52 protein-coding genes, 1 other RNA gene and 1 riboswitch (2 of these 54 only partly in view) are annotated in these 55759 nt (G+C 75.2%); of the genes, 24 read left to right on the top strand and 29 right to left on the bottom strand.

Annotation, left to right across the window (positions count from 1 at the left end; translation table 11 throughout):
* The 5 genes from OG556_RS09835 to OG556_RS09815 all read left to right on the top strand — a co-directional run.
* Positions 1 to 785, top strand: partial view of a helix-turn-helix domain-containing protein gene (locus OG556_RS09835; protein ID WP_371516776.1) — the 3' portion only. Its footprint begins 430 nt before the window's first position; the window shows 785 of its 1215 coding nt (coding positions 431-1215); its start codon lies off the left edge, out of view; it ends in the stop codon at positions 783 to 785.
* Positions 786 to 886: 101 nt separating this feature from the next.
* The gene (locus tag OG556_RS09830; protein WP_371516775.1) at positions 887 to 1171 is read left to right on the top strand and encodes a hypothetical protein; all 285 of its coding nucleotides are present in this window, start codon (positions 887 to 889) and stop codon (positions 1169 to 1171) included.
* A gap of 173 nt (positions 1172 to 1344) precedes the next feature.
* The gene (locus OG556_RS09825) at positions 1345 to 1497 is read left to right on the top strand and encodes a hypothetical protein (protein WP_371516774.1); all 153 of its coding nucleotides are present in this window, start codon (positions 1345 to 1347) and stop codon (positions 1495 to 1497) included.
* A gap of 13 nt (positions 1498 to 1510) precedes the next feature.
* Positions 1511 to 2599: a methyltransferase domain-containing protein gene (locus OG556_RS09820; protein ID WP_371516773.1), complete on the top strand. Its 1089-nt coding sequence runs from the start codon at positions 1511 to 1513 to the stop codon at positions 2597 to 2599.
* A 231-nt stretch (positions 2600 to 2830) separates the two neighbouring features.
* Complete coding sequence (locus OG556_RS09815) at positions 2831 to 3667, top strand: helix-turn-helix domain-containing protein (RefSeq protein WP_371516772.1); 837 nt, start codon at positions 2831 to 2833, stop codon at positions 3665 to 3667.
* A 26-nt stretch (positions 3668 to 3693) separates the two neighbouring features.
* Here OG556_RS09815 and OG556_RS09810 read toward each other — a convergent pair whose 3' ends face one another.
* The 6 genes from OG556_RS09810 to OG556_RS09785 all read right to left on the bottom strand — a co-directional run bounded on the left by OG556_RS09810 (position 3694) and on the right by OG556_RS09785 (position 10210).
* On the bottom strand, positions 3694 to 4572 hold the full coding sequence (locus OG556_RS09810) for an ECF transporter S component (protein ID WP_371516771.1): 879 nt from the start codon (positions 4570 to 4572) through the stop codon (positions 3694 to 3696).
* A complete protein-coding gene (locus OG556_RS09805) occupies positions 4569 to 6176 on the bottom strand; it encodes an ABC transporter ATP-binding protein (RefSeq protein ID WP_371516770.1) in 1608 nt (535 codons plus the stop codon). Before OG556_RS09805 ends, OG556_RS09810 begins: the two co-directional genes overlap by 4 nt.
* Entirely contained in the window at positions 6173 to 7276 is a 1104-nt protein-coding gene (locus tag OG556_RS09800) for a CbiQ family ECF transporter T component (RefSeq protein WP_371516769.1), read from the bottom strand. Before OG556_RS09800 ends, OG556_RS09805 begins: the two co-directional genes overlap by 4 nt.
* A gap of 49 nt (positions 7277 to 7325) precedes the next feature.
* Positions 7326 to 8057, bottom strand: a complete 732-nt coding sequence (locus tag OG556_RS09795) for an SCO2322 family protein (RefSeq protein WP_371516768.1) — start codon at positions 8055 to 8057, stop codon at positions 7326 to 7328.
* Positions 8054 to 9295, bottom strand: coding sequence for a prenyltransferase/squalene oxidase repeat-containing protein (locus OG556_RS09790; RefSeq protein WP_371516767.1), 1242 nt, complete (start codon positions 9293 to 9295; stop codon positions 8054 to 8056). Before OG556_RS09790 ends, OG556_RS09795 begins: the two co-directional genes overlap by 4 nt.
* 117 nt (positions 9296 to 9412) lie before the next feature.
* A riboswitch (cobalamin riboswitch) is annotated at positions 9413 to 9488 on the bottom strand.
* A gap of 92 nt (positions 9489 to 9580) precedes the next feature.
* Positions 9581 to 10210, bottom strand: a complete 630-nt coding sequence (locus tag OG556_RS09785; RefSeq protein WP_063351068.1) for a TetR family transcriptional regulator — start codon at positions 10208 to 10210, stop codon at positions 9581 to 9583.
* Positions 10211 to 10464: 254 nt separating this feature from the next.
* Here OG556_RS09785 and OG556_RS09780 point away from each other — a divergent pair, with 254 nt between their 5' ends.
* The 3 genes from OG556_RS09780 to OG556_RS09770 all read left to right on the top strand — a co-directional run bounded on the left by OG556_RS09780 (position 10465) and on the right by OG556_RS09770 (position 13706).
* Positions 10465 to 11775 carry a glycosyltransferase family 4 protein gene (locus OG556_RS09780; RefSeq protein WP_371516766.1) on the top strand — a complete coding sequence of 437 codons (1311 nt, stop codon included), beginning with the start codon at positions 10465 to 10467 and terminating at the stop codon, positions 11773 to 11775.
* Between the two features lie 123 nt (positions 11776 to 11898).
* On the top strand, positions 11899 to 12648 hold the full coding sequence (locus OG556_RS09775; RefSeq protein WP_363372252.1) for a methyltransferase domain-containing protein: 750 nt from the start codon (positions 11899 to 11901) through the stop codon (positions 12646 to 12648).
* Complete coding sequence (locus OG556_RS09770) at positions 12645 to 13706, top strand: prenyltransferase (RefSeq protein WP_371516765.1); 1062 nt, start codon at positions 12645 to 12647, stop codon at positions 13704 to 13706. Before OG556_RS09775 ends, OG556_RS09770 begins: the two co-directional genes overlap by 4 nt.
* A 110-nt stretch (positions 13707 to 13816) precedes the next feature.
* On the opposite strand, the gene OG556_RS09765 is transcribed toward OG556_RS09770, so the two are convergent.
* The 4 genes from OG556_RS09765 to OG556_RS09750 form a co-directional block, all read right to left on the bottom strand.
* Complete coding sequence (locus OG556_RS09765) at positions 13817 to 14728, bottom strand: hypothetical protein (protein ID WP_371516764.1); 912 nt, start codon at positions 14726 to 14728, stop codon at positions 13817 to 13819.
* A gap of 195 nt (positions 14729 to 14923) precedes the next feature.
* Positions 14924 to 15886, bottom strand: coding sequence for an N-acetylmuramoyl-L-alanine amidase (locus OG556_RS09760; protein ID WP_371516763.1), 963 nt, complete (start codon positions 15884 to 15886; stop codon positions 14924 to 14926).
* A gap of 7 nt (positions 15887 to 15893) precedes the next feature.
* A complete protein-coding gene (locus OG556_RS09755; protein WP_371516762.1) occupies positions 15894 to 17072 on the bottom strand; it encodes a hypothetical protein in 1179 nt (392 codons plus the stop codon).
* A gap of 173 nt (positions 17073 to 17245) precedes the next feature.
* Complete coding sequence (locus OG556_RS09750) at positions 17246 to 17902, bottom strand: class I SAM-dependent methyltransferase (protein WP_371516761.1); 657 nt, start codon at positions 17900 to 17902, stop codon at positions 17246 to 17248.
* A gap of 176 nt (positions 17903 to 18078) precedes the next feature.
* Here OG556_RS09750 and OG556_RS09745 point away from each other — a divergent pair, with 176 nt between their 5' ends.
* The gene (locus OG556_RS09745) at positions 18079 to 19170 is read left to right on the top strand and encodes an alcohol dehydrogenase catalytic domain-containing protein (RefSeq protein ID WP_371516760.1); all 1092 of its coding nucleotides are present in this window, start codon (positions 18079 to 18081) and stop codon (positions 19168 to 19170) included.
* Between the two features lie 114 nt (positions 19171 to 19284).
* Here the strand turns inward: OG556_RS09745 and OG556_RS09740 are convergent, their stop codons facing one another.
* From OG556_RS09740 to OG556_RS09715, 6 genes are all read right to left on the bottom strand, one after another.
* A complete protein-coding gene (locus tag OG556_RS09740) occupies positions 19285 to 19458 on the bottom strand; it encodes a hypothetical protein (protein WP_371516759.1) in 174 nt (57 codons plus the stop codon).
* A gap of 167 nt (positions 19459 to 19625) precedes the next feature.
* Positions 19626 to 21332, bottom strand: coding sequence for an ATP-binding cassette domain-containing protein (locus OG556_RS09735; RefSeq protein ID WP_371516758.1), 1707 nt, complete (start codon positions 21330 to 21332; stop codon positions 19626 to 19628).
* A 203-nt stretch (positions 21333 to 21535) separates the two neighbouring features.
* Complete coding sequence (locus OG556_RS09730) at positions 21536 to 23191, bottom strand: ATP-binding cassette domain-containing protein (RefSeq protein WP_371516757.1); 1656 nt, start codon at positions 23189 to 23191, stop codon at positions 21536 to 21538.
* A gap of 116 nt (positions 23192 to 23307) precedes the next feature.
* On the bottom strand, positions 23308 to 23451 hold the full coding sequence (locus OG556_RS09725; RefSeq protein WP_159398410.1) for a VenA family class IV lanthipeptide: 144 nt from the start codon (positions 23449 to 23451) through the stop codon (positions 23308 to 23310).
* Positions 23452 to 23681: 230 nt separating this feature from the next.
* Positions 23682 to 25679 carry an alpha/beta hydrolase family protein gene (locus tag OG556_RS09720; RefSeq protein ID WP_371516756.1) on the bottom strand — a complete coding sequence of 666 codons (1998 nt, stop codon included), beginning with the start codon at positions 25677 to 25679 and terminating at the stop codon, positions 23682 to 23684.
* Entirely contained in the window at positions 25676 to 28921 is a 3246-nt protein-coding gene (locus OG556_RS09715; RefSeq protein ID WP_371516755.1) for a lanthionine synthetase LanC family protein, read from the bottom strand. The genes OG556_RS09720 and OG556_RS09715 overlap by 4 nt, the downstream gene beginning before the upstream one ends.
* Positions 28922 to 29576: 655 nt before the next feature.
* On the opposite strand from OG556_RS09715, the gene OG556_RS09710 reads away from it, so the two are divergent.
* The 3 genes from OG556_RS09710 to OG556_RS09700 are packed head-to-tail and all read left to right on the top strand — an operon-like array spanning position 29577 to position 32321.
* Positions 29577 to 30413, top strand: coding sequence for a Nif3-like dinuclear metal center hexameric protein (locus OG556_RS09710; RefSeq protein WP_350885034.1), 837 nt, complete (start codon positions 29577 to 29579; stop codon positions 30411 to 30413).
* Positions 30414 to 30436: 23 nt separating this feature from the next.
* Positions 30437 to 31180: a zinc ribbon domain-containing protein gene (locus OG556_RS09705; protein WP_371516754.1), complete on the top strand. Its 744-nt coding sequence runs from the start codon at positions 30437 to 30439 to the stop codon at positions 31178 to 31180.
* 4 nt (positions 31181 to 31184) lie between these two features.
* On the top strand, positions 31185 to 32321 hold the full coding sequence (locus OG556_RS09700) for a bifunctional RNase H/acid phosphatase (RefSeq protein WP_371516753.1): 1137 nt from the start codon (positions 31185 to 31187) through the stop codon (positions 32319 to 32321).
* 40 nt (positions 32322 to 32361) lie between these two features.
* On the opposite strand, the gene yaaA is transcribed toward OG556_RS09700, so the two are convergent.
* Positions 32362 to 33147, bottom strand: coding sequence for a peroxide stress protein YaaA (gene yaaA / locus OG556_RS09695; protein WP_363628563.1), 786 nt, complete (start codon positions 33145 to 33147; stop codon positions 32362 to 32364).
* An 85-nt stretch (positions 33148 to 33232) separates the two neighbouring features.
* Positions 33233 to 33673 carry a DUF3995 domain-containing protein gene (locus OG556_RS09690; protein ID WP_371516752.1) on the bottom strand — a complete coding sequence of 147 codons (441 nt, stop codon included), beginning with the start codon at positions 33671 to 33673 and terminating at the stop codon, positions 33233 to 33235.
* 230 nt (positions 33674 to 33903) lie between these two features.
* Between OG556_RS09690 and OG556_RS09685 the strand changes: the two genes are divergently transcribed.
* The 3 genes from OG556_RS09685 to rnpB all read left to right on the top strand — a co-directional run bounded on the left by OG556_RS09685 (position 33904) and on the right by rnpB (position 37361).
* On the top strand, positions 33904 to 35361 hold the full coding sequence (locus OG556_RS09685) for an RNB domain-containing ribonuclease (protein WP_371516751.1): 1458 nt from the start codon (positions 33904 to 33906) through the stop codon (positions 35359 to 35361).
* A gap of 102 nt (positions 35362 to 35463) precedes the next feature.
* On the top strand, positions 35464 to 36951 hold the full coding sequence (locus OG556_RS09680) for an MFS transporter (RefSeq protein WP_371516750.1): 1488 nt from the start codon (positions 35464 to 35466) through the stop codon (positions 36949 to 36951).
* 13 nt (positions 36952 to 36964) lie between these two features.
* An RNA gene (rnpB, locus tag OG556_RS09675) (RNase P RNA component class A) lies at positions 36965 to 37361 on the top strand.
* Positions 37362 to 37465: 104 nt separating this feature from the next.
* Here the strand turns inward: rnpB and OG556_RS09670 are convergent.
* The gene (locus OG556_RS09670; protein ID WP_350885059.1) at positions 37466 to 37723 is read right to left on the bottom strand and encodes a Prokaryotic metallothionein; all 258 of its coding nucleotides are present in this window, start codon (positions 37721 to 37723) and stop codon (positions 37466 to 37468) included.
* A 100-nt stretch (positions 37724 to 37823) separates the two neighbouring features.
* Positions 37824 to 38222 carry an ACT domain-containing protein gene (locus OG556_RS09665; RefSeq protein ID WP_363580847.1) on the bottom strand — a complete coding sequence of 133 codons (399 nt, stop codon included), beginning with the start codon at positions 38220 to 38222 and terminating at the stop codon, positions 37824 to 37826.
* 187 nt (positions 38223 to 38409) lie between these two features.
* On the opposite strand from OG556_RS09665, the gene OG556_RS09660 reads away from it, so the two are divergent.
* A complete protein-coding gene (locus tag OG556_RS09660) occupies positions 38410 to 39057 on the top strand; it encodes a PadR family transcriptional regulator (RefSeq protein ID WP_371516749.1) in 648 nt (215 codons plus the stop codon).
* A gap of 36 nt (positions 39058 to 39093) precedes the next feature.
* Here OG556_RS09660 and OG556_RS09655 read toward each other — a convergent pair whose 3' ends face one another.
* Positions 39094 to 39291, bottom strand: a complete 198-nt coding sequence (locus OG556_RS09655) for a hypothetical protein (RefSeq protein WP_063347364.1) — start codon at positions 39289 to 39291, stop codon at positions 39094 to 39096.
* 53 nt (positions 39292 to 39344) lie between these two features.
* Positions 39345 to 39575, bottom strand: a complete 231-nt coding sequence (locus OG556_RS09650; RefSeq protein WP_063347363.1) for a hypothetical protein — start codon at positions 39573 to 39575, stop codon at positions 39345 to 39347.
* 413 nt (positions 39576 to 39988) lie between these two features.
* On the opposite strand from OG556_RS09650, the gene OG556_RS09645 reads away from it, so the two are divergent.
* Positions 39989 to 40690: a bifunctional DNA primase/polymerase gene (locus tag OG556_RS09645; RefSeq protein ID WP_363580851.1), complete on the top strand. Its 702-nt coding sequence runs from the start codon at positions 39989 to 39991 to the stop codon at positions 40688 to 40690.
* 19 nt (positions 40691 to 40709) lie between these two features.
* Here the strand turns inward: OG556_RS09645 and map are convergent, their stop codons facing one another.
* Positions 40710 to 41555, bottom strand: a complete 846-nt coding sequence (gene map, locus OG556_RS09640) for a type I methionyl aminopeptidase (protein ID WP_063347361.1) — start codon at positions 41553 to 41555, stop codon at positions 40710 to 40712.
* 104 nt (positions 41556 to 41659) lie between these two features.
* On the opposite strand from map, the gene OG556_RS09635 reads away from it, so the two are divergent.
* On the top strand, positions 41660 to 41893 hold the full coding sequence (locus OG556_RS09635) for a hypothetical protein (protein WP_371516748.1): 234 nt from the start codon (positions 41660 to 41662) through the stop codon (positions 41891 to 41893).
* A gap of 76 nt (positions 41894 to 41969) precedes the next feature.
* Here OG556_RS09635 and OG556_RS09630 read toward each other — a convergent pair whose 3' ends face one another.
* Together OG556_RS09630 and OG556_RS09625 are read right to left on the bottom strand one after the other, a co-directional pair.
* Positions 41970 to 43337, bottom strand: coding sequence for an MFS transporter (locus OG556_RS09630; protein ID WP_371516747.1), 1368 nt, complete (start codon positions 43335 to 43337; stop codon positions 41970 to 41972).
* A gap of 109 nt (positions 43338 to 43446) precedes the next feature.
* Entirely contained in the window at positions 43447 to 44052 is a 606-nt protein-coding gene (locus OG556_RS09625; protein ID WP_371516746.1) for a hypothetical protein, read from the bottom strand.
* A 47-nt stretch (positions 44053 to 44099) separates the two neighbouring features.
* Between OG556_RS09625 and npdG the strand changes: the two genes are divergently transcribed.
* Positions 44100 to 44792, top strand: a complete 693-nt coding sequence (gene npdG / locus OG556_RS09620; RefSeq protein ID WP_371516745.1) for an NADPH-dependent F420 reductase — start codon at positions 44100 to 44102, stop codon at positions 44790 to 44792.
* Between the two features lie 189 nt (positions 44793 to 44981).
* Positions 44982 to 45182: a hypothetical protein gene (locus OG556_RS09615; protein WP_363372195.1), complete on the top strand. Its 201-nt coding sequence runs from the start codon at positions 44982 to 44984 to the stop codon at positions 45180 to 45182.
* Between the two features lie 4 nt (positions 45183 to 45186).
* Here the strand turns inward: OG556_RS09615 and OG556_RS09610 are convergent, their stop codons facing one another.
* Complete coding sequence (locus tag OG556_RS09610; RefSeq protein WP_371516744.1) at positions 45187 to 46002, bottom strand: site-2 protease family protein; 816 nt, start codon at positions 46000 to 46002, stop codon at positions 45187 to 45189.
* Between the two features lie 181 nt (positions 46003 to 46183).
* Here OG556_RS09610 and OG556_RS09605 point away from each other — a divergent pair, with 181 nt between their 5' ends.
* Complete coding sequence (locus tag OG556_RS09605; RefSeq protein ID WP_371516743.1) at positions 46184 to 49597, top strand: BTAD domain-containing putative transcriptional regulator; 3414 nt, start codon at positions 46184 to 46186, stop codon at positions 49595 to 49597.
* Between the two features lie 108 nt (positions 49598 to 49705).
* Here the strand turns inward: OG556_RS09605 and OG556_RS09600 are convergent, their stop codons facing one another.
* The 3 genes from OG556_RS09600 to panB form a co-directional block, all read right to left on the bottom strand.
* Positions 49706 to 50518 (bottom strand): ABC transporter permease, encoded by an 813-nt coding sequence (locus OG556_RS09600; RefSeq protein ID WP_371516742.1) that lies wholly within the window; start codon positions 50516 to 50518, stop codon positions 49706 to 49708.
* Entirely contained in the window at positions 50515 to 51537 is a 1023-nt protein-coding gene (locus OG556_RS09595) for an ATP-binding cassette domain-containing protein (protein WP_371516741.1), read from the bottom strand. Before OG556_RS09595 ends, OG556_RS09600 begins: the two co-directional genes overlap by 4 nt.
* A gap of 151 nt (positions 51538 to 51688) precedes the next feature.
* Positions 51689 to 52558, bottom strand: coding sequence for a 3-methyl-2-oxobutanoate hydroxymethyltransferase (panB, locus tag OG556_RS09590; protein ID WP_371516740.1), 870 nt, complete (start codon positions 52556 to 52558; stop codon positions 51689 to 51691).
* A 280-nt stretch (positions 52559 to 52838) separates the two neighbouring features.
* Between panB and OG556_RS09585 the strand changes: the two genes are divergently transcribed.
* The 3 genes from OG556_RS09585 to OG556_RS09575 all read left to right on the top strand — a co-directional run.
* Positions 52839 to 54449: an MFS transporter gene (locus tag OG556_RS09585; RefSeq protein WP_363580870.1), complete on the top strand. Its 1611-nt coding sequence runs from the start codon at positions 52839 to 52841 to the stop codon at positions 54447 to 54449.
* Between the two features lie 164 nt (positions 54450 to 54613).
* Positions 54614 to 55264, top strand: a complete 651-nt coding sequence (locus OG556_RS09580; RefSeq protein ID WP_363580872.1) for a TetR/AcrR family transcriptional regulator — start codon at positions 54614 to 54616, stop codon at positions 55262 to 55264.
* 461 nt (positions 55265 to 55725) lie between these two features.
* Positions 55726 to 55759, top strand: partial view of an endonuclease/exonuclease/phosphatase family protein gene (locus tag OG556_RS09575; protein ID WP_363580978.1) — the 5' portion only. The gene runs 836 nt beyond the window's last position; the window shows 34 of its 870 coding nt (coding positions 1-34); it begins with the start codon at positions 55726 to 55728; its stop codon lies beyond the right edge, outside the window.

Here is a 55759-nt window from a genome sequence, read left to right as displayed (position 1 = left end):
CGGCCTCCCTGGCAGTTGCGCATCAGGACTGCGCCGATCGGCGTCGGGCAGAGGTGATGTACGCCGGCGCACTGAACCTGACGCAGATGTATGCGGCCTTCCAAGGGGACGGCAACCTGGTCTGGCGGGTCGCCGAACGGGCGCTGGCCACCGCACGGGCATCGGACGACCGGCGGGCGATCGCGCAGGCGTGCTGGTTCCTGGTGGAGGCGTTCCGGAAGTCCGGGCAGTGGGACAGCGCCCAGTCACTGACCGAGGAAGCTCTTCGCCTGCTGGACCCCGTCCGCGGGGATTCGCCGGAACTGGCCTCGGCGTGGGCGGACATGGCCTTCCACGCCGCCGTCACGCATGCGGTCGCCGGTGAGGCCGGTGAGGCCTGGGGCTGGATCGACCGGGCGGCGGCTGTCGCCGAGTGCCTTCCCGCGGGCTTCTGGAGCGCCCCGACTTCGGGCTCCCGCCAGGCCGTCGGGCTGCACTCGGTCACTGTGGCGGTCGAGCTTCGCCAGACCGGCACCGCACTTCGGTGGGCCCGGCGGTTGCCGGCGGCCGAGGTCACGGCGATTCCGCGCCGTGGACGCCATCTGATCGAGGTCGCGCGGGCACACGCCCTTCGCGGGGAATCGGCGTCTGTGGTGGAACTGCTCACGGACGCCGTTGCGGTCGCGCCCGAGACGGCCCGGTGGAACGAGGAGACGCGGGCCATGGTCCGAGGGCTGATTGATGGCCGTTCGCCGGTTCAGGAGGCCGGGCGTCGACTCGCCGAGTCCATCGGGATGGCCGCGTAGAGGGCTGCCGGAGTTGGTGGCAGAAACCCTGCCCCTTCGCGCAGTGACGAACCCGTAGCGTCAAGTGACGTTGCGGGTCCGGTGCGTAAGGGAGTGCACGAATGGCGCAGGACGGAATTGCCGTTGCGAGGGCGGCCAGGCTGTCGCGGCAGGTGGTGCGGGAGTTGGATCCGGCTGCCACGCACGGGTACGGCATCCGCTGGGACCCGGCGGCGCGTTGCTACCGCGTCCGTGACGAGCAGGGCGGCGAATGGCTGCGGGGCGGCGACGGAACCATTCGGGCCTTCGTGCGGTTCGAGGCCGCGAACGGCGAGTGGCTGCGGCTGCGGCGCGAGTACCTGGAAGCCCGTGTGCGGGAGGCGAACCGGGTGTCGCGGTGGAACTGATGGAGGCGGGTCGCGGCGCCCCTTCGGGGTCGGGCGGGACTGTGATGCCGAACTGGCCTTCCGCGGGCCGGAGTCCGCTGCCCGGTTCGACTGTTCCGGACGGTCACTTCGGTGCCCTCCGTCTCAACCCGAGCAATATCTGGTCTTGGCAAGGACTTCGAGAGGAGAAGCGCATGGGCACGCATGGCGGAGGGTCCGGCGGCGACGGGCCCGGCAAGGCGGGCGGGGGCAAGGGCGGTGGGCACTCCGGGAAGCCGGACACCACGCCGCACGACGGCAAGCGGGACGCGCCGCCCACCAACCTGCCCAAGCCGTCGAAGCCTTGAGGGGAGTGCTCGCATGAACTGGGGCGCATTGGTCGACGGCCTCCGAGAGTCCGGGGCGCTGTCGGCGGACTGGGATTCGACGTTCCGAGCCGTGCCGCGCCGGCTGTTCGTGCCGGACAGGATCCACTGCGAGGGCGAGTGGATCGACCGGGGCGAAAGCCGATGCCGGTGGGACGAGTTGGTCGACTCGGACATCCCGCTGGTGACCCAGCTGGACGAGGACGGCACCACGCCGTCCTCGTCCAGCTCCATGCCCACGGTCGTGGCGCAGATGCTCCGGCACCTCGATGTCGAAGAAGGCATGCGGGTGCTCGACGTGGGCACCGGCACGGGGTGGACGGCAGGGTTGCTGGCGCACCGGCTCGGGGCGGAGAGCGTCACGACGGTGGAGCTGGACCGCGACCTCTCCGACGGCGCGCGGTGCCGGCTGGTGGCGAACCGCCTGCCAGCCACCACCGTTGTCGGAGACGGAACGCTCGGGCATCCGGCGGGCGCGCCGTACGACCGGGTCCACGTCACTGCGGCCGTGCAGCGCGTCCCTGGTGCGCTGATCGAGCAGGCGGTGCCCGGCGGCGTCATCGTCGTGCCCTACGGCACGCCGTTCTGCAACGGCGGTCTGCTGAAGCTCACCGTCTCCGAGGACGGGGCCTCGGCGAGCGGGCCGTTCGTCGAGGACGTCGCGTTCATGTGGGTGCGCGACCAGCGGCCGAGGAGTGGGCAGTTCGATATCGAGGACGTCCGGCGCGGTCCGTCGGGGATCGATCCCGTTGCCGTGGCCGACCACACCGATGCCGCTTTCGCGGTCGGCCTGCGGCTGCCGGATCTCCTCCGGCAGGAGGTGTGGGCGGGCTATGACCGGTTCGGCACCGGCCGGTTCGAGGTCTGGGACGGTGTGTCCTACGCCCATTGCCGCCTCGCCGACTGGGATGGCGAGCACGCCGTATCGCAGTCCGGTCCCCGGAGCCTGTGGGACGAGGTGACGGCTGCCCACGCCTGGTGGCAGCGCCAAGGCGCGCCCGGGCTCGATCGGTTCGGGGTGACGGTCACCGTCGCAGGTGAGCACCGGGTGTGGCTGGATGGCCCGGACTGTGTGATCGGCTGACGGCAGCGGCTGGGAGTGCGCCCCGGGCTTGTGGGGCTGGGGCGCGCTGGGGGGTGTGCGCTTGCGCCGCCCGTTTGGGTGATGTGGTGGGGAGTTTGACGCTCGGTTAGCGCATTACGGTGATCATTGGGTCGGCGCGGGCCTTCGGAGTGACGGCCTGTCCGCGACAAAAGTGAGCCCCGGCGGTGCGCTAACACCCCGGGGAATGGCACTAGGAGTAAAGGCTCCCGAATGCACATTCATCGTATCCCGAAGCACTCGCCCGGGTACACGATCCTCGACAACGGCCACGTCGTCCGGAAGCACTCGCTGAGTTGGGCGGCGCGTGGGCTGCTCAGCTACCTGCTCAGCCTGCCGGACGGTGCGCGGGAGGACATCCGGACGCTGGCGGCGAAGAGCGTCGAGGGCCGGGCGACGGTGGCGCGGGCGCTCCGTGAGCTGGAGGCGGCCGGGCACTACGTGCGGCGGACGCAGCGGGATCCGGTGACGGGGCAGGTGCGGACGATCGTCTCGGTGCACGAAGTGCCGGTGACGGGCAAGGCGGTTCACACCGTGCCGCCGCTTCCCGCGTCCCCGGCCGCCGGTGGGCCCGGAGCTGGGGTGGCGTGCGCCGGGAAGGCGGGAAGCCCTTCCGAAAAGGTGAGGGTGAAGGAAGCGGAAGTTCCCTCCGTCCCTCCGTCCGGGAAGTTGACGGCGGGCATGGCGTTGCTGCTCGAACTCGGGCGCAGGGATCCCCGGATGGCGTTGGCGGGCAAGCCGCTGTGCGATCAGGCCGCGCGGGTGGAGGGGCTGCTCGCGGGCGGGTGGAGCAGGGAGGCGCTGGCGGGGATTCTGGCCGCGCCCTTGCCGGAGAGGGTCACGCACAGCGTGGGGGCGGTGCTGGCGGGGAGGTTGGCGAAGGTGCCGCCCGTTCCGTTGACCTCGTTGACTCCGCTGGACGGCGGCGGGTCGGGGCCGCGTCGGCATGAGTGTCCCGGGCGGGACGGCTTGTGCGGGCGGCCCGTCGCGGGCGCCGGGCAGGTGTGCGGGGAGTGCCGGGCTCCGAGGGGGTTGCGGGCCTTGCCGTAGTCGACCTCGGGGCGGGGAGACGGAGTTCACCCACTCGGCGGCTGGGAGTCCGGCGGCTGGAACGCGACCGGCGCGTCGAAGGCGGCCCGGCGGGTGGCGCGGCGCAGGGCGCGAAGGACGGCGGTGCCGAGGGTGAGGCAGAGGACGACGGTGAGGGCGGCGCGGGGGAGGTCCCAGCCCAGCGACGTGGTGAGGCAGTAGGCGGCGAAGCGGACCAGGTTGGCGGGCAGCGGGTCGCCGGGGACGAAGGAGATGGAGCCGGAGAGCCCGGCGATGTACGGCCAGCCCTGGAGGTTCATGATCGTGCCGTAGAGGACGGAGGCCAGCGCGCCGTAGCCCGCGAGCAGCCAGAGCTCGCGCCGGCCGCGCAGACGTGCGGCGCCCGGGAGGAGGCCGGCGCCGAGGCAGACCCAGCCCATGGCGAGCATCTGGAACGGCAGCCAGGGCCCGACGCCGCCGGTGAGCAGCGCGGACGCGAACATCGACAGCGAACCGAGGACGAAGCCGAAGCCCGGCCCGAGCACCCGGCCGGACAGCACCATGAGGAAGAACATGGGCTCCAGCCCCGCCGTGCCCGCGCCGAGCGGCCGCAGTGCCGCGCCCGCCGCCGCCAGCACCCCGAGCAGGGCCACGGACTTGGCGTCCAGGCCGGGAGCGCCGCCGCCCGCCGTGCGGCCCTCGGAGATCTGGGCGATGACGACGGCGAGGAGCAGCGGCAGCAGCAGGGCGAACAGCCAGGGGGCGTCGGTGGCGTGGCCGACCAGGGCGGACTTGGTGGAGGCGAGCAGCGGCCAGCCGAAGGCCGTCACGCCGACGAGGGAGGTCAGGAGCAGGGCCGTCACGGACCGGCGGCCGAGGGGCACGGGGCGACCGGCAGGAACACCGGAGGGAACGGGGCGGCTCATGCGCTCAGTGCCTCCGCGACCTGGCGGACGGTGAGCCACGGGCCGGGTGCCAGCACCTTGGCGACCTGCGGGGCGAACGCGGGGGAGGAGACGACGACGTCGGCCGTCGGGCCGTCGGCGACGATCTCGCTCTCGGCCAGGATCACCGTGCGGTGGGCGAGTTCGGCGGCGAGTTCGACGTCGTGGGTGGCGAGCAGGACGGCGTGGCCCTGTGCCGCGAGGTCGCGCAGGATCTCCACCAGCCGGGCCTTGGCGGCGTAGTCGAGGCCGCGGGTCGGCTCGTCGAGCAGCAGCAGCGGGGGCCGGGCGGTGAGCACGACGGCGAGCGCGAGGGTGAGCCGCTGGCCTTCGGAGAGGTCGCGCGGGTGGGCGGTGTCGGCGATGCCGGGCAGCAGCCGTTCGACCAGGGCGCGGCAGGTGCCGGGGGTGGCGTCCGCGTCGGTGTCGGCGGCGGCGCACTCGGCGGTGACGCTCTCGCCGTAGAGGAGGTCGCGCGGGTCCTGCGGGACGAGGCCGACCTGGCGGATCAGTTCGGCCGGGCGGGTGCGGTGCGGGGTGCGGCCGCCGACCGTCACCCGGCCGGAGGCGGGGGCGTGCAGGCCGACCAGGCTGCCCAGCAGGGTGGACTTGCCGGCGCCGTTGCGGCCCATCAGGGCGGTGATCTCGCCGGGGTGCAGTGCCAGGTCGACGCCGCGCAGGGCCTGGACGGGGCCGCGCCGGACGGCGAGGCGCTCGGCGGTGGCGGTCGGTGCGGTGGTCGGAGCGGCCGCAGCGGACGCGCCCGGGTGCAGGCCGTCCAGCTGGGAGCGCAGCCCGGCGGCCTTGCGGCGGGCGTCGCGGACGGACAGCGGCAGCGGCCGCCAGCCGGCGAGCCGTCCGAGGCCGACCACCGGCGGGTGCACCGGCGAGTGCGCCATCACCTCGGCGGGCTCGCCGAGGACGGGCGGGGCGCCCGGGGTGAGCAGCAGCACCTGGTCCGCGTACTGGACGACGCGCTCCAGCCGGTGCTCGGCCATCAGCACGGTGGTGCCGAGGTCGTGCACCAGCCGCTGGAGGACGGCCAGCACCTCCTCGGCGGCGCCCGGGTCCAGCGCCGAGGTGGGCTCGTCGAGGACCAGGACGCGCGGGTGCACGGTGAGCACCGAGCCGATCGCGACGCGCTGCTGCTGGCCGCCGGAGAGGGAGGTGAGGGCGCGGTCGCGCAGGTCGGCGAGGCCGAGCAGGTCGAGGGTCTCCTCGACCCGGCGCCGCATCACGTCGGCGGGCAGGCCCAGGGACTCCATGCCGTAGGCGAGTTCGTCCTCGACGGTGTCGGTGACGAAGTGCGCCAGCGGGTCCTGGCCCACCGTGCCGACCAGGTCGGCGAGTTCGCGCGGCCGGTGCTCGCGGGTGTCCCGGCCGCCGACCGTGACCCGGCCGTGCAGGGTGCCGCCGGTGAAGTGCGGGACGAGCCCGCTGACCGCGCCCAGCAGGGTGGACTTGCCGGAGCCCGACGGGCCCACCAGTAGGCAGAGTTCGCCTTCGGGGACGGTCAGGTCGACGTCCGCGACGGCGGGGGCGGCGGCGTCCGCGTACCGGACGGAGACCTGCTCGAAGGTGATCACGAAGCCCTCCGGGGCGGGGTCGGGGCGGCGAACGCCGGTACCAGGCCGAGCAGTACGGCCAGTACGGCGGCCAGCGGCAGCGCGGGGACGGTCGGCGGGACGACGGTGGGCGCGAAGGCGGCCGGGTCGCGCGTGGACAGGTAGATGGTCAACCCGGCGACGGCGGCGCCAGATCCGGCGGTCAGCCACTCGGGAAGTGCCCAAGGATCGGGCCGGTAGCGGGTCCTGACGGATCGTCGGCTGCCAAGCAGCAGCCCGGCGAAGGCGGCGGCCAGGCCCAGCAGCAGCACCGGCGGCGCCCAGCCCGCGCCGCCCGCGGTCAGCAGCCCGTACGCGGCCAGGCAGATCCCGAGCAGGCCGGCCAGGGTGAGCGCGGCCGTCGCCCGGGCGAGCCGGCGCGGGACGTCCGCGGTGCGGCCGAAGCCGCGGGTGTCCATCGCCGCGGCCAGCGCCACCGAACGCTCCAACGCGCCCTCCAGGACGGGCAGTCCGACGCTCAGCACGGCGGCGATCCCCCGGTCGGTGCGGCCGCGTAGGCGGCGGGCCGCCCGCAGCCGGCGGACGTCCGCGACCAGGTTCGGCGCGAAGGTCATCGCCACCACCACCGCCACGCCCGCCTCGTACAGCGCGCCGGGCAGGGCGCGCAGCAGGCGGGCCGGGCTGGCCAGCGCGTTCGCGGCGCCCACGCAGACCAGCAGGGTGGCCAGGCGCAGCCCGTCGTACAGGGCCGCGAGCAGGCCCTCCACGGTCACCCGGCCGCCGATCCGCACTCCCTGCGCCCAGACGGGGAGCGGCACTTCGGGCAGGGTGAACAGCACGTGCGTGCCCGGAATCGGCGAGCCGAGCAGCACCGCGAACACCAGCCGGATGCCCAGCACCAGCAGGCCCAGCCGCAGGAACGCGCCGTACGAACGCGACCAGGGCGCGTCGCCGCGCCGGGCCGCGACCACGTACCCGGCGACGGCGGCGAGCAGCAGCAGGATCACCGGATTGGTGGTGCGGGTCGCCGCCGCGCCCAGCCCGAGCGCCCACAACCACCAGGCCCCGGGGTGCAGTTGCCGGGGTCCGGTGGGCGGGCGGGTGGTGCGGGCGGTGCTCATGGGTCAGTCCAGGTGGAGGGGTCCGGAGGGGGGAGCGGCTCGGGGGGCTTCAGGAGGTACGGCGGCGGCGCGCCTGCCAGACGGCACCGCCGGCCAGCACGGCGATCAGCGCGCCACCGGCGATCAGGCCGACGTCCGGGCCGGAGTCCGAGCCGCCGCCGTCGCCGGACGGGCCGGCCGGCTTGGCCGCCGACCCGAGCTGGTCGGCGCACCCGGCCTTCGGGAAGCCCGCGATGGCGCAGAGCAGGCCGTTGGCGTCGTAGCGCAGCGGCGGGGCGACGGCGGCCAGCACCTCGGCCGAGGTGGCGTTGGAGACGACGCTGGCGCACGCGCTCCGCTGCTCGGGCGGAGTCTCGGCGGAACCGGAACCGGAGCCGGAAGCCGAGCCGGAGCCGGAAGCCGAGCCGGAACCCGAGCCGGTGTCGGCGGCGGTGCCGAAGTCCAGCACGACGGCGACCCGCTTGCGGCCCGCCTGCGCGGGCGTGTCCGCACAGACGGCGGCGAAGTCGCCCGCCGTCCGGGGCCGCGCCGCATCCTGCCCACCGTCCGGACTCACCGCGAACCGCCACCCGTCGACGGCCCCGTCCGGCGGCACGGCGACGGCCGGCCCCTGCTGCTGGTACAGCCACCCGTCGCCGCCGGCACGCCAGAACGACCAGTACCGGTACCCGGTCGCCGCCGGCGCACCGGCGGAGGCGACCAGCAGGAGCACCGCACCGAGCAGCGCACCGAACAACGAGCCGAGGCCGCGGCGGCCCAGGCGCGCGGGGCGGGGTGTCACAGGTTCTGGCCGCGCTTGCGCTGGAGGCTGAGGAGGAGGCCGCCGCCGAGGCCGACGAGGAGCCCGACGATGATCAGCCAGTACTGGCCGATGCCGTCGTCCTTCTTGGACGTCGCCGTCGTCGGGGCCGCGCCGGCGGTGGCCTTGAGGGCCGGGCCGAGGGCGGTGAGCTCGGCGGTCAGCGGGGCGGTGTCGCGCTGGGCGGCCTGGGTGACGAGCAGGAGGCTGGCGGTGGCGGCGGCGTCGGTGCCGCCCTTGGTCCAGCCGGCGCCTTCCTTGGCGAGCCAGTCGACGGCGCCGGCGGCCTGCTGGGGGTGGCCGCTCTGGATGAGGCCGAGGGCGGCCCAGGCGGTGGCGTTGTAGTCGGGGGTGGGGGCGGCGCCGGGGGTGGTGAGGGTGAGGTGGTGGTCGCCCGCGGCGAGCTGGGCGGTGAGGTACGCCCCGGCGGCCTCGCCGGAGTCGGCGTGCGCGACGGGAGTAGCCGTGGCGGAGGCGGAGTCGCAGGCGAGGGCCTTGGGGGCGGCGTCGGTGCGGGCGGTGGTGGCGACCGGGAGGTGGCCGCCGGCGGCGGCGAGCGAGGCCTGGGCGCTGGCGAGGGCGTTGGGGGCGAGCGCGCCGGAGGACGGGTCGGGCTGGTAGGCGAAGGCGCCGCGCTGGTCGGCGGGGGCGGCGCAGCCGAGCTGGAAGAGGGCGAGCCCGTCGAAGGCGTTCTTGCCGGCCTTGGCGACGCCGGCCGGGTCGGCCTTGGCGGCGAAGAGGGCGTTCACGGCGAGGCCGGTGGAGTTGGCGTCGCCGGGGCTGCCGGGGTTGTAGGGCCAGCTGCCGTCGGCGTTCTGGGTGGCCTTGAGCCACTGGACGCCCTTGTCGACGGCTTCCTGGTGCCCGCCGAGGGCGACGAGGGCCTGGACGGCGACGGCGGTGGCGTTGCTGTCCTCGGTCTTGGGGTCGCAGGCGGCGCCGGCGGCCCGGAAGGAGGGCCAGCCGCCGTCCTCGCACTGCTGTTCGGTGAGCCAGCCGACGGCGGAGTCGGCCGGGACGGCCTTGGCCGCCGCGAGCGCGGTGAGCGCGAGGGACTGCCGCCAGACGCCGTCGTACGTCGGGTCGCCCTTGCCGTAGAGGCCGTCGGGGACGGCGGCGGCGGTGGGCGCGGGGCTGTCGGCGAGGGCCGGTCCGGCGGCGGCGCCGGCGAGGAGCGCGGCGGACAGGGCGGCGGCGCCCAGGCGGGCGGCGGTGAGCATGGTGGAGGTGTGCCTTTCGGTGAGCGGTGGTGGCCCGGCGGGGCCGTTCCGTAGTCCTCGACGGTGCCGGGCGGTGCGCGTGGCGGGCCCGGGCTGGCCGCTCGCCCCTCCACGGGCGGTCCGACTCGCCCGGGCCGTCACGGGGGCCGGGCTCACGGTTGCGGGGTCAGCGCCGGATTCGCACCGGCTTCCCCCGGGGGAGGGACGGGATGAAGTTGTGCTGTCCGTCGACTTTAACCGCCGGGCGCGGCCGACCCCTCCTGCCCGGGCAGGAACAGGTTCCAGTCAGGGCAGGGTGAGCAGCCGGGCCGCGGTGTGCAGGTCGGCCCGGACCTCGGCGATCGAGGCGCGGCCGGAGAGCCAGGCGACCAGGGCGGAGTGCCAGGTGTGCTCGATCACCCGGACGGCCGCGCGCTGGCTCTCGCTGGGTGGCCCGGACTGGCCGATCGCGTCCAGGATGAGCTGGCCGGTGGCGGTGCTGACCTGGTCCACCTCGGCGCCGACGGAACGGTCCGCGAAGGACAGCGCCCGGACCATCGCCTCGGCGAGCAGCGGCTCGCGCTGGAGCGCGTGGAAGGCGCGGGTGAGCGTGTCGGCGACCCGCGGGGCCGGCTCGGGGTCGGTCGGCGGGTGGCGCCGGATGTGCTCCTGGAGGCCCTGCAACTGCTCCAGCATGACCGCGACCAGCAGGTGCACCTTGGACGGGAAGTACCGGTAGAGCGTGCCGAGGGCGACCTGGGCGGTCTCCGCGACCTCCCGCATCTGCACCGCCTCGTACCCGCCCCGGGCGGCCAGGGCGGTGGCGGCCCGCAGGATCCGGCGTCGGCGTTCGGCCTGGCGGGCGGTCAGCGGCGGCTCGCCCGGCTGTGCGGGGGGCGGGGTGGTGGGGCTCGTGGAGGTGGTCGGCGGCGGCAAGGAGTGCTCCCGGGGCGCGTGGGTGGCGGCGTGCTCCACAAGGTCGGCAGGGTCGGCGTGGCGGGAATCACCAGCCCTGGCTCCTGAGGGAAAGCTACGGGCCGGTATCTTCGAGGTCTCTCATTGTTCACATGGTCGATGACGAGTTCCACAGCCACTGAAACCTGATCTACTTTAGCGACCGGCGGCAGCGCCGTCGCCGAGGCAGAGACAGCAGCAGCACAGGAATAGCAGCTAGAGATGAGGGCCCGAGGATGACCGCGCAGCCGCTGCGGATTGCCCTGCTGTCGTACCGCGGGGACCCCTTCTGCGGCGGTCAGGGCGTGTACGTGCGCCACCTCTCCCGTGAGCTGGCCGGGCTCGGCCACCACGTGGACGTGATCGGTGCCCAGCCGTACCCGGTGCTGGACGAGGTCGAGGGCCCCGGTTCGGTGCGCCTGGTCGAGCTGCCCAGCCTGGACCTCTACCGCGCCGAGGACCCGTTCCGCACGCCCGCCCGCGGCGAGTTCCGCAGCCCGGTGGACGTGCTGGAGTTCGCCACCATGCGCACCGGCGGCTTCCCCGAGCCGCTGACCTTCTCGCTGCGCGCCCGCCAGTACCTGGCCCGGCACAAGGGCCGCTACGACGTGGTGCACGACAACCAGACGCTCGGCTACGGCCTGCTGGGCCTGGCCCGGCACGGCTTCCCGCTGGTCACCACGATCCATCACCCGATCACCGTGGACCGGCAGTTGGAGCTGGACGCGGCCACCACCCGGGTCAAGCGGCTGTCGCTGCGCCGCTGGTACGCCTTCACCCGGATGCAGCGCCGGGTCGCCGCCCGGCTGGACCACGTGATCACCGTCTCCGGCACCTCGCAGCGCGAGATCGCCGAGCACCTGGGCGCCGCGCCGGGCGCGATCTCGGTGGTGCCGATCGGCGCCGACACCCGGCTCTGGTCGCCCTCCGAGGCGATCGCCCGCGTCCCCGGACGGATCGTCACCACCTCCAGCGCGGACGTCCCGCTCAAGGGCCTGGTGTTCCTGGTCGAGGCGCTGGCGAAGGTGCGCACCGAGCGCCCCGCGCACCTGGTGGTGGTCGGCAAGCCGCAGAAGGAGGACGGCCCGGTGGCGGAGGCGGTGCGCCGCTTCGGGCTGGCGGACCACATCGAGTTCCGCAGCGGCCTGACCGACCAGGAGCTGGTCGACCTCTACCGCTCGGCCGAGGTGGCCTGCGTGCCGTCGCTGTACGAGGGCTTCTCGCTGCCCGCCGCCGAGGCGATGGCCACCGGTACCCCGCTGGTCGCCACCACCGGCGGCGCGATCCCCGAGGTGGCCGGGCCGGACGGGGAGACCTGCCTGGCCGTGCCGCCGGGGGAGCCGGACCGGCTGGCGGCGGCGCTCGGCCGGCTGCTGGACGACCCGCGGCTGCGCGCCCGGCTCGGCGCGGCCGGCCGGGAGCGGGTGCTGGCCCGGTTCACCTGGGCGCGGGCCGCCGAGCTGACCGCCGACGCCTACCGGGCGGCGATCGCCACCGGTGCCGGCGCCCGGGCCCGCTCCGGGCCGGGCTGGCGGTACGTGCCCTGAGTCGCTCCGGCCGCCCTGCGCGGCGCCCGCCCGGCGGCCCCGGCCGCCCGGTGCGGAGCGGTAGCGGATCGAACTGACGCGGCGTCAAGTTCGCTTGGTAGCAAAAGGAATGGGAGCCCTGCAGTGCTGACCGTCGATTTCTCGCGCTTCCCGCTCGCCCCCGGCGACCGGGTGCTCGACCTGGGCTGCGGCGGGGGCCGGCACGCGTTCGAGTGCTACCGCCGCGGCGCCAACGTGATCGCCCTCGACCAGAACGCCGAGGAGATCGCCGAGGTCCAGAAGTGGTTCGCCGCGATGGAGCAGGCCGGTGAGGCCCCGGAGGGCGCGTCGGCGGTCGCGATGGAGGGCAACGCGCTGGCGCTGCCGTTCGAGGACGACTACTTCGACAAGATCATCATCTCCGAGGTGATGGAGCACATACCGGACGACAAGGGTGTGCTCAACGAGATGTTCCGGGTGCTCAAGCCGGGCGGGCTGCTCGCCGTCACCGTGCCGCGCTGGCTGCCCGAGAAGATCTGCTGGACGCTGTCCGACGAGTACCACGAGGTCGAGGGCGGCCACATCCGGATCTACCGGGGCGACGAACTGCTCGGCAAGCTCAAGGACGCCGGCCTGGAGCCCTACGGCACCCACCACGCGCACGCGCTGCACTCGCCGTACTGGTGGATCAAGTGCGCGGTCGGCGTGAACAACGACAAGGCGCTGCCGGTCAAGGCCTACCACCAGCTGCTGGTCTGGGACATCGTCGGCACCCCGGTGATCAGCACCCTCACCAAGGCCGCCGAACGGGCGCTCAACCCGGTCATCGGCAAGAGCTTCGTCGCCTACGCGTCCAAGCCGCGGCGGACCGAGCCCGGGCGCGTGGACGCATGACCGCCGCCGTCCCCGAGGCACTGCTGCTCGACGGGGTGCTCGACGCCGAGCAGGCCGCCGGCACCGTCCGCAGCATCCTGGCCGAACAGCGCCCCGACGGCGCCATACCGTGGTTCGCCGGCCACCACCTCGACCCGTGGGACCACACCGAGGCCGCCATGGCCCTCGACACCGCCGGCGAGCACGCCGCCGCCGAGGCCGCCTACCGCTGGCTCGCCGCCACCCAGAACCCGGACGGCTCCTGGTACGCCGCCTACACCGACGGCGCCGTCACCGACCGGGCCAAGGAGACCAACTTCTGCGCCTACGTGGCCGTCGGCGTCTGGCACCACCACCTCAGCGCCGGCGACGACGCCTTCCTGGAGTGGATCTGGCCCGTCGTCCGGCGCGCCCTGGACTTCATCGTCGGCCAGCGGCTGCCCGGCGGCCCGATCGCCTGGCGCCTCGACGAGGACGGCACCGCCACCGACGAGGCGCTGCTCACCGGCTCGTCCAGCATGCTGCACGCGCTGCGCTGCGGGCTGGCCATCGCCGAGTACCTGGAGGAGCCGCAGCCCGACTGGGAGCTCGCCGCCGGCCGGCTGGGGCACGCCATCACCCACCACCCCGAGCGGTTCCTCGACAAGGGCCGCTACTCGATGGACTGGTACTACCCGGTGCTCGGCACCGGCCTGCGCGGCGACGCGGCGCTGGAGCGGATCGACCGGGACTGGGACCGCTTCGTCGTCCCCGGCCTCGGCGTGCGCTGCGTCAGCGACCGCCCGTGGGTGACCGGCGGCGAGAGCGCCGAACTCGCCCTCGCGCTCTGGGCGATCGGCCGCTCCGATCGCGCCGTGGAGATCCTGCGCTGGATCCAGAAGCACCTGCGGCACGAGGACGGCTCCTACTGGACCGGGTACGTCTTCGAGGACGACGCCGTCTGGCCGGAGGAGCGCACCACCTGGACGGCCGGCGCGCTGCTGCTCGCGGTCGCCGCGCTCGGCGGCGACCCGGCGACGGTCGCGGTCTTCGGCGGGGAGCAGCTGCCCGCCGGGCTGGTGGTCCAGGACTGCTGCTGAGGTCCGTGGCCGTGGCCGTTGCCCCTGCGACGGCTGGGGCCCGTACGGGCAACGCGAAGGGGTGGGACCGGAGAGATCCGGTCCCACCCCTTCGTCGTACGGGCGGGGCGTCAGCCGCGCTGGATGCCCGAGGTGTCGGCCAGCAGGCCGACGGTGCCGTCCTGCAGCTGGGCGACCAGCGCGCTGCCGCGCTGCTCGACCGCCAGGTACCAGGTGCCGGGCACCAGCTCGCCGACGGGGGCGCCCGCCGGGTTGTCCTTCGACGCCAGCGGGCGCGGGGCCGGGACGGCGAACCAGAACGGCGCGAAGTCGGCCGCCGGGGCGGCCGGGGTCGGCTGCGGCTGCGCGGCCGGGACCGGCTGCGGGGCGGCGGCCGCGTCCTGCGGCTGACCGGCCTGCACCGGCTGCGGCTGGCCGGCCGCCGGGTAGCCGTAGCCACCGGGCTGGGCGCCGTACGCCGGGGCCTGGTTCGGGTCCTGGCCCGGGGCCGGGTAGCCGTACTGGCCGGGCTGCGCCGGCTGGCCCGGGGCCGGGTAGCCGCCCTGGTAGGGGACGGCCGCCGGACGGTCGGCGACCAGCGGGGCCTTCAGCGCGGGCACCAGCGGCGCGGCCGCGGCCGCACCGGCCAGCACGATCAGCGCGATGAGGCCGAGCCAGGCGCCGAAGCCGTGCCCGAAGCTGCCGCCGGCCGGGCCGCCGGCCAGCGACCACAGCGACGTCCACAGCGCGACGACGGCGAAGGAGATGCCCCACTGGTCCAGCCGCAGGCCGAGCACCTGGCGCCCGGCCGCGGCCTCGCCCTGGAAGCGGTGCAGCAGGATCAGCACGGCGGCGGCGATGCCGAGCAGGTAGATCGAAGGCAGGATGGGGAACAGCTGGGTGCTCCACGCGTTCTGCGACGTGTCGCCGCAGTACCGGCCGGTGCAGTCCACCGTCCAGTAGGGCAGGAAGGAGGCGATGAAGAGCAGGACGGCCGCGCCGGCGACGGCGGCGTCTCCCCTGGTGAGAGCGCGCAGATTCACTAACGTTCCCCTCGTTGACGTGTCGTGGACGGCGGTTCGTGCGGTCGGGCTGACCGGCCGAAACTCCCGAACGGACCAGAAGCCTAGGCCCAACCGCACCGCCGGTGCACGGCGGGACCGGGAATGGGGCGAAGTCGTTGCCAAAGGCGCGACCCGGGCGTCGCGCACGCCGTCGGCCGCCCCGGCCCAACTCCCTTACCGGGTGGTCAGATACGCCGTCAGCGCGTCGGCGATCCCCTGGGCCGCCCGCTGCCGCCACTGAGGATCCGTCATCCGTTTGGCGTCCACCGGGTTGCGCATGTTACCGCACTCGATGAACACCTTCGGCACCGTGGACAGGTTCAGGCCCCCCAGGTCGGAGCGGGTGTCCAGGCCGTCGCTCGCGGTGTAGTCCGCGTACGGCTCGCCCGTCGCGGCGCGGAAGTGCTCGCGCAGCAGCAGGCCGAGCCGGCGCGAGGGCTCGACGATCGCCGCGTTGTCCGCCTTCCCGGCCGCCACCTTCGCCGGGAGGATCACGTGGAACCCGCTGCCGCCCGCCGGACCGCCGTCCCCGTGCACCGACAGGGCCACGTCGGCGTGCGCGTCGGCGCCGGCCCGGGCGCGCTCGTCGATGCAGGGGCCCCACGGGCGGTCGCCGTCCTGCGCCAGCACCACCGTCGCGCCGCGGGCGGCCAGGATGGCGCGGGCCCGGTGGGAGACGTCCAGGGTGTACTCGGCCTCGGTGTAGCCGGAGTTGGTCTCGGTGCCGGTGGTGTCGCACTGCTTGCGGGAGTTGCCGATGTCGACCAGGCGGTTGATCTCGGCGGTGTGCGCGGAGTTGCCGGGGTTGTGGCCGGGGTCGAGCAGGATGGTGCGGCCGGTGAGCGCGGTGGGGGAGACCGGGGTGTCCGACGGGGCGGGCGTCGTCGGGGTGGGCGGAGTGGTCGGCGTCTGGGCCGGGGTTCCCGGTGCGGTGGTTTCCGGGGTGGCGGTTGCGGCCGGGGAGGTGGTTGCGGCCGGGGAGGTGGCCGGCGCGGCGGTGCCGCCCGCCGCCGCGGTGTGGCCGAGGGACTGCCAGCCCAGCCAGCCCGCCAGGCAGAGCGGAACGGCCGCGCCCACCGCGGTGGTGGCGCGCAGCAGGGTGGAACGGCGGGGCGGTCGGGAGTTCGGGCCGGTCACGGGTGGATCAGATCCTGTCCTGGGTGCGCGGGGTGAGGCCGTAGGTGTCGGCGATCGGCTTCCACTTGCCCGCGAAGTCCTTCTTCGCCTGGGTGGCCTGCGGGTTGAGCTCGTCGGCCCGCTTCTTGTCGGCGGTGGTCGGGGCCGAGCCCGAGCAGCCCTGGCCGGCGACCGCCCGCGCCCAGTTCGCGTACGCCCGGTCGATGTCGGCCGACAGCTGCCAGGCGGACTTCAGCGACGCCATCGCGTCCGCGCCGCCCGGCACGTCGGAGGCGTTCAGCTTGGCGAGCTTGCGCAGCAGTTCGTCGCGCTGCTTGGCGCCGTTGTCGAACACCTGCGCCGCGCTCTCGATGTCGGCCTTCGCCGGGCAGCTGCTCACCTTGGCGACCGCGCTGCCGATCGGGGCCTTCGCGCTCTCGCCCTCGGTGAGCAGGCCGTCCAGGGCCTGCGCCTGCGTCTTGGCGTTGGCGCCGGCACCGCTCGCGGTCGGGGACGGCGCCGGGGCGGACGAGGCCGGGTCGCCGGCGCCGTTCGGCGTGGCGTCCGTACCGGTCGCCGGGCCCGTCGGCGGGTTCCCGGTGGACGTCGCGGAGGCGGACGGCGGGGCGGGCGCGGCCTGGTCCTTCTTGTCGCCGCTGTTCCGGGCGGCCACCAGCAGGCCGCCGCCGACCGCCACCACCAGGAGCAGCGCGAAGCCGATCAGCAGCGGTGCCTTCCGGTTGTTCGGGCGGTCCTCGTCGTCCGGGTCCTCGTAGCCGGCGGGATAGGCGGAGGGGTGGTCGGCGGGGTAGTCGGGCTGCCCCTGGTACGGGACGTACGGGGGCTGCTGCGGGCCGGCGGGCGGCTGCGGCGGGTACACGTAGCCGGGGCCGGGGACCTCGCCGGACACGTAGCCGGGCCCCGGGGTCTGCGCGGACGCGTGGGAGGGGAACGGCGCCGGCGGCGGTACGGACGGCGGCTTCGGGGCGGCCAGGTAGGGGCGGGCAACCAGCGGCGGGCCCTGGTCCCCGACGGCGCCGGCGGCGGGCGGCAGCGCGGCCCCGTCCTGCGGTGCGGCGGGCTGGGCGGGGGCGGGCTGCGCCGGGGTGGGCTCGGCGGGTCGCTGCGGGCCGCGCACCCAGCCGCCCGCGCCGCCGCGTGCGGTGGGGTCCCAGACTGCCGGAGCGGTGTTGTGCTGGTCCGTCATGTGCCGCTAGCCCCCACCGTCCGCCGATGCTCTGCCTGGTGCTGCGCGGACACCGTACCGTTCGAACCTCCGCCCGACAGCTCCGGCACGACGTTAGAGCATCCGTGCAGGGCTGTGGGGCCGCTCGGCGGATCGGGCGGCGGTTTGGGTGGTGGGCGGCGGGTGGTGGGCGGTCAGCTCGTGGCGGTCCGGCGCAGGACGCGCAGCGAGCCCGTCACCGAGACCTCCTCGAAGCCCTCGGCCAGCGCCCGCAGGTACACCCGGTACGGGGCCTGGCCGCCGTCCGCCGGGTCCGGGAACACGTCGTGCACCACCAGCAGCCCGTCCGGCGCCAGGTGCGGGGCCCAGCCCTCGTAGTCGCCGGTCGCGTGCTCGTCGGTGTGCCCGCCGTCGATGAACACCAGGGCCAGCGGCCGGCCCCACAGCGCCGCGATCCGCGGCGAGCGGCCCACCAGCGCCACCACGTGCTCCTCCAGCCCGGCGGCGTGCAGCGTCCGGCGGAACCGCGGCAGGGTGTCCATCAGCCCCACCTCCGGGTCCACCAGCGTCGGGTCGTGGTACTCCCAGCCGGGCTGCTGCTCCTCCGAGCCGCGGTGGTGGTCCACCGTCAGCGCGGTCGTCCCGGTCTCCCGGGCGGCCGCCGCCAGCAGGACCGCCGAGCGGCCGCAGTAGGTGCCGATCTCCAGCACCGGCAGCCCGGTGCGCCGCGCCGCCGTCACCGCCGCCGCGTACAGCGCCAGCCCCTCGTCCGCCGGCATGAACCCGGTGGCCGCCTCGAACGCCGCCAGCACCTCGGCCGCCGGGCGGACACTCTCCAGCAGGTCGGACATGACGGTGCTCCTCGGGCTCGGGACGTGCGCGAACGCGTTCGACCCGGACCCTACTCGACGGTAGAGGGGCGGACCACAGCGGCCCTGGAACGTGTTCTAGTCGGGTCGGGGCGCCCGTGCCAGAATCGGGCCCGACCGTGGAAACCGAGCACACGAGGCACACCGGGAGCAGCCCCATGCGCGCAGCCGTCCTGCACAAGACCGGCCAGGAGACCCTCGACGTCCGGGAGGACGTGACGGCCGTCGGCTTCGGGCCGGGCGCCGTACGGGTCCGGATGCGCGCCGCCAGCCTCTGCCACTCCGACCTCTCGGCGATGAGCGGCGTCCTGCCGCAGCCCGCGCCGTTCGTCCCCGGGCACGAGGGCGCCGGGGAGGTCGTGGAGGTCGGTGCGGGCGTGACCGGCCTCGCCCCCGGCGACCGCGTGGTGCTCTGCTGGATGGCGCCCTGCGGCCGCTGCGCGCACTGCGAGCGGGGCCGTGGCCACCTGTGCATCGCCAGCCTGCGGCGGCTCGGCGCGCCCGGCTTCCGCTTCGAGGACGGCGGCGCGGCGGTCGAGGCCTCCGGGTTCTACGGCACCGGGGCGTTCGCCGAGGAGGTCGTGGTCGCCGCGGACGCCGTCATCAAGGTGCCCGCCGACCTGCCGTACGAGGCCGCCGCGCTGATCGGCTGCGGGGTGACCACGGGCGTCGGCGCCGCCGTCAACACCGCCCGGGTCGAACCCGGCGCCTCCGTCGCGGTGATCGGCGCGGGCGGGGTCGGGGTCGCCACCGCGCAGGGCGCCCGGGTCTGCGGCGCCGCCCGGATCACCGTCGTCGACCCGGTCGTCTCGCGCCGCGAGCGGGCCCTGGCCTTCGGCGCGACCGAGGCGATCGCCCCCGAGGACCTCAAGGCGACGGCGAAGGGCCTGCCCGGCGGCGGCTTCGACTACGTCTTCGAGGCCGTCGGCCGGTCCGCCACCGTCCGGGCCGGCTACGACGCGGCCCGGCGCGGCGGCGCGGTCGTGGTGATCGGCGCCGGCGCGCAGGACGACCTCGCGCAGTTCACCATGGGCGAGCTGTTCTTCAACGAGAAGCGCCTGCTGCCCTCGCTCTACGGCGGGGCGCCGGTGGCCCGCACCATCGCCCTGGTCGTCGACCTGTGGCGGGCCGGGCGGATCGACCTCGACGGCATGATCAGCCACCGCGTCGACCTGTCGGACGTCAACGAGGCGATCGCCCAGATGCGCAGCGGCGAGGCGCTGCGCACGGTCGTGACGCTGGGGCGCTGAGCCGCGGGCCCTGCCCGAGCCCCGAGCCCCGAGCCCGGGACCCAGGATGCGACGAGGGCCCGTCGGGGGTGCCCCCCCTCCCCCCCCCGACGGGCCCTCCCGGTGCGGGTGTGGTCAGCCCCGGTCCGCCGCGGCGCGGTGCCGGCCGTGCGGGTCGGCCTCGGGCTTGTCGTCGGCGGCGGAACGGCCCCGGTGCCGGCCGTGCGACGAGGTGTCCCCGGCGGTGCTCTCGTCGGCGCCGGTCCCGTTGGCCGTGGGTCCGGTGGTGTCGGTGAGGGTGTCGGACATCAGAAATCGTCTTTTCCGTGCGGAGGGTGCAGGTCATCGGCGCCCGGCCGGCGCTTGGCGGCGCGCGGTCGGGTCCTCGATCGGGTGCTCGGTACGCGCCACAGCCGGTGATCGCGGCCCGTGCCCCGGCCACCATAACGGCCGGAACGGACGAGATCCTATCGAGATCATGACGCGCGACCCGCCGTCGAACCCAGCCAGTGACCGACCAACTCGCGGTACAGCGGGGACAGCACCTGAAGATCGCCGTGCCGGGCGAGCACCCCCCGCCCGCCGTCCAGCAGCAGCACCCGGTCCGCGCGCAGGGCCGAACTGATCCGGTGCGCCACCACGACGAGAGTCCCGGGCCGGGCGGCGAACGCCCGCTCGACCCGCTCCTCCGCGCGCGGGTCCAGATGGCAGGTCGCCTCGTCCAGCACCACGACCGGCGCCGGCGACAGGTACGTCCGCACCAGCGCGATCAACTGCCGCTCCCCGCCCGACAACACGCCCGGATCGGGCAGGACGGCCTCCGGGCCGCCCAGCCGCGCGACCAGTCGATCGGCCCCCAGCACGCGGACGGCGCGGGCGAGTTGCTCCTCCGTGACCTCCGGGGAGAGCCAGGTCAGATTGGACCGCACCGGCCCCGGGAACACGTACGCCTCCTGCGGCACCAACGCCACCAGCCGCGCCCGCGCGGCCCCCGCCAGCCCGTCCGGCCGTACTCCGCCCACCGACACGGCCCCGCCCGTCGGCGCCAGCACCCCGGCCAGCAGGGCCGCCAGCGTCGACTTCCCCGCCCCGCTCACCCCCACCACGGCCACGTGCTCCCCGGGCCCGAATCCGACCTCCAGCCCCTCCAGTACCGGCGCCCCGGCCCCGTCGTGCCCGTACCTCAACCCGCTGACCAGGACCTCCGCCTCCGGCCCCGCGGCTGCCCCGGGCGGCGTGCTCGGGGGCGCGTCCGCCGGGGGGTCGCCCGTGGTGGCGGCCAGGCGGTCCAGGACGACGGCGAGGTTGAGCAGCCAGCCGCCGACCGTACCCGCCAACGTCCTTACCGCCGGGTCGAGTTGCTGCAGCAGATAGGTCGCGACGCCGAGCAGTTCGCCGGGGGTCAGGGCCTCGCGGGCGAGCAGCCATGGCGCGGCGGCGAGGACGGCCAGCACGGGCAGCCGGCCGCCGAGGGCCACGACCAGCGCGCGCAGGGCCGAGGCCCGGCCCAGGGCGCGGGAGGCGGCGGCGCTCGCCCGGGCGGCCCCGGTCAGCGCCTCGGCGACCTGCTCCCGGGTGCCCGTGGCCTGCACGTCGCGCAACCCGTGCAGCGCCCGCCCCGCCTCGGCGGCCAGCCGCTCCTCGGCGAGCACGACCGCCCTCCGCCGCGCCACCAGCGGGCGCAGCAGACGGAAGAAGAGGAACCCGGCGGCGAGCAGTGGCAGCAGGACCAGCGGCAGGACGACGGGCGCCAGCAGCGCCAGGCCCACCAGGGCGGCGACCAGGGTGACCCCGACGCCGCGCAGGGTGCGCAGCAGGGTGGCGGTCAACTGCCGCGCGGACTCGACCTGTTCGGTGAGCCGGGCGACCTCGGCCGGATCCGCCGACGGCCGGGCGAGCGCGCTGTGGACCACCCGCTCGACCAGGGCGTCCCGCAACGGCTCCACCACCCCCGCCAGGTGCGGGAACCCGGCCCGTGCCGCGTACGCCCGGACGGCCATCGCGGCACCGAACCCGGCCAGCCAGGCCACCCCGGCCCCCGGCCGCCCGACCAGGAACCCCTGGTCGACGGCGGCCGAGACGAACAGCCCGGACAGCAGCGGCGGCAGCGCCTCCACCCCGGACCACCCGAGCAGCCGGAGCAGCGGTCCGCGGGTGACGGCCAGTTGCCGGAACAGCAGCACCCATCCGGGGGAGGCGGACGCGGGAAGTCGGCGTCGCCGACTTCCGGTGCCGGGCCGGCGTGGGGCCCCGGCCGGTGCGGGCCGTGGTGCGGCACGTCGGCGATGCCGACTTCTCGTGCCAGGTGCCGGAGCGGGTGGGTGCGCGGGAAGTCGAACCGGCCGACTTCCTGCGCCGCCGTCGGGCCGGGAGCGGTGGCGGGCCATCAGACGGCGGCCGTCTGGAGGGCGGTGTCCGACAGGGCGGCGCGGTAGTCGGGGTCGGCGAGGAGGGTGGCGTGCGGGGCGAGGGCGCGCAGACGGCCGGCGTCGAGCCAGGCGACGAGGTCGGCGCGGGCGGCGACGGCGGCGCGGTGGGCGACCACCAGCCGGGTGCGGCCGAGGGTGGCGCGGTCGAGGGCCTCGGTGACCAGGTACTCGGTGGCGAGGTCCAGGCCCGAGGTGGCGTCGTCGAGGACGACGACCCGGGCGGGCTGGGCCAGGAGCCGGGCCAGGCCCAGGCGTTGCAGTTCGCCGCCGGAGAGCCGGAGTTCGTCGAGCGGGGTGTCCCAGCCCCGGGGCAGCCGCTGGAGGAAGCCGTCCGCGCGGGCGGCCGCCGCCTCGGCGGGCCCGGCGCCGGCCAGCGCGTCGCGGACCGTACGGCCGGTCAGGGCGGGCCGGGCGAAGGCGTAGCCGACTGCGTGCCGCAGTTCGGCCGGGGCCAGCGCGTCCACCGGGACGCCGTCGATCAGTACGGCGCCCTCGTCGGGGTCGCGCAGCCGCCCGGGCAGCGCGGCCAGCAGGGACTTGCCGGAGCCGGAGCGCCCCACCAGCGCGACCGTGCGGCCGCCGGGGATCGTCAGGTCGAGCGGGCCGAGCAGCACCCGGTCGCCGTCGCGCACCACCACGCCGCGCAGGACGACCTCCCCGTAGCCGCCGGCGGGGAGGGCCGCCAGGCCGGGTTCGGCCGGGCGGACGGCCAGCAGTTCGTCGGCCCGGGCCTGCCCGGCGCGGGCGTGCGCCACCGCGACCAGCGCCTCGACCTGCTCGAAGAGCCCGGCGCCGAGGGCCGCCCAGCCGGCCGCGGCGGCGAGCGCCCCGGGGGCCAGGGCGCCGTCGGCGAGGAGCGCTCCGGCGGTGGCGAGCACCGCGACCTCGACCACCGCGATCAGCAGGGTGGCCTGCCAGGCGGTGCGCCGCTGCGCCGCCCAGAGCGCCTGCCCGGCGGCGGCGAGTTCCGGCAGCGGCGCCAACACCCGTGCCGCCTCGCGCTGTTCGGCACCGGCGGCGTGGATGCTGCGCAGTCCGGTGAGGGCGCCGCCGAGCCGGGCGGCCAGGTCGGCCTGGACCTCCTGGTAGCGGGCGAATACCGGCCCGGCCTCGCGCAGGAAGAGCCGGATCAGCACCACGCCGGGGACGACGCCCGCGAAGAAGGCGAGCGCCAGCCACGGCGACAGCAGCCCGAGCCCGACGATCGCGCCCGCCGAGGTGAGCAGCGCCGTGGCCGCGCAGAGGACGGCGGGCAGCCGGCCGCCCGCGTCGCCGGCCGAGCCCAGCAGGCGGGCGGCGAGGTCGCCGGGCGGTGGTCCGTGGCGGAGCCGGCCGCCGGGCCCGAGGGCGAGCAGGTGGCGGACGAGGCGCCCGCGCAGGGCGGCGGTGGCCTCGGCGGAGCAGGCCGGGCCGGCCGCGGCGGCGGTGGCGTCGGCCGCGGCGGCCACGCCCAGGACGAGGACGAGCCGTACGAAGGCGCCGGGCCCGGGCCGGTGGCCGAGGGCGGCGTCGACGGCCGCGGCGAGGGCGGCGGGCAGGGCGAGCGTGGTGGCGGCCCCGACCGGCAGGGCGATGCCGAGTGCGAGGGTCCAGCCGGTGGGGCGGCGGGGCAAGTCGGAGCTCCCGTCGGAACGTTGAGTCGGGGGGTCGGGCACGTGCGGGGAAACGGACGGTGCCGCCCTCGCCTGTCCGGACAGGCGGGGACGGCACCCACGGCTCACCGCCTGGATCAGCTGTTGGTGAAGATCAGGCAGGTGAGGATGAGACAGGTGTACTGGCAGCCGGCGCCGTGGCCGGTCAGCTCGACGGACTCGGTCTCCGGCAGGTCCTGCAGCGCCGCGAGGTCGGTCTCGAAGTCCACCATGTTCTCCATGATCGGGTTCCTCCCCTGGAACTACGCCCGCCGCGATCTGCCTGCGGGCATCGGGTGTCGCCCCCGGGCGGCTCGGTCCGCCGCGCCGGGGTGGTGCCCCGGGCCGCGTCGGGCCCGGGAGTCTGCGTGGTGAAGGTGTCGACGTCCTGGGGTGTCGAGGAGTCGAGGTGTCGAGGAGTCGACGTCCTGACGGGTCGAGGTGTCGACGTACCGAGGTGCCGGGGCTCCGGTCAGCCCGGTCGGCCGGTCCGCAGGAAGGCGGCCAGCAGCTCGTGCAGCACGGCCGCGCCCTCCTCGGCGAGCACCTCGTGCCCCGATCCGGCCGCCTCGACGTACCGGAAGTCCGCGCCCTCGACCCGCCCGATCCGCAGCAACTCGTGCCGCAGCGAACGGGACTGGCTCACCGGCACGACCTCGTCCCGGTTGCCGTGCACCACCAGCAGCGGGGCGCTCAGCCGGTGCGCCAGCTGGAGGACGTCGCGCGGGCCGCGGGCGTCGGTGATCGGCTCGTCGCCGGCCAGCCGGGTGGTCAACGCCCGTACGGGGGCCGCCGCCTCGGCCAGCAGCCGGGCGCCGGACAGGAACGGTGCGACCACCGCGCAGCGGGACACCTGCTCGGCCGGCGCGTGCGCGGCCGCCAGCAGCGCCAGGAACGCGCCGTAGCTGACCCCGAACAGGGCCGGCGGCTCCAGCCCGAGTGCCGCGCGCTGGCCGGCGATGCCGTCCAGCAGGTACAGCACGTCGTCCAGGTCGGGCCCGCCCCAGGCGCCCCGGATGGCCATCGCGTGCGCCACCCCGTAGCCGGTGGAGCCGCGCTGGTTCGGTGCGATCACGGCCAGGCCCTCGGCGGCCATCCGCTGAAGGGCCGGGTCGAACTCCAGCCGCCAGGCGTCCGCCGGGCCGCCGTGCAGCGCCAGCACCAGGTGCGGGCTGCTCAGCCAGGTGTCCCCGCCGTACACCACGGCCTCCAACGGACCGGCCGGGCCAGCGAGTTCGAGGCTCTGCGCGGGCTGCCAGCGGCCGCCGTCCCCGGGTGCGGTGCTGCCGTCCACCCGCCAACCCGGCGGCGGGGTGCGGGGGGTGCGCGGACCGCCGGGCTGCCAGGGCAGCACGGTGTCCCGCCACGGGCCGGGCAGGCCGGAGCCCAGCGGCGCCAGTTGCAGGGGCAGCGGCATCGGCATCGGGCCGGACCCGGCCCTCGCCGGGCCGTGCGCCAGCAGCGCGTCCACGTCCAGGGCGGCCAGCGCCGCCGGGTGGTCGGGCGAGGAGTACGGGAGCCGCAGCGCCGCCCTGCCCCAGTGGCCGACCGCGCCGAGCCGGCCGGGCGGCACCGGCAGCTGGTCCAGCCGGCCGGCGGCGGCCCGCCACAGGGCGAGCGCGGAGCCGGCGCCGTGGTCGACCTGCACCGCCACCTGCGGGCCGTCCGCCGTCCGCCGCAGCGCGACCGGCCGCAGGAACATGCCCGCCACGTGCAGGCACTCCGGGAACCGCAGCGGTTCGCCGCCGCCCAGCACGCCCCAGCCGAGCCGGTCGGTGCCCGGTGCGTCGCTGCGCACCATCGCGAACCGGCTGTCCGGGTCGAACAGCACCAGCCGGTCGTTGCTGCGCTCGCCGATCTCCAGCAGCGGGGTGGTCGTGCCGCTGCGCAGGTCCAGCGCCACGGTGCGGACGAGCCCCGCGTTCACCCGGTCCAGCGCCAGCAGTGCCCCGGCGTGGTCCAGCCAGGCGCCGCCGCCGTGCAACCCCGCGATCTCGGCGATCCGTTCGGGCTCGCTGCCGTCCGTCCGCACCAGCCAGGCGGTGGTCGCCGGGCGGGTGTCCGTCCCGAGGGCGAGTGCCACCGGCGTCCGAGGACCGGCCCCGGGGGGCGTCGGGACCGGCAGCAGCCGCAGCCCGGGCATCCGGATCGTGGCCAACTGCTGTTCCACGGCGCCGTTCTCGCCGTACGAGAGGCGGACCAGGTCGTGCCGATCGCCGTCGTGCCGGCAGACCAGCACCGAGCCGTCCGGCAGCGCGACCAGTTGCGAACGCAGGCTCTCCGACCGGTTGCCGGGCAACGGCAGCGCCAGCGGAGTGGCCGGCCCGCCGTCCGAGGGCAGCCGCCAACTCTCCACGTACCAGCCGCCGTCGGCGGCCGAGGCGAGGCAGGCGGCGTGACCGCCGTCGGCGGCGAAGGTGAAGCTCAGCCGGCGCAGCGCCTGCGCGACGGTCCGGGTGGCCACGTTCATGCCCCGCTCACCCCGCTGCCCGTGCCCTGGATCCGGCGTACGGCGGGCGGCACCGGATCCACCCAGAGCCGGGGGCCGCCGTGCCGCAGCCGCAGCAGGAAGGCCAGCGCGCCCGCCGCGCCGGTGCCGTAGCCGGCCGCGCAGCCCGTCCCGGTCTCGTCCGGCAGTATCAGCAGGCCGCCCCGCAGCGCCGACCGGGCGGCGATCAGCTGTGCCAACTCCTCGGCGCCGGAACGGAATTCGGGCTCGGCGGCGACCTCGGCGAGGTCGAGCAGGTACTCGCCGTCGCCGGCCAGGCCGTGGCAGGCGCTCACCCCGCCGTGCCAGCGTCCGGCCAGTACGGCCCGCCCGGCGGCCAGCGCCAGCCCGTGCGCGGTGGCGTCGCCGGTGGCCCGCCAGAGGCGCAGCAGGAAGGTGCCCACGCCGGACGAGCCGCTGCACCAGTGCGCCAGCCGGACGCGGTCCGGATCGCCCGCGCTCTGCGGCCACCAGGCGCTCTCGTGCGGCGCGTCCCAGCGGACGGTCGCGGCGAGCGTGTGCCCGGCCTCGACGGCGCCGGCCAGCAGTTCGCGGTCACCGGTCGCCTCGGCGGCGGCCAGCAGGAAGGCGCCCACACCGGCCACGCCGTGCGCGAAGCCGAGATGGGTGATCCCGGCGAGCGCCGAGTCGAAGTCCGCCGGCACCGGCCACACCCGGCCGTACGGCTCGGGCCGGGCGGCGGCGAGCAGGGCGTGGCCGCAGTGGGCGGCGCGGTCGAGGAAGGCCGGGTGGCCGACGGGTTCGGTGGATTCGGCGGATTCGGTGGTGAATCCTTCGGCGGCGAAGCGGAGTTGGGTGAACCCGGCGCCGGCCGCGCCGTGGCAGACGTCGGGGTTGGGCCACTCGACGGGGATCCGCCGGGCGAGCGCGGCGGCCCGAACGGCCAGCCCCTCGTCGCCCAGTGCCCGGGCGGCGTCCAGCAGCGCCCAGGCCGTCCCCGAGCGCCCGAAGTGCAGCCCGGGCAGCACCACCGGCTCGGCGGCCAGGCGCCGTTCGATCCACCCGGCGGCCGTCCGCGCCGTCCGCGCGGCCTCCGCGCGCACCCCGCCCGGCAGGCCCTCCGTCGCCACCGCCCGCGCCAGCACCGCCAGCACCCCGGCGGCGCCGTGCTGCACGTTGCACGGATCCGTCCGCTCCCCGGCGGGCACGACCGGCCACAACCGGTCCCGCCGCCGGGGCGTGGCCGTGGCGGCCAGCTGCCGCAGGCCGTCGCACAGCACCCGGTCGAGGAGGCCGGCCGACGTGCTGCGGGCGGCGTCCGGCTCGGCGCCGTCGGGTCGGACGGCAGCCCGGAGGCCGCCCGCCGTGGCGGCCGCATCGGTCGCATCGGTCGCATCGGTCGCATCGGTCGCGGAACGGTCGTCGTGGGTGTCGCCGGAGTGCTCGGCGGGCGTGGCCCGGTGGGCCGCAGCGCGCGGCGGCGGAGCCGCGGCGGTCCGCATGGCACCGGCCCTGGCGGGCGCGGCACTGCCGTCGGCGGCCCGTTGCGGGGGTGCGGTGGCGGCGGCACCGGTCGCGCAGGCGGCCTGCGGGCCGTCGGGGCGCCCGGTGTGCGCGGTCCGCCGGTTCGGCGCCTGCCAGAGAGGGGTGACGGCGGCGGTGCTCTCCTGGCCGTGCGCGGCACCGGGGGCCCCGCCCTGGCGTGCGTCACCGCCGCGCCCGGCGCCCGCAGTGGCTCCGCCCGTGAGCGCCGCCCTGACCTGGGCGAGGCTCCAGCGCTGCCCCGGCTGTTCGGCCCGGAGGCCGAGGACGGCGGGGGCGAGGCGGCGGGCGGTGGTGCCGGTGCGGGCGGCGAGGGCGAGCCAGCGGCCGAGGCGCTCGGTGACCGGGCGGGCCCGGGGGAGGTCGTCCGGGAGCAGCGGGTCGTGGCCGGTGGCGAGGAGGAAGAGCAGGCCGCCGAGGGCGTACAGGTCGACGGCCGGGTCGGCGACGCAGGTGCCGTCGTGGACGAGGCCGAGCCGGCCGGGCCCCTGTTCGGGGGCGCGGTAGCCGGGGGTGCCGGCGGAGCCGGCGGGGCGGCCGGTTTCGGCGGCGAGTTCGAGGTCGACGAGCCGGAGGCGGCCGTCGGGGCGGACCATCACGTTGCCGGGGGAGAGGTCGCGCAGGACGAGCCCTTGGGCGTGCACCTGCTCGACGAGGTCGAGGAGGGCGTGCGCGACCGGTCCGGCTTCGGCCCAGTCGACGTCGGGGCTGCCGTCGCGCCGCAGCCGGGCGGCGACCCACGCGCCGAGCGGCTGTCCGGCGATTCGTTCCTGCACGAGGAAGAGGGAGTCGTCCCGTTCGATCAGTTCGATCGGGTGGGGTGCCAGACCCTGCCCGTCCAGCCGGGTCAGCAGGGCGGCCTCGTGCCGCAGGGCGTCGCGGGCGTCGGTGCCGGCCCGGTCGACCTCGATGTGCGCGCGGGCCTGCTTGACCACGACCTCGGCGCCGCTCGCGGCCTCCCGGCCGAGGAAGACCCCGCCCTTGGTGCTGTGCCGCACGGCGGCGGTGATCGCGTACCGCTCGGCGAGCAGCACGCCCGCGCCGCGCTTCGCCCCCGGCCGGGCCGCACCGGTCTCCAGCGGGTCCCTGGCCCAGGACGGCGCCCGGTAGGAGGCGCCGCGCACGTCCTCGGCCCGTTCGCCGTCCGGCCCGTGCAGGACGGAGCGGTACTCCCCGTCGTGGCCGAGCTCGGCGCGGGCGGCGAAGGCGCCGTACCGGTAGTGGACCAGGCTGCCGGGCCGGTAGGGGCGGTCGGAGAGCACGACGGGCCCGGGGAGTCCGGCGGTGGCCCGGTCGAGTCCGGCGGCCAGCCGCCGGAACTGGGCGTCGTCGGCCGGGTAGACGGTGATGAACTTTCCCGCCGAACCCCGATCGCTGTTACGGGAGTTGAGCTCGCGCAGCCGCTGCTCCCCGGCGGCGAACTTGAACGGGCACGGGTCGTCGGCGAGAGTCCGTACGACGGCCGCGAGCACCGCCTCGCCCGCCGCCGAGGCCGCGCTGACGTGCAGCTTCCAGCCCTGCTCCGGGAGTGGAACCGACGCGGGCGGCCTGGCCGTGCACCAGAAGCCCCCGGCGGTGACCTCCCAGTCGCCGCCGCCTCCCCGGCCGCCGGCGTCCGCCAGCGCCGCCCGCGTCGTCTCCGGCCACGGTCCGGCCGCATCCGGCCCGTGGCCCGCCGATTCCCCGCCCCCGGCCGTACGCAGCGATGTGCCCGCCGCCATTCGCCACCACATCCCTTCGTCTCGTCCGCCGCCCGCGGGTGCCCACTGCTCCGGCACCCGGGCGTGCGGCCCGGCCTGATCGGTTTCCTCGGAAGGAGCGGGAGTGCCGCCCCTGAACGGGAGTGCCGCCTCGGTGTGGCGTGCCGCCCCGGTGCGGTGCACCGCCCTGGTACGGCGGTGCCGCGCCTGGGGCAGGAGCCCCGGCCGCGCCCGCCCCGGGCCCGGTCTCGCCAGGGCCCGTGTCCGGCGGAGCGCCTTCCCGACCCCCGGTCGGGGCAACTGTCGGGGCAACTCCCGTTCGCAGGACTGAAGTTACTTTCGAGGCGGGAGTGGCTCAACGTAGAGCCGGTCACTTCACTCGTAAGGGTGATCGGGAGGCGGTTTCGAATTCGTGCGAGGGCTCCCGTGTGAGCAGTGGGCGCCGGGCGCGGGGGCGCGTGCGACCGGCGCCGGCCCCTCCCGGGCGCCCCCGCCACAGGTTGACGCGCGTCCGTACGCCACCGGCACCCGTGTCCGAACCGCGCCGCCGCCTCGCCGCCGCCGCACACCCGCCGCCGTCCCCGCCGCACCGGCCGCCCCGCTGCCGCCGCACCGCCGCCCAGGTCGCCGAACGGCCGAGGCCCGACCGCCCCCGCGCGCACGGTAGTCTCGACAGGTGCCGAAACTGTCCGACGTCATCACCGCGCTCGAAGAGGTCTACCCGCCGCAGTGGGCGGAGGCCTGGGACGCCGTCGGCCTGGTCTGCGGAGACCCCCAGGCCGAGGTCGGCCGCGTGCTGTTCGCCGTCGACCCCGTGCAGGCGGTCGTCGACGAGGCCGTCGAGTGGGGCGCCGACCTGGTGGTCACCCACCACCCCCTCTATCTGCGCGGCACCACCAGCGTCGCCGCGACCACCTTCAAGGGCCGGGTCGTGCACACGCTGATCAGCAACGGCATCGCCCTGCACGTCGCGCACACCAACGCCGACCACGCCGACCCCGGCGTCTCGGACGCGCTCGCCGAGGCCGTCGGCCTGCGGGTGACCGGCCCGCTGGTGCCGGACCCGACCGACCCGCTGGGCCGCCGCGGCACCGGCCGGATCGGCCTGCTGGAGCCCCCGCTGCCCCTGTCGGCCTTCGCCGCGCAGGTGGCCGAGGGCCTGCCGGCCACCGCCACGGGCGTCCGGGTCTCCGGCGACCCGGACCGGCTGGTGAGCCGGGTCGCGGTGTGCGGCGGCTCGGGCGACAGCTTCTTCGCCGAGGTGCGGGCGGCCGGGGTGGACGCCTACCTCACCGCCGACCTGCGCCACCACCCCGCGTCCGAGGCCGCCGAGGCGGCGCCGGTCGCCCTGGTCGACGCCGCGCACTGGGCCACCGAGTGGCCCTGGCTCGCCCTGGCCGAGCGGGCCCTGCACGCCGCCGCCGACCAGCGCGGCTGGGCCGTGGAGACCAAGGTCTCCCACCGGGTCACCGACCCGTGGACCGCGCACGCCCCCATGTCCTTCACCGCCTGACCCGATTCACAGGAGCCTTCCCCTTGAACGCCGCGCCCGCCGACCAGATCCGCCTGCTCGACCTCCAGGCCTTCGACTCGAAGCTCGACCAGCTGGCCCACCGGCGCCGGAGCCTGCCCGAGCACGCCGAGATCGAGAAGGCCTCCGCCGACCACACCGCGCTCAAGGACCTGGTGGTCGCCGCCGAGGCCCAGCAGGGCGACACCACGCGCGAGCTGACCAAGGCCGAGCAGGACGTGGAGCAGGTCCGCACCCGGTCCGCCCGCAACCAGCAGCGCCTGGACTCCGGCGCGATCACCTCGCCGAAGGACCTGGAGAACCTCCAGCACGAGATCGGCTCGCTGGCCAAGCGCCAGGGCGACCTGGAGGAGATCGTGCTGGAGGTCATGGAGAAGCTGGAGAGCGCCCAGACCCGGGTGACCGAGCTGACCGCGCGCCTCCAGCACTCCACCGTCGTCCTCACCGAGGCCGAGACCCGCCGGGACGCCGCCTTCGCCGAGATCGACACCGAGGCCGACAAGGTCAAGCGGGACCGCGAGACCGTCGCCGCCGTCATCCCCGCCGACCTGCTGAAGGTCTACACCAAGCTGCGCCAGACGCAGGGCGGCGTCGGCGCGGCCCGCCTCTACCAGCGCCGCTGCGAGGGCTGCCGCACCGAGTTCTCCATCACCGAGTTCAACGCCATCAAGGCCGAGCCGGCCGACAAGGTGGTCCGCTGCGAGAACTGCTCGCGGATCCTTGTCCGCACCGCCGATTCGGGCGCCTGACCCGGTGGCGGCTCGCTTCATCGTCGAGGCGGACGGCGGGTCCCGGGGCAACCCGGGGCCGGCCGGCTACGGCGCGGTGGTCCGGGACGGCGACACCGGGCAGATCATCGCCGAGGCCGCCGAGTTCATCGGCCACGCCACCAACAACGTGGCCGAGTACAAGGGCCTGATCGCCGGTCTCAAGGCGGCCCGGGAGCTCGACCCGGACGCCTCGGTGGACGTCCGGATGGACTCCAAGCTGGTCGTCGAGCAGATGTCCGGGCGCTGGAAGATCAAGCACCCCGACATGCAGCCGCTCGCCGCCGAGGCCCGCACCGTCCTCCCGCGCGCCCGGGTGACGTACACCTGGATCCCGCGCGAGCGGAACAAGGACGCCGACCGGCTCGCCAACGAGGCGATGGACGCGGGCAAGGCCGGCCGCCAGTGGGAGCCCCGGCCGCGGGCCGCCGCGGTGGTGGACGAGCCGCCGCTGGAGACCGCCGCCCCCAAGGCCGGCTGGGCCGCCCCCGCCGACCTCGGCACCCCGACCACGTTCGTCCTGCTCCGCCACGGCGAGACCGCGCTGACCCCGCAGAAGCGCTTCTCCGGCAGCGGCGGCAGCGACCCGGAACTGTCCGACAAGGGCCGCTGGCAGGCCGCGCGGGCCGCCGAGGAACTGGCCGCCCGCGGCAGCATCCAGGCCGTGGTGGCCTCGCCGATGCGCCGCACCCGGGAGACCGCCGAGATCGTCGCCGCCCGGCTCGGCCTGGAGGTCCGGTACGAGGACGGGCTGCGCGAGGTCGACTTCGGCGACTGGGAGGGCCTGACCTTCGCCGAGGTGCAGGAGCGCCACCCGGAGGACCTGGCGGCCTGGCTCGGCTCGGCGAAGGCCAAGCCCACCGGCAGCACGGAGAGCTTCACCACGCTCACCCACCGGGCCGGCGTCGCCCGGGACAAGATCATCGCCCGGCACCCCGGCAGGACCGTGCTGGTGGTCTCCCACGTCAGTCCGATCAAGACGCTGGTCCGGCTGGCGCTCGGCGCCCCGCCGGACGCGCTGTACCGGATGGAGCTGTCCGCCGCCTCGTTCTGCGCCGTCCAGTACTACGCGGACGGCAACGCCTCGCTGCGGCTGCTCAACGACACCTCGCACCTGCGCTGAACGCCCGGCTCCGGGAGGGGTGCCCCCTCCCGGAGCGGGCTCAGTGCACCTCGGTGACCACCACGTCCAGCTGCCACGGCTTGCGCGCGGTGCCCTCGGCGGCGAGCTCCACCCGGTGCCCCAGGCCCCGCAGTGCGTCCAGCAGCTCGCCCGGCGTCTTCGGCTCGATCCCCGCGACCAGCAGGTCCCGCACCAGGCGCCCCTTGGTCGCCTTGTTGAAGTGGCTGACGACCGTGCGCTTGCCGTTGCGCTCCTGGAGCACCCGCACGGTCGCCGTCCGGGAGGCCACCTCGCCGGCCGGCTTCCACGCCGCCGCGTACGCCGAACTGCGCAGGTCCAGCACCAGCCCGTCCGCCACCTCCGGCAGCACCGACGCCATCGCGCCCCGCCAGTACGCGCCGAGCGCCCCCGGGCCGGGCAGTTTCACGCCCATCGAGCAGCGGTAGGGCGGAATCCGGTCGGAGATCCGCACGGCGCCCCACAGGCCCGAGAAGACCAGCAGCGACCGCTCGGCCCGGCCGTACGCGGCCGCGTCCAGCGTGGCCAGACCCAGGTTGTCGAACAGCACCCCGGTGTACACCTCGCCCGCCGGACGGGCACCCGCCGCCGGCAGCCCGGCGTTGCGGGCGATCTCGCCGCGCAGCCCGGGGCTGAGCCCCAGCACCTCCGCGGCGGTGTCCTCGTCACCCCGGCACAGGCCGACCAGCGCGTCCAGCACCTCGCCGCGCGCGGCCGTCAGCCCGGGCAGCGACAGCCGGTCGAGCGCCACCGGCACCCCGTCCCCGGACGCGGCCTTGCCCTCCGAAGGCGGCAACAGCACCAGCACAGCGGACTCCTCAACACTCTGTGGCGGATGAACCCCGCCACCCTACGCAAAACCGGCCCGCCCCGGGCGGCCCGTCCGGCCCCGGCTACTCGGCGTTACCGGCCCCCGCGACCACGGCCGTCCCGGCCGCCAGTGCCAGGCAGAGCGGCGAGTAGTACCGGGTGTCCAGCCGCTTGAACCGCTCCGACCGCTCGACGACCCTCCCGAACAGCACCAGGCCGCCGACGCCGCGCGCCAGCATCACCCCGGCCACCGCCCGCACCCCGGCCCGCCGCAGCCGCCGCGGCCCCACCGCCGGCAGCACCCCGGCCTCCGCCCCCACCAGGTACGCGGCCGCCCCGAGCAGCCCCGCCACCCTGACGCAGGCCGCCGGGGACGGTACTCCGTCGCCCGCGCCGACCACGGTGTCCGCGAACTCCTCCGGCGTCCGCAGCGGCCACGGCGTCACCGCCCACACCGCGTGCAGCGCCCCCGTCGCCGCCAACACCCCCGACACCGCAGCCCCGGTCGCCTTCACCACACCCATCGCCCGAACCCCCTCCGTGAACGACCACTCCACCCCACCCTACGAGCGCTCACACCCGGCCCCCACCCCGCCCGGGCCCCGTGGACCAAGGCCGCCGCCCTCGGTCAGAGCCTGGCCCCGCACCCGGAGGGCGCGGTGGCCCAGCGCCGGCAGTCCGGCAGCACCGGCGGCCCGGCGCGTCCGGCGGGGTGATCCGTCCGGAATCACCCGATTCGCCCTACGCTGCCTGCATGCCTCGCCGAAAACTGCGCGTCAAGGCCGCCGACTCCGCCCGGATCAACACCGAACTGACCGAACTCCGCGCCCGCCTGGAGATCCACACCGAGTGGCCGGAGCCGGTGCTGGCCGAGGCGGAGGAGGCGGCCGAGCGCCCCCGGCTGCCCGAGCACGACGCCACCGACCTGCCGCTGTTCACCGTCGACCCGCCCGGCTCGCGCGACCTCGACCAGGCCATGCACCTGCTCCACCGCCCCGGCGGCGGCTACCGCGTCTACTACGCGATCGCGGACGTCGCCGCCTTCGTCCGCCCGGGCGGCGCCATCGACGCCGAGGCCCGCCGCCGGGTCGAGACCCTGTACTTCCCGGACCACCGCGTCCCGCTGCACCCCACCCGGATCTCCGAGGACGCCGCCAGCCTGCTGCCCGGCGAGCCCCGGCCCGCCCTGCTCTGGCAGCTGGACCTGGACGCCGACGGCGCCGTGGTGCTCGCCGACCTGCGCCGCGCCCTGGTCCGCTCGCACCGCCGCCTCGACTACGCGGCCGTCCAGCGCGCGGTGGACCTCGGCGGCGCCGACGAACAGCTCGCCCTGCTCGCCACCGTCGGCCGGCTGCGCGAGGAGCAGGAGCGCGCGCGGGGCGGGATCAGCCTGCCGGTGCCCGAGCAGGAGGTCGAGGAGACCCTGCACGGCTACGTCCTCGACTACCGCGCGCCCGGCCCCGCCGACGGCTGGAACGCGCAGATCTCGCTGCTCACCGGCATGGCCGCAGCCGAGCTGATGCTCGACGCGGGCGTCGGCCTGCTGCGCACCCTGCCCGCCGCGCCCGCCGCCGCGTACGAGCGGCTGCGCCGGATCGCCGCCGCGCTGGACGTGGACTGGCCGCAGACGCTCCCGTACCCGGAGCTGATCCGCTCCCTGGACCCGGACGCGCCGATGGACGCCGCCTTCCTCAACGCGTGCACCGGCCTGCTGCGCGGCGCCGGCTACCACGCCTTCGACGAGTCCCGGGGCCTGCCCGCCCCGGCCGACCCGGGCCACGCCGCGCTCGCCGCGCCGTACGCGCACTGCACCGCGCCGCTGCGCCGGCTCGGCGACCGCTTCGCGCAGGAGGTGTGCGCGGCGGTGGCGGCGGGGGAGGAGGTGCCGGACTGGGCGCGCGAGGCGCTGCCCGCCGTGCCGGGCCTGATGGCGAGCGGGGACCGCCGCGCGGCCGAGGTCGAACGGGCCTGCGTGGACCTGGTGGAGGCGGAGCTGCTGGCCGGCCGGGAGGGCGAGGACTTCACCGCCGTGGTGATCGACGTGGACGAGCGACGGCCCGCGGCCGGCACCGTGCAGCTGCGCCGGCCCGCCGTCCGGGCCCGTTGCGACGGCGCCGATCCCGGGGCGGTGCTGCCGCTCGGCGGGCTGATCCGGGTCCGGCTGACGCAGGCCGACCCGCTCACCCGCACCGTCCGCTTCGCCGCCGTCTGACCCCCCGGACGTCCACGCGACCCCGGCGCTCCCCCCGGCGCCGCCACCCGGACGGTCCGTCACACGGCCCCCGAGCGCCGCCCAGGTGGGAGGATCGGTCCCGTGCCCGAAGCCCAGCCCTCCGGCGCCCCGGGGCGCCGCCGTCGACTGCTCGTCCTGGCGATCTGCTGCCTGAGCCTGTTCATCGTCGGCCTGGACAACACCGTGGTGAACATCGCCCTGCCGGCGATCCAGCGGGACCTGGACGCCCCGGCGTCCGGGCTGCAGTGGATCATCGACGCCTACACCCTGGTCCTGGCCTCGCTGCTGATGCTGTTCGGCTCGGTGGCCGACCGCTTCGGCCGCCGCCGGGTGTTCCAGATCGGGCTGCTGTGCTTCGCGCTCGGCTCGCTGCTGTGCAGTCTGGCGCCGAGCCTGGAGTGGCTGGTGGCGTTCCGCGCGCTGCAGGCGGTCGGCGGTTCGATGCTGAACCCGGTGGCGATGTCGATCATCACCAACACCTTCACCGACCCGAAGGAGCGGGCCCGGGCGATCGGCGTCTGGGGCGGCGTGGTCGGCATCTCGATGGCGCTCGGCCCGCTGCTGGGCGGCTTCCTGGTGGAGGGCGCGGGCTGGCCGTCGATCTTCCTGATCAACGTTCCGGTCGCCGTGGTCGCGATGCTCCTGACCGCCCGTTACGTCCCGGAGTCGCGCTCGCCCCGGCCGCGCCGGCTGGACCCGGTCGGGCAGCTGCTGATGATCGTCCTGCTGGGCTGCGGCACCGCGGCCATCATCGAGGGCCCGGGCAGTGGCTGGACGTCCCCGCTGATCCTCGCCCTGGCGGTCGTCGCCGTGGCCGCGCTGGTCGCCTTCCCGCTGTGGGAGCGGAGGGTGGCCGAGCCGCTGGTGGACCCGCGGTTCTTCGCCAGCGCGCCGTTCACCGGCGCCACCGTCACCGCGGTCTGCGCCTTCTCGGCCCTGGGCGGCTTCCTCTTCCTCAACACGCTCTACCTGCAGAACGTCCGGCACTACGACCCGTTCGAGGCGGGCCTGTGGACGCTGCCGATGGCCGCGATGATGCTGGTCTGCGCGCCGCTGTCCGGCCGGATCGTCGGCAGCCGGGGCCCGCGCGGGCCGCTGGTCGCGGCCGGTCTGGGCCTGGTCGCGAGCGGGCTGCTGCTGACCAGGCTGGCCGCCGACTCCCCGGCGGCGCTGCTGCTGGCGGCGTACGCGCTGTTCGGCTTCGGCTTCGGCATGGTCAACGCGCCGATCACCAACGCGGCCGTGTCCGGCATGCCGCGCGCCCAGGCGGGGGTGGCCGCGGCGGTCGCCTCGACGAGCCGCCAGATCGGCCAGTCGCTGGGGGTGGCGGTGATCGGCACGGTCGTCACCTCGGCCGTGGTCGGCCCGGTGGCGACGGGCTTCGCCCCGGCCAGCCACGCCGGCTGGTGGATCCTGGTGGGCCTGGGCGGCGCGATCCTCCTCCTCGGCCTGGCCACCACCACCCCGTGGGCGACCGCGACCGCCGTCCGGGTGGCCGCCCGCCTCGGTGGCGAGCCGCCCGCGGTCCGCTCCGGTGTACGGGAGGCCCCACCCGAGCGGCTACGATGACCACTACGGCGGAAGAGCCGGCCGGGCGGTCGCGACGGGTCCCTGACCCGCCGAGGAACGTCCGGGCTCCACAGAGCAGGGTGGTGGGTAACGCCCACCCGGGGTGACCCGCGGGACAGTGCCACAGAAAACAGACCGCCCACCGCTTCGGCGGCGGGTAAGGGTGAAACGGTGGTGTAAGAGACCACCAGCGACCGGGGTGACTCGGCCGGCTCGGTAAACCCCACCTGGAGCAAGGTCAAGATCGGTGCCCTCGGGCACCGTGCGCGGATGACCGAGGGCTGCTCGCCCGAGTCCGCGGGTAGACCGCACGAGGCTGTCGGCAACGGCAGTCCTAGATGGATGACCGCCTCCCCGGGCCGCGCGAGCACCCCGGGAGACAGAACCCGGCGTACAGGCCGACTCTTCCGCCGCCCCAGCTTGACCGAGGCCCCCTGATCTGCGAAACCGCAGGTCAGGGGGCCTTTGTCGTGAGGTCGCCCAAGTGCAGGCCGACCGTTCCGCCTGCCCGCCGTTATGCGGGGCGGGCGCCGACGGCGTCGCGGATCTGGTCGCCGAGGCCGCCGTTGACGCGGGCGCAGTTGGCGCAGCAGAAGAAGCGGCCGGCCACTTCGACGCCGTGGCCGACGATGCGGACCTGGCACTGCTCGCAGCGCGGCGCGAGCTTCTCCATCGCGCACTCGAAGCTGTCGAAGGTGTAGGTGTCGCCGGTGATGGTCCTGATCTCGAAGGCGAGCCAGTAGTCGTTGCCGCAGGTGACGCAGGTGGCCATGGCGGCCGTCTCCTTCCGGTGGGGGCCGGCCGGCCGGGGTGGCCGGGCAGCCGTTCCCAGTCTCGGAGGGCCGTGCGGGGGCGGCCACTCGACGGCGTCGTCAGGCGGGCCGGGCGGCCAGCTCCTCCAGGGCCCGGACGGCGCGGTCGGCGTCGTCGGCGGTGACGAACAGGTGGTCGTGGTGGAAGCCGGCCACCACGTTGCAGCTGATCCCCTCCTCGGCGAGGCGCCCGGCGACGGCCGCGGTGAGGCCGACGGCCTCCAGGGCGGAGTGGATCTGCAGGGTGATCCAGGCGGCCACGTACTCGTAGCGCAGCCCGAGCGCGTCGGCCTCCTCCTGGGTGACGACGACCGTGACCCCTTCGGGTTCGGCGACGGTCACCACCGGCCGCATGCCCGCGGGCACCTTGGCGGGCAGCGTGCAGTAGACGTACCGCCCCGGGTTGAGCAGCGGGCGCATCCCGTGCAGCAGCTTCGCGAGGTCTCGTTCACCGGCCATGCCCGTCACCGTAGCGGGCGGACGGGGCCTGGGTGGCGGGGTGGGGTGCCGATGCGCCGTTCGTGTCGGAATCCGTTGACGAGCGACAGTCACCGATATATCGTCGAGCTATCGAGACAGTAACTCGACTGGCTCGGTGAACGAGGAGGTGAGCGCCATGCGCTCAGGAAACCGAGGGAATCCGGGAATGCGGTTCAGCGGCGAGGGTCCGCGCGGTGGCTGGCGCCGCGGGCCGGGGCCGGACTTCGAAGGGCGGGAGTTCGAGGGCCGGGCGGCCTTCGGCGGCTTCGGCCCGCCGCCGTTCGGCGGCGGTGGCCCCGGGCGGCCGATGGGCGGCCCGTTCGGGCACGGCTTCGGCGGGCGCCGCGGTGGTCCGCACGGGCGGCGCGGCGGCCGGGCGCGGCGCGGGGACGTCAGGGCCTCGCTGCTGGCGCTGCTCAAGGAGCGGCCGATGCACGGCTACGAGATGATCGCCGAGATCTCCGAGCGGACGGGTGGGGCCTGGCGGCCGAGCCCGGGCTCGATCTACCCCAACCTCCAGCTGCTGGAGGAGGAGGGCCTGATCACCGCGGAGGAGGTCGGCGGCAAGCGGCTGGTCTCGCTCACCGAGGCGGGCCGGGCCGAGGCCGAGGCGGGGCCCGCCGAGCCGTGGGCGGAGGCCGGCCGGGAGGTCGACTGGGAGGCCGTCCAGGAGGTCGGCCAGGCGCTGGCCGCGGTCGACCAGGCGATCCGCCAGGTGATGGCGACGGGCACCGAGGCGCAGCGCGCCAAGGGCCTGGTGGTGCTCACCGAGGCGCGCAAGAAGCTGTACCTGATCCTCGCCGAGGAGGACTGACCGCGGTGGGGGGCTGGGCACAGGCGGTGCGGCTGCTCAGGGGTGGACCGTGAACAGGGCCACGCAGGCGAGCAGCAGCACCGCCCAGCCGAACCAGAGCCAGCCGTTGGGGCCGATCACCACGGTGTAGACGCACACCGCCACCAGCAGCGCCCCGGTGACGCCGGCGACCTGCCGGTTGTGGTGCGCGACCGCCTGGGGGCGGCTGCGGGGGTGCCGTGCCGTTCTCGCCATGCCGTCCTCCCGGGGAGGCTGGGGGGCGGCGGCCGGTGCGGTCGGCGCGGCCGTCAGCCGGACGCGCGGGCGGTGGCCGCCTCGTCGAACTCGTAGCGCCAGTGCCAGCTGATGCCCCGCACCTGCTTGGACCGGACGTACACCAGTGTGCGCGCGGGGGAGTCGCCGTGCGCGGGGACCGGCACCTTGTAGGTCTTCGGCACGCCGAACATCGGCCCCAGCGGGATGGGGAGGATGCGGCCGTCCAGGGGGCCGCCGACGAATTCGGTGTCCGCGCTCTTCACCCCACCAGGGTCTCACCTCCGCACGGGTGACCGGCGCACACGCCCGGGCCCTCCGGCCGGGTGCGGGGAGTGTGACCGGAGAGGCACCGCCCCCGGTCATCCGGAGGCCCCGCGCACCCTTATCCTTCCTGTTACGCCCCCGGGGTTCACCCGGGTCAGCGGGCCCCGTACGGGCCGGGCAGGGCGCGGATCCGCGCGCCCTCCGGCCGACCTGGCGCGGACAGCGTGCTGCCGCGACTGCGTACCGTGACCCGGGCGTCGGCCCTCCGGTGACCCCGGTTCCCGGTCGGCAGGGCGTGGACAGCAGGGCCGAGCACCGCCCCGGGAAGCAGCGGGGGGCGCTGTGCGTTGCGTCGGAGTGGTACGTCGAACGCTGTGCCGCACCAGGTACGGCAGTGCGCGGAAGGGGCCCGATGGAAGCCGGCGGCAGGTGGACGACCTGGTGGCAGAAGCGTGAGCGTCAGCGGGCCCGGTCCGGTGAGGTGGACGGCCCCGCCGCCCGGCTCGATCAGCTGCTCGGCGCGGTGCGCGCCGGATTCCCGCTCGCGCCGGCCGCGCATCCGGCCGGCTACCGCTGTTCCTGCGACCGGGTGGCCTGTCCGGCCCCGGCCCAGCACCCGGTCTCCTTCGCCTGGCAGACCCAGGCCACGACCGATCCCGAGCAGCTCGCCCGCTGGCTCGCCCGCGATCCGCAGACCAACTTCATCACCGCCACCGGCCGTGCCCACGACGTCCTGGACGTCCCGGTCGAGGCCGGCCGGCTGGCCCTGGAGCGGCTGACCGAGCGGGGCGTCGAGGGCCCGGTCGCCGCCGTCGGCGAGGACCGCTACCTGTTCTTCACCGCCACCCGCGGCACCCCGCAGGACGAGGACGAGTGGTGGCCGAGCGTCCTCGACTCCACGCCGGACACCATGTCCGAGCACCCCGGCCTGCGCTGGCACTGCCGCGGCTCGTACACCCTGCTGCCGCCGGCCGCGCTGCCGGACGGCTCGCAGGTGCGGTGGCTGCGCGGGCCCGAGCAGCCGCTGCCGGACCCGCTGCGCGTCCTGGACGTGCTCACCGACGCGTGCACCGAGGTGGGCGCCGTCGCCGAGGAGCAGTGGCTCATCGGCTGAACCGGCGCCCGACCGGGGGTCACGGCAGGGTGAGGACCTCCGCGCCGTCCGCCGTGACCACCAGGGTGTGCTCGAACTGGGCGGTGCGCTTGCGGTCCTTGGTGACGACCGTCCAGCCGTCCGGCCAGATCTCGTAGTCGTAGGTGCCCAGGGTGAGCATCGGCTCGATGGTGAAGGTCATCCCCGGCTTGATCACCTCGGTGGCCCGCTCGCTGTCGTAGTGCGGGATGATCAGGCCGGAGTGGAACGACGTGTTGATGCCGTGCCCGGTGAAGTCCCGCACCACGCCGTAGTCGAAGCGCTTGGCGTAGGACTCGATGACCCGCCCGATCACGTTGATCTGACGACCGGGCTTGACGGCCTTGATCGCCCGGTTGAGGGATTCGCGGGTCCGCTCGACCAGCAGCCGGGACTCCTCGTCGACGTCGCCGACCAGGTAGGTGGCGTTGAGGTCGCCGTGCACCCCGTGGATGTACGCGGTGGCGTCGATGTTGACGATGTCGCCGTCCTGGAGCACGGTCGAGTCCGGGATGCCGTGGCAGATCACCTCGTTGATCGAGGTGCAGACCGACTTGGGGAAGCCGCGGTAGCCGAGGTCGGACGGGTACGCGTCGTGGTCGCACATGTAGGTGTGGGCGACGGCGTCCAGCGCGTCGGTGGTGACGCCGGGGGCGATCAGCTTGGCGGCCTCCGCCATCGCCTGGGCGGCGATCCGGCTCGCGATCCGCATCTTCTCGATCGTCTCGGCGGTCTGCACCTCGGGCCCGGTGTACGGCGTCGGGGCGGGCCGACCGACGTACTCGGGGCGCGCGATGTGCGCCGGGACCTTGCGGGTGGGGGACTGGATGCCGGGTACGAGAGCCATGGCCGCGAGTCTATCGGCCGACCCCGGCGCGCCCGGGCGGTGTGCGCGGCGGCCCCGGCCGGGGAATGATCGGTACGACCCCATCGAATCGACGGGAGGGCACCATGCCCCTGGGATTCCACCGCAAGCCGACCGGCAAGCCCGGCGAGTGGTTCTACTGCATCAAGCACGGCAAGGTCGAGGAGGGGCCGGAGTGCCCCGCCAAGGACCGCCTCGGCCCGTACGACAGCCCGGAGGAGGCCTCGCACGCCCTGCAACTCGCCGACGAGCGCAACCGGGAGTGGCGGCAGGGGGACGAGCGCTGGAACGACACGCCGAAGGACGGCGGCGGCCAGTAGCGGCCGGGGCGGCGTCCGGCGTCCGGCTTCTGCCGTCCAAGCCGTCGCCGTCCAAGCCGCCGCCGGCCGGCCGCCGTCAGTCCGTCGCCGCGGCGGCCTCCCGTTCGTGCTGCTGCTCCCGCTCGCGCTCCGCGCGCTCGTGCTCGGCGCGGACGGCGGCGGTGTGCGGGTCGGTGCGGTCGTCGTAGGCGAGCAGCTTGGGCAGCGCGGCGGCCACCACGAGGACGGCGGCGACGCAGATCAGACCGCCGCTCCAGACGGCGGCGCGGACGCCGACCAGCCCGGCCATGGTGCCGGCCCGGACCTGGCCGAGCTGGGGGCCGACGGAGTAGCTGAGCAGTTCGACGCCGGCCATCCGGCCGCGCACCTCGTCCGGGATGGACTGGTTCCACATGGTCGAGCGGGCCAGCCCGCTGATCTCGTCGGCGCCGCCGGCCAGCGCCAGGCCGAGCAGCACCAGCCAGATGCTCCCGGACAGGCCGGCCAGGGCCATGGCCGCACCCCAGCCGACGGCGGCGACCACCAGCAGCCGGCCGTGCCGGTGGATCCGGGACGTCCAGCCGCTGGTCGCCCCGACCAGCAGGGCGCCGGCCGCGGAGGCCGCGTACATCGGGCCGAGCGCCCAGTCCGCGCCCAACTCGGAGGCCAGGAAGGGGAAGACGGCCACCGGGAAGGCGAACAGCATCGCGCAGAGGTCGATCGTGTAGGTGCCGAGCAGGTCCTTGCGGCTCCACGCGTACCGGACGCCGGTGAGCACCGCCCGCACCGACGGCCGCTCGGCGCCGGTGGCCGGCGGCACCGCCCGGATCCGGACGAGCAGCAGCAGCGAGGCGGCGAAGGTGACCACGTCCAGCGCGTACGCCGTCCCCACCCCGGAGAACGCCACCACGACGCCGGCCAGCGCCGGCCCGGCCACCGAAGCGGCGTTGCGGTACAGGGAGTTGAGCGCGAACGCGGCGGTCAGGTGCTGGTGCGGGACGATCCGCGGGGTGAGCGAGTCGAGGGCCGGGCGCTGCAACCCGTCGCAGGCCGCGACCAGCGCGGCGACCAGGTAGATCGGCCAGAGCAGCGGGGACGGCAGCAGCGCGTTGAGCAGCAGCAGGCCGGCGAGCAGGCCGAGCCCGGCCTCGGCCCGCAGCACCAGCTTCCGGCGGTCCAGGGCGTCGGCGAGGGCGCCGCCCCACAGGCCGAAGACGATCAGCGGGACGAGCTCGACGGCGCCGATCAGGCCGACCGCGAAGGAGGAGCCGGTCAGCTCCTTGATCTGCATCGGCACGGCGACGTAGGTGAGGTAGCTGCCGAAGCTGGTGACGCAGCCGGAGAGCCAGAGGAAGCGGAAGTCGCGGGAGGCGCGCCAGGGCGAGAGGTCGGGCGCGAGCGAGCGCAGCAGCGTGCGCGACCGTCCGGAGGCGCCGGGGGGATGCGGGGGTTCGTCGTCGTTCACGAACCAGCATCCTCGAACGCGGGCTACCGGGTTCGCAAAGGGTTTTTCAGCCCGACACACGGCCGTCACGGTCGGGCCGGGGCTGGCCGGGGGGCGGGTCGGGCCCGGGCTACCAGCGGCTGATCGCGGGCGGTGCGGTCAGCCGGCCGGCGAGTTCGGCGAGCCGGTCCAGCGCGGTGCGGCGGGCCCGGGGCCGCCCGGCGGCGGCGCTGACCAGGTGCTGGGCGAGGTCGAAGGGCTCCTCGTCGGTGGTGCCGACGGCGAGCCGCTCGTGCGCGAGCCCGCCGAGGTCGCCCGGCTCGGCGGGGGCGGCGCCGTCCAACGCGAGCACGGTCGCGCCCTGCCGGCGGGCGTCCTGCACCCGTTCCAGCAGCGGCGCGCCGGCCGCCTCCGGCGCCACCACCAGGACGGTGGCGCCGCGCCCGGCCCCGGTGAGCCGACTCAGGCCGTGCGCGAGGTGCGCCGGGGCGCCGGGCGGCGGAGCGTGCCGCAGCAGGGTGGGCGCCAGCCGGGGGACGGCCGACCAGGCGGCCTCGTCCGCCAGGTGCGCGGCCAGGTGCCAGGGCTCGTACGCCTCGGTGCCGATCAACAGCAGCTCGCCGGCCCCGCGCCGCGACACCGAGCGCCGCAGCGACCCGGCGAAGCCGCCGACCGCCTCCAGCCAGCCGGTGCCCACCAGGTGCTGCCGGAGTGCCGAAACTCTCACCGCGTCCATGCGGCCCAGAATGTCGCGTCCGGCCGGGGGTTTGACAGGATCGGCCCATGACTTCCCTCGATTCAGCGACAAAGCCGGCCCACGAACTGCCGGACGTCTCACACCTGGTGGTCGGTGTCCTCGGCGGCACCGGCGACCAGGGGCGTGGCCTGGCCCTGCGACTGGCCAAGGCCGGCCAGCAGGTGATCATCGGCTCGCGCGACGCGGCCCGGGCCGAGGCCTCCGCCGCCGAACTGGGCCTCGGCGTGCGTGGCGCCGACAACGCCACCACCGCCCGGGAGAGCGACGTGGTGATCGTCGCGGTGCCCTGGGACGGGCACGCCCCGACCCTGACCGCGCTGCGCGAGGAACTGGCCGGCAAGATCGTGGTCGACTGCGTCAACCCGCTCGGCTTCGACAAGCAGGGCGCGTACGCGCTGAAGCCGGAGGAGGGCAGCGCCGCCCAGCAGGCCGCCGCGCTGCTGCCGGACTCCCGGGTCACCGCCGCCTTCCACCACCTCTCGGCGGTGCTGCTCCAGGACGAGTCGGTGGAGCAGATCGACACCGACGTCATGGTGCTCGGCGAGGAGCGGGCCGCCACCGACATCGTGCAGGCCCTGGCCGGCCGGATCCCCGGCATGCGGGGGATCTTCGCGGGCCGGCTGCGCAACGCGCACCAGGTGGAGTCGCTGGTGGCCAACCTGATCTCGGTCAACCGCCGCTACAAGGCCCACGCGGGCCTGCGGGTGACGGACGTCTGAGACCGGGCCGTCTGAGAGTGGACGGTCCGGGACCGGACAATCCGAGATCAGACCGTCCGGGACCGGCCGCTCCGGGATCCGGTCGAGCCGTGTCGGCCTCACCCCTGGACCAGCTCCGGAGGTGAGGTCGGCGACAATGGGTGCGGCCGCAACCCGGCCGACCGCACCCGGCCCTAGGAGCCTCCCGCCATGCCCCGCACGTCCCTCTTCGCCCTGATCGTCGTCGTCCTCGCCTTGGCCGCCGCCGTGGTCTCGCTGACCCAGGGCTTCTGGCTGGGCCTGATCTGGCTCCCGATGGCCGGTGTGGCGAGCAACGTGCTCTGGATGAACCGCCGCCGCGCGAAGATCGCCGAGGCCACGGCCGCCGCCGCGGCAGCCGAGCAGGGCTAGCCGGCTAGTTCTTCCAGAAGCTGAACAGGTACCGGCCGAGCGTCGCGTAGTCCTGGTCCACGCCGAACAGGTTCATCAGGTCGTGGATGACCCCGAAGAAGAACGAGTTCACCGAGGGCTGCCACAGCAGCGCGAACACGGCCAGCAGCCCGTACGGCGCGAACGGCTCGACCGCGCGCCGGGTCTTGTACGACAGCCAGGGCTCGACGATCCCGTAGCCGTCCAGCCCGGGCACCGGCAGCAGGTTCAGCAGGGCGGCGCTGAGCTGGAGCAGGCCGAGGAAGCCGAGCGCGGCCGCGAACGGCGAGACGTTCAGCTCGTAGCCGTTCCAGACCGCGTGCACCGTCGGGTCGTCCAGCCAGCCGGCGCCGATCGGGATCAGCAGCAGGGCCGCGCACACCAGGTTCACCAGCGGCCCGGCCGCCGAGATCAGGCTGTGCTTGAGCCGGCCCTGGATCCGGTCCCGCTCGATCCAGACCGAGCCGCCGGGCAGGCCGATGCCGCCCAGGATCACGAAGACGATCGGCAGCACGAAGCTGAGCAGCACGTTGGTGTACTTCAGCGGGTTGAGCGTGAGGTAGCCCTTGGCGCCGACGGTGATGTCGCCGCCGTGCAGCGCGGTGCGGGCGTGCGCGTACTCGTGCAGGCACAGCGAGACCATCCAGCCCGCCACCACGAACAGGAACACCCCGAACGCGGCGTTCCCGTAGCCCGAGTACACCGCCCAGCCGGAGGTGGCGAGGACGGCGAGGAGCACCCAGAACACCGGGCTGATCCGGCGGTCCTCGCTGCGTGAGCGCTGCGTGGCGGCGAAGGTCATGGTGTGGGTGCTCCGGGTGTCCGAGGAAAAGCGGCCAGGGGATCGATCATGCCGGGCGGGCCGGTGACCGGACAAGCCGTCCCGGGTGAACGTCCGAGGGCCCTGTCCGGGTTCCGCCGCCGGTGAGGGGCCCCTGGACAATTGTGCGCCCCGATCGCCGCCCATCGACCAGAATGGACCGGTGTACTACGGCATCCTCGGGACCACGACGGCCCACCACGACGACGGCACCCCGGTGCCGCTAGGCGGCGCCCGGCTACGGGCACTGCTCACCGCGCTCGCCCTCCGGCAGGGCCGCCCGGTGCCCGCCGACCTGCTGGTGGACGAGGTGTGGGAGGCCGAGCCGCCCCAGGACTCCTCCGCCGCGCTCCAGACCCTGGTCGGCCGGCTGCGCCGGACCGTCGGCCGGGACGAGATCGGCTCCGGCCCGGCCGGGTACTGGCTGACCGACCCGGCCACCGACCTCGCCGAGTTCCAGCGGCTCGGCGCCGAAGGCCGCCGCGCCCTCGACACCGGGGACCACGCGCTCGCCGCCGAGCGGCTGCGCGCCGCCCTGGCGCTGTGGCGCGGCCCCGCCCTGGCCGACCTGCCGGACCGCGGCGGCCCGGCCGCCCGGCTGGAGACCCAGCGCGAGGAGGCCCGCCGCCACCGGATCACCGCCGAACTCGGGCTCGGCCGGGCCGCCGAACTGGTCGCCGAGCTCACCGAGCTCTGCGAACGGCAGCCGCTGGACGAGCCGTTGCAGCAGCTGATGATCCGGGCGCTGCACGAGAGCGGGCGCACCGCCGAGGCGCTGCGCCACTACGAGCGGACCAGGCGCGCCCTCGCCGAGGAGCTCGGCGTCGACCCGGGGCGCCAACTCCAGTCCCTGTACGCCACGTTGCTGACCCCGGCCGAGGTCGAACCGGCGCCCGCCCCGGCGCCGACCGCGCCCGTGCCCGCGCCGGAGTCCATACCGGCCCCGGTGACCCAGCCGACCCCACCGACCCCGCCGGCCGCCGGGCGGCCCGGGGCGCCCCAACCCCCGCGCGTCGGCGGCAACCTGCGCGGCCGGCTGACCAGCTTCGTCGGCCGGGAGAGCGATCTCGCCGCACTGCGCGGGACGTTGACGGAGCGCCGGATGGTCACCCTGACCGGCCCCGGCGGCTCCGGCAAGACCAGGCTCTCGATCGAGGCCGGCCGCGCCGAGCAGTCCGCCGGGCACTGGCCGGACGGCGTCTGGGTGGCCGAACTCGCCCCGCTGGAGACCCCGGACGCGGTGCCCGCCGCCGTGGTCTCCGCGCTCGGCCTGCGCGAGATCGTGCTGCACAGCGGCGGCATGGTCGCCGAGGTGATCGAGAAGCGCGCCGAGGACCCGGTGCGCCGGCTGGTCGAACACTGCGGCCACCGCCGGATGCTGCTCGTCCTGGACAACTGCGAGCACCTGATCCAGGCCGCCGCCGACCTCGCCGACATCCTGCTCACCGAGTGCCCCGAGCTGACCGTGCTCGCCACCAGCCGGGAGCCGCTCGGCGTGCCCGGCGAGACCGTGCTGCCGGTCGAGCCGCTGCCCGACCCGGTGGCGCTGCGCCTGCTCACCGAGCGCGCCACCGCCGCCCGACCCGGCTTCGACCCGGACACCGACCCGGCGGCCTGCGCCGAGATCTGCCGCCGCCTGGACGGCCTGCCGCTGGCCATCGAACTCGCCGCCGCCCGGCTGCGGGTGATGACGGCACGCCAGATCGCCGACCGCCTGGACGGCCGGTTCGCCCTGCTCACCGCGGGCAGCCGCACCCTGCTGCCGCGTCAGCAGACCCTGCGCGCGGTGGTCGACTGGAGCTGGGACCTGCTGGGCAAGCGCGAACGGGCGGTGCTGCGCCGGCTCTCGGTGTTCGCCGGCGGCTGGCAGCTGGAGGACGCCGAGGCGATCTGCGCGGACGGCGTCGAGGTGGTCGGCGGGGAGGTCGCCGACCTGCTGCTGTCGCTGGTCGACAAGTCCCTGCTGGTGGCCGACCTGGACGACGGCAGCCTGCCGCGCTACCGGATGCTGGAGACCATCCACGAGTACGCGACCGAGCGCCTCGCCGAGTCCGAGGAGGAGCGCGACGCGACCGGGGCCCGCCACCTGACGCACTTCCGTACCATCGCCGCCACCGCCTTCCTGAACATCCACGGCCCCCAGCAGCTGCACTGGCTGACGGTGCTGGAGCGCGAGCTGGACAACATCCGGGCCGCGCTGAGGCGCGCCATCGACCTCGGGGACGAGGAGCAGTCGCTGGTCCTCACCCTCGGCATGAGCTGGTACTGGTCGCTGCGCGGCTACAGCATGGAGGCCCGCGGCTGGTACGACGCCGTCGCGGCGCTCGGGCCGGATCCGTTCGGCCCGAAGCCGCCCGTACCGCTGGAGCGGGACGTGCTCTCCTACGGCCTGCCGATGCCCGAAGGGGTCGTCGAGGAGGCCCGACGACTGCTCGCGATGTACCGGCTGATGGGCATGTTCGAGGGGAACCTGGACGTGCTCGGCAACCCGGTGGCGATCGCCGTCGCGGAGCAGCTGCTGGAGGTCTACACCCCGGAGCTGCCGCAGGCCTACCGGTTCCCGGGCCTGATGCGGGTGTTCGGGGCGTTCCTGGCCGGCCGGCTGGAAATGATGAGGAGCCTGCTGGACGACGCCGTCCGCGGCTGCGAGGAGCACGGCGGGCCGAACGACCTCGCGTTCATCCTGCAGCTCCGGGCCAAGATGCTGAACGACTGGCCGGGCGGGGCCGACCAGGGAATCCTGGACGGCCAGCGCTCCCTGGAACTGTTCGAGCAGGCCGGCAACCTCTGGGGGGTCTCCCAGGCCCTGTCCGCCCAGGGCGAGTCGCTGGCCAACCGGGGCGATCCGGAGGCGGCCGCCGTCGCGTACGAGCGGGCGATCGAGCTGGCCGAGGAGCTGGGGACGCCGCACGAGGTGCCGATGCTGCGGGTGAACCTCGGCTCCGCCCTGCTGGAGCAGGACATGGAGCGCGGCGAGCGGATCATCCGGGAGACGCTGGCCGGGCTGGATCACCACAGCGCGGACCACTCCTCCACCGGCGCGCTGCTGTTCGGCGGCCTCACACTCTGCGGCGTCCACATGCTGCGCGGTGAGTACGCGCAGGCGCTGGCCGAGCTGGACCGGATGGAGGCGACCAGCGTCGGCAGCTTCGCCCCGGGGATCGTGACCGGGATGCTGACCACCACCCGGGGCTGGATCACCGCCCGGGCGGGCCGGCCGGACGAGGGGCTCGCGATGCTGCGCGAGGGGCGGACGCTGCTGCGCGAGACGTCGCGCACGAGCGGCTTCGGCGAGCAGATGACGGTCATGGTGGTCCCCGCGGTGGTGGGGGTGCTGCGCGCCTTCGCCGAGCGCGACGGCGACCTGGAGCGGGCCCGGCAGGCCACCGTGCTGCACGGCGCGCACCACGTGCTGAACGGCCCGAAGGGCGGCTACCTGGACCGCGTCGAGCGCGGCCGGGCGGCGACCGACCTGCGGGCCCAGCTGGGCGACGCCGCGTTCGAGGCCGCCCACGCCGCCGGCGAGGGCCTGACCCCGGAACAGGTCCGGGAGCGGATGTACGAGTGGATCGGCTGACCGGCGTCCGTCCCTGGTCACCGGCCAGCCGTTCCGCCGGCCGGCCCCGTCCCCTGGTGCCGGCCGGTCGCCCCCCGGCCCTCCCCCGCGGAGGGCCGGCGGCCGTTCTCAGGTCCGCTTGCGGAAGCGGGCGACGGCGAGCGGCGCGAAGATCGCGGTGGTGGCCACCGACCAGATCAGCACGACCATCACCGGGTGGGCCAGCGGCCCCTGGCCGTTGAGCAGGGAGCGGGAGGCGTCGGCGAGCGCCGACAGCGGGTTGACCTTGGTGAAGGCCTGGAGCCAGCCCGGCATGGTGTCGGTCGGCGCGAAGATCGAGCTGCCGAACTGCATCGGCATCAGGACCAGCATGGCCACGCCCTGGACGGCCTGGGCGCTGCGCAGCGCCATGCCCAGCAGCATCGAGACCCAGACGATCGACATGCCGAACACCAGCGACAGGCCGACCGCGGCCACGACCTCCAGCGGACCGGTCTTCACCTCGAAGCCGATGCACATCGCGAAGCCGATCAGGATCACGAAGGAGAGCAGCGCCCGGCAGGTCTCGGCGGCCATCTTGGAGAGCAGGACGGAGGCCCGGCCGATCGGCAGGGTCCGGAAGCGGTCCATCACGCCGGTCTGGAAGTCGCTGTTCAGGCCGGTGCCGACGGCCATCGCGAGGGTGAGGCCGGTCTGCCCGAGCAGGCCGGGGATCATGTACTGCTTGTAGGAGTCCTGGTTGCCGGAGACGGCGCCGCCGAAGACGTAGACGAACAGCACCGTGAAGATGACCGGCATCAGCACGGCGTCGAACATCGACTCCGGGTCGGCCTTGATCCGCATCAGGTTGCGCCGGGTCAGTGCGCCGACGTGGCGGAAGGTGCCGGACAGGCCGATCCGGGAGTCCTCCACCCGGGCGGGGGCGATGGTGGCGGTGGTCATGCGACGGGCTCCTTGGCGAGGCTGGGGGCGGCGTCCGCGGTGTCGGCGGGCTTGCCGGTGATGGCGAGGAAGACCTCGTCGAGGCTGGGCACCTTGGTGTCGATGCCGGCTATCGCGAAGCCGCGGGCGCCGAGCACCCCGATGACGGTGGTCAACTGCTCGTCGTTGGTGATCGGCACCGCGAGCAGGCCGGTGTCGGTGGAGACGGTGGCGCTGGTGATGCCGCGGTCGTGCAGGCAGCGGGCCATCTCGGGCAGCTCGGCCGGATCGGCGGCGCGGATCTGGAGGGTCTGGCCGCCGACCTTGGCCTTGAGTTCGGCCACGCCGCCGTTGGCGATCACCCGGCCGCGGTCGATGACGGTCAGCTCGTCGGCGAGCTGCTCCGCCTCCTCCATGTACTGGGTGGTGAGCAGCACGGTGCTGCCCTCGGCGACCATCCGCTGGACCTCGTCCCAGACCTCGTTGCGGGTGCGCGGGTCGAGGCCGGTGGTGGGTTCGTCCAGGTAGAGCACCTTGGGGCGGCCGATCATGCTGGCGGCCAGGTCGAGGCGGCGGCGCATGCCGCCGGAGTAGGTCTTGGCGGTCCGCTTGGCGGCCTCGGTGAGCGAGAAGCGCTCCAGCAGCTCGGCGGCCCGGGCCTTGGCCTCGCGGCTGGGGAGGTCGAGCAGCCGGCCGATCAGGTAGAGGTTCTCGTACCCGGAGAGGAGTTCGTCGACGGAGGCGTACTGCCCGGTGAGGCCGATGGTGCGGCGCAGCTGCTTGGGCTGGCGCAGGACGTCGTAGCCGCCGACGAACGCGGTGCCGGCGTCGGGCTTGATCAGGGTGGAGAGGACCCGGACCAGGGTGGTCTTGCCGGCGCCGTTGGGGCCGAGCACGCCGAGCACGGTGCCCTCGCGGACGGTGAGGTCGACCCCGTCGAGGGCCTTGGTGGTGCCGTAGTGCTTGACGATGCCGCGGACTTCGACGGCGTTGCCCGCGGCGGTCCCCCGGTCGTTCGGGGCGGTGGCGATTCGTGTCATGCCCCTAGGTTGTCCGGCCCGGCTGTCAGCGGGCTGTCATGAGGGGGGCGGGCCAGGCGCCGCGCTGTCAGACCGCTGTCACCGGGGGAGCGGGTACACGGCAGCGGCCCCGCTCCCGGGCGGGGGAGCGGGGCCGTCGGGGGTCCGGGACCTAGCGGAAGCTGTGCTCCGCCGCCGGGAAGGCGCCGCCGCGGACGTCCTCGGCGAAGGCGCGGGCGGCGTCGCCGAGGACGGTCCGCAGGTCGGCGTACTGCTTGACGAACTTGGGCACCCGGCCCGCCGTCATGCCGGCCATGTCGGTCCAGACCAGGACCTGGGCGTCGGTGTCGGGCCCGCCGCCGATGCCGACGGTCGGGATGGTCAGCTGCTCGGTGACCTGGGCGGCCAGCTCGGCCGGCACCGCCTCCAGTACGACCGCGAAGGCGCCCGACTGCTGGACGGCCTTGGCGTCGCGCAGCAGCTGGTGCGCCGCCTCGTCGCCGCGGCCCTGGACGGGGTAGCCGCCGAAGGCGTGCACGGACTGCGGGGTGAGGCCGATGTGCGCCATCACCGGGACGCCGGCCTCGACCAGCAGCTCGATCGAGCGGGCGCTGCGCTCCCCGCCCTCCAGCTTGACCGCGCCGACCCCGGCCTCCTTCATCAGCCGGGCCGCGTTGCGCATGGCCTGCGCGGGGGACTCCTGGTAGGAGCCGAACGGCAGGTCGGCGACGATCATCGCGCGCTTGGTGCCGCGGACGACGGCGGCGGAGAGCATCACCATCTGATCCATGGTCACCGGCACGGTGGTCTCGTAGCCGAGGTGGCAGTTGCCGGCGGAGTCGCCGACCAGCAGGACGGGGATGCCGGCCTCGTCGAACACTCCGGCGGTGAGGGCGTCGTAGGCGGTGAGCATCGACCACTTCTCGCCGCGCTGCTTGGCGCTGGCGAGGTCGCGGACGGTGATGCGGCGGTTGGTGACCCCGCCGTAGAGGGTGGCGGTCGCCGCCTGGTTCTGGGCAGGCGAAGGCGAAGAAGCGTTCATCGAACGGACTCCTGAAGGGTTGTCGTCTCGTGGCGCCGTGCGGCGTCCCCGGATCACCTCCATGCTTGCACGCCCCGGCGTGCGCGCAAAGGGGCGTGCGGGCGGTCGGGTGCGATCTGCGGCACACCGGCGAGCGCGGGCGGCCCCGGGCTTTGCCGCGTTTTTACGAAACGGAGTCGTCTCGTATCGTAATGGCCGCTACCCTGGTGCCGGGGGGTTACGAGACGACCATGGCTCGGAATTGCCCGCCAGTGCCACACCACCACGGACGGGAAGACCAATGACCACCGCAGCCGCGCCACCCCGCGTGCCGGAAGCCATCCACCGCCGACGCTGGGCGATCCTCTGCACCCTGGTGCTCGCCCTGCTCGTCGTCGTCCTCGACAACTCGATCCTCAACGTCGCGATGAAGACCATCGCGACCCCCGCGCCGGTCGGCCTCGGCGCCAGCCAGAGCGACCTGGAGTGGTCGATCAACTCCTACACCCTGGTGTTCGCCGGGCTGCTCTTCACCTCCGGCCTGCTCGGCGACCGCTTCGGCCGCAAGCGCGCGCTGCTCGGCGGCATGGTGGTCTTCGGCATCGCCTCGCTGCTCTCCGCGCTGGCCGCCTCGCCCGGTGAACTCGTGGGCTACCGCGCCCTGATGGGCGTCGGCGCCGCGCTCGCGATGCCCGCCACGCTGGCCATCATCATGAACGTGTTCGAGCGCTCCGAGCAGCCCAAGGCGATCGGCATCTGGGCCGGCGCGGTCGGCCTGGCCATCGCCATCGGCCCGATCACCGGCGGCCTGCTGATCGAGCACTTCTGGTGGGGCTCGGTCTTCCTGGTCAACGTCCCGATCGTGATCGTCGCGGTGATCGCGATGATCGTCCTGGTGCCCGAGTCCAAGGACCCGAACCCCGGCAAGCTCGACCCGATAGGCGTGCTGCTGTCGATCATCGGCCTGGTCGCGCTGATCTACGGCATCATCAAGGGCGGCGAGCTGGCCGACTTCACCGCCGCCGAGGCCTGGGTGCCGACGCTGGTCGGCGTGCTGGCGCTGGCCGCCTTCGTCTGGTTCGAGGGCCGCACCCGCTTCCCCGCGCTGGACGTCACCTGGTTCCGCAACAAGGTGTTCAGCGCCTCCGTCGTGGTCGTCGGCGTGGTCTTCTTCGCGCTGATGGGCGTCTCCTTCTTCGGCGTCTTCTACATCCAGAGCGTGCGCGGCTACAGCGCGCTCCAGGCCGGCCTGCTGATGCTGCCGCTGGCCGTCGCCCAGCTGCTGTTCGCGCCGCGGGCCCGGCTGGTGGTCGACCGCTTCGGCGTCGCCGCCACCGCCGCCGTCGGCATGCTGCTGATCGCGGTCGGCTTCGTCGGCTACACCCTGCTGGGCGTCGACACGCCGATCTGGGTGCTGATCGTGCTCGGCCTGCTGATGGGCACCGGCATGGCGCACGTCATGCCGCCGGTCACCGTCGCGATCATGGCCTCGCTGCCCCGCGAGAAGGCCGGCGCGGGCTCGGCCGTCAACAACACCTTCCGCCAGGTCGGCGGCTCGCTCGGCGTCGCCGTGCTCGGCGCGGTGCTCTCCACCGTCTACCGCGACGGCATGACCGACACGCTCAACCAGCTGCCCGACGACCTGCGCGGCAAGGCCGGCGAGTCGCTGGAGGCCACCCTGGCCATCGCCGAGCGGATGGGCCCCAAGGGCGCCGCGCTGATCGGCCCGGCCGACGACGCCTTCGTCAGCGCCATGCACGTGGTGGCCTCGCTCTCCGCGGGCATCACGGTGGTCGGCGCGCTGATCGCCTGGTTCCTGCTGCCGCGCCGGTCGGCCGCCCCCGGCGGCCCGGCCGGGAAGGCCGCCGAGCAGCCCGACCAGAGCCGCAAGGCCGTGGCCGCGGACGCCTGACCCTCGATCGCACTGAGCGACAATGGCCCTGTCACCCGGGTGAACCCCCGGGCGGCAGGGCCGAGGTCCAGGACGGCGGCCGCCACCCGGCCCGGTCCACGGACCACCATCGGAAACGGAACGGCGCCCGTGCGCCACGCGGACAGCGAGGGAGTACAGCGGGGATGAAGACGGACACCCCGGCCGCCGGAGCCGGACAGCCCTGCGCCGCCGTACGCCGCGGCCGCCCGCGCAGCGAGGCCGCCGAGCAGGCCATCTTCGCCGCCGTCGAGGACCTGATGGCCGGCGGCACCGCGCTGTCCGAGCTCACCATCGAGGGCATCGCCGCCGCGGCCGGCGTCGGCAAGGCCACCATCTACCGGCGCTGGCCCAACAAGGAGGCCCTGCTGGTCGACGTGGTCAGCCGGCTGGAAGTCCCGATGCCCGCGCCGACCGACGGCACCGCCCGGGACCACCTGATCGAGATGATCGACTACATGCGCCGGCGCGGCCTCGCCAAGCGCTCCCGCTGGGTGCTCAAGGCCGCCCTCGGCCAGATGCAGGGCCTGCCCGACCTGTACAGCGCGTACCGCGACCGGGTGATCAAGCCGCGCCGGGAGGCGGGGCTCACCCTGATCCGCCGCGCCATGGACGAGGGCGTGCTGCGGTCCGACCTCGACGTCGAGCTGCTCGGCGACATGCTGATGGGCCCGATCCTGTACCGCAGCATCCTCTGGGACGACTCCGACCTGGAGGACCCGGACCTGGCCCGCCGGATGGTCGACTCGCTGCTCGAAGGCCTGGCGCCGCACGCGGCCTCCGGCTCCCGCGGCTGAACGCGCTCCCGCGCCCCGGACCCCGCGCCCCGGTCCCGTACCCGCAGCGACCTGCGTCCGACCTGCACCGACCTGCGTCCGACCTGCACCGACCTGCGTCCGGCGTGGCCTGGCTCACCAAACCGGGCCACGCCGGAACCCGCTCCGACGGCCCCGCGTCTGTCCCGGCATAGGCTGAGCCGGGTATCCGATCAAACCGGCACCAGTCCGGCACCCGCCCGTACCCCACGGGCCGGACACCGGACCGGCGACGGCACGAACAACGGGAGCCACGGATGACGCAGGCGGACAGGACCGACCGGAGCACGGCCGGGCCCTGGGGCGAGGCGGGCGCCCCGGCCCCCGCGGGCCGTCCCGGAGGGTTCCTGGGCCTGCGGCACTGGGGCCGGGACGGCCGCGGCGCCACCACCTGGCGGCGCGGCCTGGTGGTCGCGGTGCTGGCCGTGCTCACCGCCCTGCTGATGGCCCTCCACGCCGACGTCCCCAACAGCGCCG

The sequence above is a fragment of the Kitasatospora sp. NBC_01300 genome (assembly GCF_041435235.1).
In the GTDB taxonomy this organism is placed as follows: Bacteria; Actinomycetota; Actinomycetes; order Streptomycetales; family Streptomycetaceae; genus Kitasatospora.
Note: the sequence above shows the minus strand (reverse complement) of the source record. Positions and strands in the feature narration are given on the sequence as shown.

Excerpts from the sequence above, each read along its gene's own strand:
- OG556_RS09800 (WP_371516769.1), bottom strand. The coding sequence starts at position 7,276 with ATGAGCACCGCCCGCACCACCCGCCCGCCCACCGGACCCCGGCAACTG.
- npdG (WP_371516745.1), top strand. The coding sequence starts at position 44,100 with ATGACTTCCCTCGATTCAGCGACAAAGCCGGCCCACGAACTGCCGGAC.
- OG556_RS09830 (WP_371516775.1), top strand. The coding sequence starts at position 887 with ATGGCGCAGGACGGAATTGCCGTTGCGAGGGCGGCCAGGCTGTCGCGG.
- OG556_RS09755 (WP_371516762.1), bottom strand. The coding sequence starts at position 17,072 with ATGACGGACCAGCACAACACCGCTCCGGCAGTCTGGGACCCCACCGCA.
- OG556_RS09810 (WP_371516771.1), bottom strand. The coding sequence starts at position 4,572 with ATGAGCCGCCCCGTTCCCTCCGGTGTTCCTGCCGGTCGCCCCGTGCCC.
- OG556_RS09820 (WP_371516773.1), top strand. The coding sequence starts at position 1,511 with ATGAACTGGGGCGCATTGGTCGACGGCCTCCGAGAGTCCGGGGCGCTG.
- OG556_RS09780 (WP_371516766.1), top strand. The coding sequence starts at position 10,465 with ATGACCGCGCAGCCGCTGCGGATTGCCCTGCTGTCGTACCGCGGGGAC.
- OG556_RS09745 (WP_371516760.1), top strand. The coding sequence starts at position 18,079 with ATGCGCGCAGCCGTCCTGCACAAGACCGGCCAGGAGACCCTCGACGTC.
- OG556_RS09615 (WP_363372195.1), top strand. The coding sequence starts at position 44,982 with ATGCCCCGCACGTCCCTCTTCGCCCTGATCGTCGTCGTCCTCGCCTTG.
- panB (WP_371516740.1), bottom strand. The coding sequence starts at position 52,558 with ATGAACGCTTCTTCGCCTTCGCCTGCCCAGAACCAGGCGGCGACCGCC.
- OG556_RS09600 (WP_371516742.1), bottom strand. The coding sequence starts at position 50,518 with ATGACCACCGCCACCATCGCCCCCGCCCGGGTGGAGGACTCCCGGATC.
- OG556_RS09690 (WP_371516752.1), bottom strand. The coding sequence starts at position 33,673 with ATGGGTGTGGTGAAGGCGACCGGGGCTGCGGTGTCGGGGGTGTTGGCG.
- OG556_RS09660 (WP_371516749.1), top strand. The coding sequence starts at position 38,410 with ATGCGGTTCAGCGGCGAGGGTCCGCGCGGTGGCTGGCGCCGCGGGCCG.
- OG556_RS09595 (WP_371516741.1), bottom strand. The coding sequence starts at position 51,537 with ATGACACGAATCGCCACCGCCCCGAACGACCGGGGGACCGCCGCGGGC.
- OG556_RS09790 (WP_371516767.1), bottom strand. The coding sequence starts at position 9,295 with ATGCTCACCGCCGCCCGCCTGGGCGCCGCCGCCCTGTCCGCCGCGCTC.
- OG556_RS09585 (WP_363580870.1), top strand. The coding sequence starts at position 52,839 with ATGACCACCGCAGCCGCGCCACCCCGCGTGCCGGAAGCCATCCACCGC.
- OG556_RS09655 (WP_063347364.1), bottom strand. The coding sequence starts at position 39,291 with ATGGCGAGAACGGCACGGCACCCCCGCAGCCGCCCCCAGGCGGTCGCG.
- OG556_RS09635 (WP_371516748.1), top strand. The coding sequence starts at position 41,660 with ATGCCCCTGGGATTCCACCGCAAGCCGACCGGCAAGCCCGGCGAGTGG.
- OG556_RS09825 (WP_371516774.1), top strand. The coding sequence starts at position 1,345 with ATGGGCACGCATGGCGGAGGGTCCGGCGGCGACGGGCCCGGCAAGGCG.
- OG556_RS09770 (WP_371516765.1), top strand. The coding sequence starts at position 12,645 with ATGACCGCCGCCGTCCCCGAGGCACTGCTGCTCGACGGGGTGCTCGAC.
- OG556_RS09665 (WP_363580847.1), bottom strand. The coding sequence starts at position 38,222 with ATGGCCGGTGAACGAGACCTCGCGAAGCTGCTGCACGGGATGCGCCCG.
- OG556_RS09750 (WP_371516761.1), bottom strand. The coding sequence starts at position 17,902 with ATGTCCGACCTGCTGGAGAGTGTCCGCCCGGCGGCCGAGGTGCTGGCG.
- map (WP_063347361.1), bottom strand. The coding sequence starts at position 41,555 with ATGGCTCTCGTACCCGGCATCCAGTCCCCCACCCGCAAGGTCCCGGCG.
- OG556_RS09685 (WP_371516751.1), top strand. The coding sequence starts at position 33,904 with ATGCCTCGCCGAAAACTGCGCGTCAAGGCCGCCGACTCCGCCCGGATC.
- OG556_RS09815 (WP_371516772.1), top strand. The coding sequence starts at position 2,831 with ATGCACATTCATCGTATCCCGAAGCACTCGCCCGGGTACACGATCCTC.
- OG556_RS09645 (WP_363580851.1), top strand. The coding sequence starts at position 39,989 with ATGGAAGCCGGCGGCAGGTGGACGACCTGGTGGCAGAAGCGTGAGCGT.
- OG556_RS09610 (WP_371516744.1), bottom strand. The coding sequence starts at position 46,002 with ATGACCTTCGCCGCCACGCAGCGCTCACGCAGCGAGGACCGCCGGATC.
- OG556_RS09670 (WP_350885059.1), bottom strand. The coding sequence starts at position 37,723 with ATGGCCACCTGCGTCACCTGCGGCAACGACTACTGGCTCGCCTTCGAG.
- OG556_RS09720 (WP_371516756.1), bottom strand. The coding sequence starts at position 25,679 with ATGAACGTGGCCACCCGGACCGTCGCGCAGGCGCTGCGCCGGCTGAGC.
- OG556_RS09725 (WP_159398410.1), bottom strand. The coding sequence starts at position 23,451 with ATGGAGAACATGGTGGACTTCGAGACCGACCTCGCGGCGCTGCAGGAC.
- OG556_RS09740 (WP_371516759.1), bottom strand. The coding sequence starts at position 19,458 with ATGTCCGACACCCTCACCGACACCACCGGACCCACGGCCAACGGGACC.
- OG556_RS09715 (WP_371516755.1), bottom strand. The coding sequence starts at position 28,921 with ATGGCGGCGGGCACATCGCTGCGTACGGCCGGGGGCGGGGAATCGGCG.
- OG556_RS09625 (WP_371516746.1), bottom strand. The coding sequence starts at position 44,052 with ATGGACGCGGTGAGAGTTTCGGCACTCCGGCAGCACCTGGTGGGCACC.
- OG556_RS09580 (WP_363580872.1), top strand. The coding sequence starts at position 54,614 with ATGAAGACGGACACCCCGGCCGCCGGAGCCGGACAGCCCTGCGCCGCC.